The sequence below is a fragment of the Bacillus sp. MYb209 genome, from assembly GCF_002975175.1.
Lineage (GTDB): Bacteria > Bacillota > Bacilli > Bacillales > Bacillaceae_G > Bacillus_A.
In genome coordinates, this window is sequence record NZ_PCNZ01000006.1 from 115344 (window position 1) to 173014 (window position 57671).

Here is a 57671-nt window from a genome sequence, read left to right on the forward strand (position 1 = left end):
AGGCTTTGTATGCAATAATTTTATTTTCAAGCATATTCTCTGTAACTTCTAAGTTTTCTCTTTGAGTTTGAATAGATTTTTTATGATCTTCTAAAAGTTGTAACCGAGCTTCGGTTGTATGCTCACCTTCAGTATATAATCTAGCGTATTCTCTTATTTTTGCTATCGGCATTTGTGTTTGTTTTAATTTCATTACAAACTGCAACCACTTTATATGTGACTCTTCATACAATCTATTCCCATTTGCATCGCGATTTGCAATTAATATATTCTCCTTTTCATAATAACGTAATGTATGTGTGCTCACTCCTAATAATTTAGCTACCTCGCTAATTGTGTACATAATCATACTCCCTCCGCACGCCATTTACTCTCATATATTTTACTGCCTTATCCAAATTATCCCGCATTAACGAGCAGTAAAACTCCCACCTCAAAATTCGGCTGGAGCAAAGAAGCAAGGTGGGAGATCAACTGCCCGTAAACGCCCGATTGGTGAGGGCTAATAATCAGTGGGGGATGAACACCCCCCCCACTGATTAAAGTTTCACTTTATAAAAAACATTTGACTTAGAGTATACTCTAACAAATACAATCTAACCATAATAAATTAATTTGAATTTAGGAGGCTTTTATATGAAATATACTGTTATTACTGGTGCTAGTTCAGGAATTGGCTATGAATCAGCTTTAGCCTTTGCATCTCGCGGAAAAAACTTAATACTTGTAGCTCGAAGACAAGCAGAATTAGAAGAATTGAAATTGAAAATTAACGAAATGAATCCGGAATTGGATGTTGTCATTCGAAGAACTGATTTATCCGTCACTGAAGAAGTTTATAAATTTTATGAAAGTCTACAAAGTTTTCAAATTGAAACGTGGATTAACAACGCAGGTTTTGGTAATTTCGCCTCAATTGCTGAACAAAATTTAAACAAGATAGAAACGATGTTGCATGTAAATATAGAAGCACTAACAATACTATCTTCCCTTTTCGTTCGAGATTATTCAATGACCGAAGGAACACAGCTTATTAACGTTTCATCAGGCGGTGGATACACGATTGTTGCCAATGCTGTTACGTACTGTGCTACGAAATTTTATGTAAGTGCATTTACAGAAGGACTATCTCACGAACTGAAAGAACAAGGTGCAAAACTACAAGCAAAAGTTTTAGCTCCTGGTGCAACTGAAACAGAATTTGCACAGCGTTCATTTAATATTGATGAGTTTCAATATGATGGTGTTGTACCGAAATTTCATACTGCAAAACAAATGGCACAATTTATGCTCGACCTTTATGATAACGATAAAGTTGTAGGACTTATCGATGGTTCTACGTATAACTATGAACTTAGAGATCCACTTTATAATTTTGCCGTGAGAAAAACGAATTCAAATTCCTAATACCATCTCATTTTGTATTAAAATATAGATGCCCACTATTATTTGAATAATAGTGGGTGATTTTTCTCTAAAATTTCATCCAACATACCGAACCATCGCCACCTCATCACAATAATCAACCTTTGGACAATGTCTACAATCAATCCATACTTTCTCTGGCAATGCTTCTTTATTTACAAAATCAAATCCACACTTTTGAAAAAATACTGTTTCATACGTTAAGGAAATCACTCTTTTTACATTTATTTTCGTAGCTTCCTCCATCACATGATTTACGAGCATACGCCCTATCCCTTTTCCTGCATATGTATGCGAAACTACTAGCGATCGTATTTCTGCAAGGTCTTCTCCTAATACATGCAATCCAGCAACTCCAACAATTTTCCCGTCTTCTTTCACAACGTGTAAACATTGTAAATATTGATAGAGAGACAGAATAGACCGCGGTAAAACAACTCCCTCTTTTGCATACATTTCAATGAGATTATAAATTTCTTTCACATCACTTGTAACCGCATTAAAGATTTCCATATTATATCCCCTTACCTAGCACCATAATATTTATAAGACTAAATGAATATTAATACATAATTTCATATAATAATACATCTCTCTTTTCTCTCCGTCAATCACTTTTCTGAATTTTTCACAAACAAAAACCAAGCAATCTAATCAATGCTTAGTTCCTCATTTCGTATCGGCAATACCGTCGAATATTTAATTTCACGCAGTGCTAAACTCGTCTGTATACGTGTAATACCAAGCTTATTCAGCTTTCTAATAAAATGCTCCAGTTCCTTACGATCACGATTTGCAACTTTTAATAAATAATCATACTCTCCTGTTAAACAGTGACATTCTAACACTTCAGGCATAGATTCTAATTCTCGTTCTAACACTTCAAGCTTTTCATACTGATGAATATTCGTGCTCATAAAAATAAAGCAAAGTAAATCAAAACCTAGCTTTTCTTGATTTAAAATTGCTACTTGCTTATCAATGAATCCTTCCCCGTCTAATCTTTTTATTCTTGCATGCATCGCAGCTGGTGATAAATTAACGCGGCGTGCTAACTCTGCATTACTTACTTGTGACTCTTTCTGCAATATATCTAAAATTTTCACATCCAAATTATCAAGCACTTTAATAACAGATGACTCCATCAAAATTCCTCCTTTTTTCTTACCGATGATTATTCGAAGAAACATCCCATAACTTATATAAAACTGAATATTTTTCTTCGAATAAGATTTCTAACAAAACATTTTATCGAGTTTTAACCATTATACAAAAGAATATATTAGATAATAAAGAAAAATGCTAAAATTATTTACAATTCATTCTTATTTCAAAAAAGGGGTTTTTAGCATGCCTTATTTTTATGTCTTTTTATTATTATTAACGAGCTTATTATGGGGAGGAAATTTTGTTGTTGGGAAATCACTCGTCGATCATGCATCTCCGATGACACTGACAAGTTTAAGATGGATAATTGCGATCATTTGTTTATTACCAATGGTATGGTTTAAAGAGAAGAAAATCATTCCACCACGCTCTGCAATACTTCCGTTAATACTTATGGGAATTTCAGGAGTCGTTCTTTTTAACATTTTTCAATTTTTAGCACTAGAAAAAACATCCGCAACGAATGTAGGTCTTATTTCTACATTGAACGCTATTTCGATTGCATTATTTTCTGTGTTATTTCTAAAAGAAAAAGTAAATACACTTCAAATTCTTTCTATGATTCTTTCATTTTCCGGGGTCATCCTTGTTCTTTTGAAAGGAAATTTCGCTCTATTGTTTTCACTACATTTTAATAGCGGCGATTTATGGATGATTGCGGCTGTTTGTATTTGGGGCATTTATTCTGTTTGTAGTAAATGGGCGACAAAAACAGTTACACCACTAATGGCGACGTTATATTCTGGCATTTTTGGCGTCATTTTATTGCTTCCATTTAACATAGGCAACTTCACTGTTTCCAATATTAATTCTTCCTTCATAACATCACTTTTATATACAGGATTGATTTCAACGGTCCTTTGTATGGTATTTTGGAACATTGGTGTACAGAAATTAGGAGCTACTACATCGGGTATTTTTCTAAATTTCAATCCGATTTTTACAGCTATCCTAGCCTTTATTTTCCTCGGAGAAGAACTAACATGGATTCAAATTTTCGGGACAATTATCGTCGTGACAGGATGTTATTTATTTTCTCATTTTAAAACCGTTGCTTCGCAGCCAACTGGAGCTTTAGTGCGAAAGCATTCTTAATGAAAAAACATCGCCACCAGAGTGGCGATGTTTTTTATTTACCTTTCATTTCTTTCACATACTGTTTTTCTTCTTCTGGCGATAAGCGTTCTGTTGCCTTTCCGGTATCACCACCTTGAATTTCCCACAAAAAGTTATGCTCCTCAACCGTTTGTGAAAAGTCTCCTTTCTCCCAACGCTCCAAGGTAGAAAGTAGCTTTGATTTATATTTAAAATTAGTACTGCTTTCTACTGCGTTCTTCGCACTACTAATTTCCTTATTTGTCATTTCGATAAATCCCCATTTCTCAGAGGATTTCACTTTTTGATGTACCATCCTATGCATTGTAGAAATAATTTCATCTTCACTAACTTGTGGCTTCTCTTCCTTTACTTTCTTCTCCTGTTGATCCATTACTTTTTGTACTTTAAGGCTCTTCTCCTCCTCCTCTATATAATTAAGAAATTTAGTAACACCGAATAAAGCCCCCATCACAATTACAATCATTGTAATTGTCCCTATTATCCATTTTTTCATATTATGTACTCCCCATTCCCCCTAATAATTACATAAACAAATGGAATCGCCTGCACATAGTCGATTCCATTTGTTTCCTTATTTTATTTTAAGCCTTCATCGCTTCTCGTACAATATAACTATCCACATACTGCTTAAACTTCACGGTTTTTCCGTTCTCAAGTTTCCATACGTGAACAAAGTCTGCTTCAAAGGATTTTCCCGTCTCTTTATAAACTCCTGAGTAAACACCTTCAGCAATGATTACATCTTTTCCGTTTACTTCATGGTACGTATTTACACTCGCTTTATAATTATCCCATTCTGATCCTAAACGGCTAAATACATTTTCCATTATTGCTTCTACACCAATATACGTTCCACCGTACGGAAAACCGGCTGCCTCTGTCCACTCTACTTTTTCAGAGAGAGCTTCCGCTAAATGTTTTGTATTTGAAGAAGATGGTCCTTCATATGTGCTTCGAATAATTTCTAAATTTGATTTAAGCATGTTACTTCCTCCTGCTTTCATATTCCTTTAAACTTTACACAAGGTGTAATCGGCGTAGTTACATCTTGTGTAAAAAATATCGGTATCATTTTATACCTAACTAACTTGATGTAATTATTATAGTTACATCAAGTCGTCAAGTCAACACTTAAAAAATGAAATTTACTTCGTTTTCATTACTCTCTCTTTTAAGAAACGATCTACATATCCTTCTGCTTTTACAACGAATAAATACGCACCCATTGATAATAAAGCAAGATCTAATTCATATCCCGGATTCTTTCCATCTCCTAATAACCCTGCTGCTCCATTTACCTTTACGATAGCTCCAGCCAAAATAAGAGCGAATAACAATCCTACATATCGTACACCTAAACCGATAATTAATAATATACCACCTACTAATTCAACTGTTGCTACGCCGTATGCAAGACCACCTGGTAAGCCGATACTTGTAAACCATCCTGCTACGTTATCGATACCTGATTGAAACTTTGCTAAACCGTGTGCAAAAAACGTAACTCCTAACACGATACGAATAATTAAATTACCAATATATTGATTCATTTTGAACTCTCCTTTTTTTGTTTTGTTATGATGAACATTTATTCACAAGACAAAACAATACGGTATTTCTCTTCAGTCGTCAAACACTTTTTTGAAAGAAAACAAAAAACATTATCCGTTTTACGAATAATGTCTTTTACAAAATAGTGCTAATTCAAGCTTTCGCTCTATTACTTAGAATAAGTTGAAAATTTTCCCCAGCACCTATATAAGACAATAAAGACACATCTTCTTCAATCACCATTCCAACAACATTCACTCTCTCATCTTCAGGTAAATCATTTATAACAATTTGCATTTCACCAGCATATCTACCGTACAATTCATTATCGATTGTAATACTGCCCCGTTTTCTTGAAATTGTATTCATCGGTTGTAATACAACTTTATTTTCTTCACGCGATTCTACAGAGCGAATTACATCACGTGCTGGATCAAGCCGGTTCGTATGCACTCTTTCTATCAATTGTACAGTGTCGCTATCATTTATAAATGATTGATATCGCACCGGAATAATCCCATTACTCGCCATCGCGATTTCTTGTACCCTTTCTAGACTCGCGCTTATGTCTCCAATTAGCACTTTATCGACGGCACACTCTTGAACAAGTTCTAAATACGCCTCAAGCGGCCGCATATAGCGGTGCTTTTCTAACGTTGGTAAACCTCCATATAAAGGACCTCGTTTTTCATCATCTCCCGGAATAAATGCCATCGTTTTTATTCCGCAATCATGTAAATACTTATTTTGTTTTTGTAAAAACGACTTTGCTAGTCCTGTTTCTGGACGCGGATAAAAATTATGCCACGCTTCTACACGATCTACTCGTATATTTTCCGCAAGTAACTCTTTCCAAAATGATTCTGTAATCGTACTCGCGTTTAAAGCCACTTTCATTTTATGAGATACGAGCGCAATTTCTTTTGGTGCAATACCGTAATCCATTCGCAAACCAGTAATGCCCCACTCTACTAACTCTTCCACATTTTCATACGTTATTCCTAAATGGTTTAACGATTTTGGAAAGACATCAACCATTAATTCCATTTCATTTTCGAGAGCTTGTTTCCCAAGTATTTGAATTAACTCCTTATACGTATTCGGATCATCTTCTGGAATGTGAAGAGATGTAAAAATAGATGAAAATCCGTTTTCTTTCGCTATTTTTAACCATGCTTCTTGTTTCTCTACTCGCTCTTTTGAAAGATAAATTGAAACTCCTATCATATAAATCTCCCTCTCTATTAATAGAAAAAGAGAAAGGAAACCCCTTTCTCTTTTTCTATATATTTTCTGCCATTTCTTCTTTAAATCCGAAGAAGTACGTAAAGATAAATCCGAAAGTATATGCAATCACTAAACCAAGGAAATATAATAAATATTTATTATCAGCAATTAACGGAATTAATGATAATCCTGATACGCCGATTCCGAGTGCGGCTGTTTTCATAACTGCTTGGAACGCACCGCCGACAGCCGCTCCTAAACAAGCAGTAAGAAACGGTTTCCCAAGTGGCAATGTAACCCCGTATAATAACGGTTCACCAATTCCTAAAAATCCTACTGGTAATCCACCTTTAATCACATTACGAAGGCGTTTATTTTTTGTTTTCACATAAATTGCAATCGCTGCTCCTACTTGCCCAGCGCCAGCCATTGCTAATACTGGTAATAAAGGCGTTACGTGAGTTTGATTAATAAATTCCATATGAATCGGTGTTAAACCGTGATGTAATCCGACCATTACGAGAGGTAAAAATGTTCCAGCAAGCACAGCTCCGGCAAATGCTCCGCCAATATTTAAGATAGCATTAATTCCGCTTGTAATTCCTTCAGATAAGAAACCTGCAACTGGCTGAATTGCTAACATCGTTACTATACTTACCACTAATACAGTAATGAGTGGTGTCACGATAATATCAACTGCATTTGGCACAGCTTTTCGAACTTGTCTTTCAACTACAACCATAAGCCATGCTGCAAAAATAACTGCAAATAATCCGCCCCGTCCGGGTACTAGCGCTTCACCGAATAATTTTACATTCGCCATCGCTGGATTGAAAATTAAAATACCTGCAATTGCCCCAAGAACTGGTGTCCCTCCAAATTCTTTCGCTGTATTCCAGCCGACTAAAATGCCTAAGAATGTAAAGATACCGCCGCCAATTAAAAGTAACATTTGTAGCCATGTTGCATTCGGGTCGGCGCCTGCATTTTTCGCAAAGTTAGCAACCCCGTTTATAATTCCTGATGCGACAAGACCAGGTATTAACGGAATGAAAATACTTCCTATTTTTCTTAAAAAGTTTTTCACTGGTGTATTATTTTTCTTCTTAATCCCTGACTTTATCTCTTGACCGAGATCCTCAAGGTGATGGTCTGCAACCTCACCAATTCGTAATCCTGTTAAAACTTCCATTTCAGCTGCTACTTTATTTACTGTTCCTGCACCAACGACAACTTGAAGTGTTTCATCTTCAATCACGCCCATAACACCTTCAACTTTTTTCAGAAGGTCCATGTTCACTTTACTTTCATCATGAAGCGTTAATCGTAACCTCGTCATACAATGAGCAATGCCACGAATATTTTTTACTCCCCCAAGTTGCTCCGTAATCTCACTTGCCATTCTCACTTCTTTCTTCATAACAGAATCCCCCCTCCCCAGAGTTTAAAGTGCCTTCTTCACAAATCCTTTCGCACATTTTAATTTTTCTAGTGCTTCCCCATATTCACACTGTAGTAATATCATAACGATTGCAGCTTTCACATTTCGATTTGCTTTTTCATAATACTCTGTAGCTACTTCATAACTAGCGCCTGTTGCTTCAACAATAATTCGTTTTGAGCGTTCTACTAACTTTTCGTTTGTCGATTGAACATCTACCATTAAGTTTTTATATACTTTCCCTACACCAATCATAGACACTGTAGAAATCATATTGAGTACTAGTTTTTGCGCTGTACCAGCCTTCAAACGTGTTGAGCCTGTTAATATTTCTGCGCCTGTTTCCACTTCCACATTTAGTTTTGCATATTTACTTATTTCAGCATTTTTATTACAGGAAATACTAGCTGTACTCGCTCCCACACTACTTGCGTATTTCAATCCGCCAATTACATAAGGTGTTCTACCACTTGCTGCAATTCCAATAACCGTATCTTTCTCGTTTAATCCAATGCTTTTCAAATCTTCTTCTGCTAACTCTTCACGATCTTCAGCGCCTTCTACCGCCTTGGTAAGCGCTTTCGATCCACCTGCTATAAATCCTTGCACCATTTTGTCATCTGTTCCAAATGTCGGTGGACATTCCACTGCGTCTAAAATACCTAAACGGCCACTCGTACCAGCCCCAATATAAATTAAACGGCCTTCTTCTTCAAAAGACTTAATAACAATCTGTACAACCTTTTCAATTTCTTCTATTTCATTTTCAACTGCTAACGCAACAGTCCGATCTTCCTGATTCATGCTTTGTAAAACTTCTTTTATGCTCATCTCATCTAAATTCATCGTCTTCTCATTACGATGTTCTGTAGATAAATTTTCTAACATGTTGTCACCTTCTTCGAAATTTTATTTCATACTTTTATTATAACTTTAAGAAATTTAAAATCGATATTACTTTTTTATTTTATGAAATTTCATTTCTTTTCATGACAAATTTATGTCCAGTCACACAAAAAAAGATGGGTTTCCCCATCTTTTCACTTTAACTTCCGTAACCGCAGAGCTTCTTCTCTCGTCTCCATAAATTGATCTATCACATTATTACCGATACGGTTAAAAGTAATAACGTATAAAGCATCAATCATATTCAGTTGCGTCATCCTTGACGCAATACTCGCAATGCGATGATCTTGCTCTACATCTGGCATACAAAGGCGAATGTCTGCCGCTTTATATAAAGGAGATGATTGGTCTAGCTTCGTAATCGCAACAACTGTAGCCCCTCGCTTCTTCGCATATTGCGCCATTTCGAGCACATCTTTCGTCCGCCCAGAAGTTGAAATCGCCACAAATATATCTCCCTCTTTTAAATTCGTGACGAGTGGCAACATCATATGAAAATCAGATAGCATCATCGCTGTAAATCCAAGGCGAGTAAATTTATAAGCTCCGTCCATCGCCGGTGTAGCTGATCCACCAACACCGTAAAATATGATCTTATCAGCCTTCACAATACTATCAGCAGCTTTCTCAAGTTCCTTCTTATCTATCGCAGTAACACTCGCCTCAATTGCAGCTTTATTCACATATGTAACTTTATTAAACAAATCATACGGTCCATCTTCTGTATTCATCACTGAAAAGTCGTTAATATTATAATCAACAATTGTTAATTCACGAACGAGTGCTATCTTAAATGCTTTAAAGCTTCCAATACCGATTGTTTTACAAAAACGTACAACACTCGCCTCACTCGATCCCGCATTTGTAGACACTTCTTTCGTCGTTAAATTCGGAACAATCTCTGCGTTCCCCATTATATACATGGCAACCTTCTTTTCAGCTGGTGAAAATTGATCCATATTATTTTCAATTTTAAATAGTAATGTTGAAGCTTTCACCATTTAACCTCCACTTCTTGTGGCTACTTTTTATTTCGTATATTCTACTTCTTCATGAAGATAATAGCCATCATCACCAGACGGATGGTGAACAATTACAGTTCGATCCCCTTTTTTATATGCAGTTATTTCGCCTTCAGATCTCTGTTTTTCCCATCCATTTATCCAAATTGCAAAGTCAGGTACAAAAGCAGTGTACTGATGTTCTTTCAGGTTATCACCTTCCACATAAGAAGAAAAAATAGAAACCGGAAAATCTTTCACTTTTGATTCTTTTCCTGCCATACATGGTATGCAAAGTAAAAGAAGTATAACTACACCTATAACTTTTCCCCTCGTAATCTTCATCTATTTCTCTCCTTACCCTAGCATATACGTAGATTTTAACATAATTACAACCTATTCATGCTACATAACCATTGCTTTTTGCGATAAAAAAAGGGCTTACCTATATAAGATAAGCCCGTTCTCTCTATACAAAATATTTCTTCAAAAGCGGCGGTGTAATAATCGTCGTTAATATGACAACAATGACAATCGCTGTGAAATTTTCTTTCGCTAATAAATTCGCCGTTAATCCATTTGCTGCAATGATAAGCGCTACTTCCCCGCGCGACACCATTCCCGCACCGATACTAATAGAAGATTGTAAGTTAAATCCTGTTAGTCTTGCTCCTAAACCTGATCCAATTAACTTTGTGAAAATTGCGATGAGCGTCATGATGATAATGAACCAAAGTTGGCTTCCGATACCTTGAAATGTAATTTCCATTCCGATACTTACGAAGAACACTGGGACAAATATCGCATACGCAATTGGTTCAATTTTATGTTCTACTTCGTGTTTATACTCCGTTTGTGAAATGGCAATTCCTGCTGCAAATGCCCCAATAATACCTGCGATTCCCATCATTTCACTGTAATACGAAAAAGAGAAACAAATAATCAGAGCCGCACTAATTAACGCTTCCGATACACGAAGTGGTACGAGCATTTTCATAATCCACGGAACTACTTTCCATGCGATAAAAACGATACTTACAAAGAAAATAATTTTCTTTGCGATAACCAGTGTTATATTCACATCTTGCGTTCCTAAAAAGCTCATTACAAACGCTAATAAAATAACGACTATCACATCATCAAATACAGCCGCTCCTAAAATCGTTGTACTTTCTCTCGTATTCATTTTCCCTAAATCTCTTAACGTTTGCACCGTAATACTAACCGATGTTGCGCAAAGTAATAATCCTAAAAAAATGGCGTGGGATTGCATCAATCCGAAAAGCAGTCCCGTTACATAACCACCGATGAAAGGGAAAATAATTCCACCAGCCGCTACTGCAAAGGACGCTTTTAAATTCCGATTTAACTCCTCTAAATCTGTTTCAAGTCCCGCCATAAACATAAGTAGCAAAACACCGATCTCGCTAAGCTCATCAATAAGTTCTGAACTATTAATAATACCAAGCACAGCAGGACCAATAATAATACCAACGATTAATTTACCAAGTACAGAAGGCTGGCCAAGCCTAACGCTAATATCACCAGCTAATTTCGTACAAAGTAAAATGACGACAAGTTCAAAATAAAATAACATAGCATCTTCTCCTACTATATAAAGTAAATCTTTTTGTTAACCTGCATCTATTTCTGCACATAGTTTCTCCTTAAAACCAGCATTTTATTTGTTAAAGTTTTATTTGACAAAATATTCTGAATTATAATAAGATTAATCCAGAAATTTCAAAAAAACTACATACCATAACTGTATCTTCATTCACTTACATACTCTTTTCCAATAGGCTCGTACTATATTCGCAGTTATGGAGATGAAAACTAAAGGAGGAGAGTTCAAAGTGAAGTCATTATTACGAAAAAAAGCGCTTAGTACTGAATCACCACGGCAGCTAGATAGAACATTAACGGCACTCGATTTAACGTTTTTAGGAATCGGCGCTGTAATTGGGACAGGGATTTTTGTATTAACAGGTATTGTAGCAGCAAAACATTCTGGTCCTGGTATTATGCTATCATTCCTTATTGCTGCATTTACTTGTGCTTGTGTAGCATTTTGTTATGCCGAATTCGCTTCTTCTATACCAGTCTCAGGAAGTGTTTATACTTATGCATACATGACCGTCGGAGAAGTTGTCGCCTTCATCGTTGGTTGGTGTTTAATGCTCGAATATTTACTCGCAGTTGCAGCAGTAGCTGTTGGCTGGTCTGGATATTTACAATCATTGCTTCAAGGATTCAATGTACACCTTCCCGCCATTATTTCCTCGGCTCCTGGAACGGGAAAAGGTGGTCTCATTGATTTACCAGCTGTTTGTATTTTACTTCTCATTACTGGGCTTTTAAGTTTTGGTATACGTGAAAGCGCACGCATTAATAATGTTATGGTCCTTATAAAATTAGCAGTTATTATCGCCTTTATCGTGGCAGGCGCAAAATATATAAAACCTGAAAATTGGACACCGTTCATTCCATTCGGGTACGACGGTATTATTACTGGAGCTGCCACTGTCTTCTTCGCATTTTTAGGTTTTGATGCAATCGCAACCGCTGCAGAAGAAACGAAAAAACCGCAGCGTGACTTACCAATCGGTATTATCGGTTCCCTTCTCATTTGTACAGTTTTATACATGATCGTATCTTTCGTTTTAACAGGTATGGTTCCTTATACGCAATTAGACGTTTCTGATCCTGTTGCATTTGCACTGCATTTCGTCGGTGAAGATACTATTGCGGGGCTACTTGCAGTTGGTGCGATGACAGGAATGACAACCGTTCTTTTAGTCGTTATGTATGGACAAGTTCGCGTTTCGTATGCAATGAGCCGAGACGGTTTACTGCCAAAAGCATTAGCACGCGTAAATAAAAAAGTAAAAATCCCTTTACTAAACACATGGATTACTGGGATATTTGCAGCTTTATTAGCAGGACTTTTAGATCTACATTTACTAGCGAATTTAGTAAACATCGGTACGTTAACAGCCTTCACATTCGTTTGCTTTGCTGTACTTATTTTACGGAAAACTCATCCCGATTTAAAACGTGGCTTCCGTGCACCACTCGTACCTGTACTACCAGTTGTCGCTATTCTTTGTTGTTTATATTTAATGATTAATTTGTCTAAAACGACATGGATCAGCTTTGCAGTCTGGCTTATAATCGGTTTATGCGTCTACTTTTTCTACTCTAGAAAACATAGTCATTTAGCTAATGAAAAAACAAATGATGAGAAGAAAAAAGCGTAATAAAATAGCTCGCCTATGAAACGGCGAGCTATTTTCATGTCTATTATGTTTTTTAGTTAACGATTGTAAACTGAAAAATATACCGATGCAAGTTAGTACATAACCTGCTACTTTTGTATACTTCTTCACCCTTACTTCGCCTCTTTCTTTTTCTTTCTCCACGCGTTTACACTATCAAAGAAAAAGTTAATAAATAGCGTTCCTAATCCAGCTAATAAAAATGTCATTAAAAATAGAACCCATATACTTTTATCTTTTAATAAATAATATCCTACAAGGAGCACAACGGCGATCCATACATATTCAAGAATTCTCTTTAGCTTTTTCTCTTCCAAATTATTCGCTCCCTTTTTCTATACTACTTTTAGTATAACAAAAAAGAAGCCTATCATGATAAGCTTCTTTTTCTTATACCTTATTTGTTGATGCTTTTTTCAACAAGTGAAATAGCGTGCTCTAGCGTACGATTCATTGATTCCACATACTCATCTTTTACATTTTTATCTTTTAACACAGATTCTGCAACTGTGATTTTTTGACTTAATGATTTAACAGAACCGTCTGTTACATTTCCATCTTGCGCTTTCTTTACTAAAGCTTTTGCAGATTCAATATTCACTTGTAATTTTTCTTTCGGTGTTTTTGGCTGTTCTTCTGCTACCTTTGATTGTACAAATGTTTGGTTTGCTGTTTTTAATTCATTATACATTTGAACAATTTGTTCTCCTGTACTTGCTATATTCTCAAACACTTTCTTTGCATTGTCATAACTTCTTTGTAATTCGTTAAAAGCTGCTTGTGAATACTGACCTGGTTTTTCACCAAATTCATAAGTACCAGCTAACACTTCTTTCACTTTTCCACTCTCTTCATATAACGCATTTACTTGCTCTAATTTTGTACGATTAGAAAACTCGTTATATGCTGCTACTACTTCTGAAGAACTTAATGCTTTACTATATAATTTTGCTAACGCAATTTGTCCATTTAACGGAATACCGCCATTTCCATTGCTATCAGGATCTGCACCAAATGCGAATGGTACGTTCGGGTGATATACTTTCCCTTGAGCTGGCTGACTATTTACTTTTTTACCATCTACATAAATTGCTACTTCACTTCCATTATACGTTCCTGTTAAATGATACGTTTTGTTTGCTTCTAATTGAACGCCCACACGTTTATAACTTCCGCCAATATGAGCCCATAATTCTACATATCCACTTCCTGTAGACTCAAAACCAATTCCACCGCTCTCTGTATTTTGCAAAATACCTTGTCCGCGAATTTCATTCATTGAAAATACAGTTTCTAACGTAAATGAATTTGCTACTTTTTCTTTTTGTGTTGCTGAAAATGGAAGGTACCCAAATGTATTTGCTTTTCCATTTAATTTCATTACATTTGTTTTCAACGCTTTATCATATTCAATAGATACATTGCCTTTCACATCACCTTTTGTTCCAAACGGTGAGTTATCTTTAAATGTACCATCTAAGAAATTCACATCAAAAACGTCTGCCTTTGGTACTTTCACATTCGGATCAATATTATCTTTTTTCGTTGTGATTTCTGCAGTTAACGGTTGCGCACTTTCATTGCCAAACGAATCAATTGCAACCACTTCAAGTGTATATGTTTTCCCACCATCTAATCCAGCAAGCGTAAATGTAAGTTCTTTCGGCACTGGATCACGATAAAACTCAGAGAACGCTAATAGCTTATTTTTAATCTCACCTGTTTGTTTATCCTTTGCTTGCAAGCGATAAGAATGAACAAGAAGGTTGTCCAACGCTTGCAGGAATGTTACTGTTGCCGCATTTTCCGTTACATTTGATACAGCAAGCTTTGCATCCTTCGCAAAGTATGGCTTTTCTTTATCACGATCTTCTACATAGTTGAATCCTTCTTTTTTCGTTGGTAATTTAATTTTCCAAGGCTCACCTGTCCAAGAGTTTGTATGGAAATCACGGCGATTAATTGTTACCTCTTTGTCATCTACCTCTACCAATAAACCTTGGCTTAATGTACTAGCTCCTGGCGGGATATTCCCTTGTACTTTACCGCCTTCAACTTCCATATAGCTTACAGAAGATGTTCCAACAGACGTAAAGTCTTTTTGATGAATCGATCTTGGATCATCTAACGGATAATGTGAATGACCTGAAAACGTAATTACTTGTGGGTATTCTTTTAATACCGCATTAATTTTTGCACTATCTTTCGTTCCCCATTCTTGGCTACCGTACACTGTATCTTTAATATGTTGATGTAAAAACACAAAAATCGGTTTTTCTGGATCATCTTTTTGTGCCTTTGCCATTTCTTCTTTTAACCAATTAATTTGCTTGTCCGAATAATAGCCATGTGTTGTCCCATCCTCTGGAGACATAACAAGGAAATGATACCCTTTTACCACTTTATGATAATAAATCGATTCCATTCCTGTCTTTTCTAAGAAACGCTTCTGTGCTCCCTCTACAGATAAGCCGTTCCAATAATCATGATTACCTAGAGAATTCATTCGTACCGCATCTTTATTTGCATTTTCGTTATACACTTGCATGAAACGATCATATTGCTTTACTGAACCCGAATCAGTAAAATCACCTACAATGACAAACGCATCTTGCTTTGGTGCAAGCGTATTAAATTGCTCAATCGCTCTTTTCCAGCGGAACGTATCATCTGTTCCACTATCTTTAATATGCACATCACTTACAACTGGGAAAACGATTTTCTTCTCACTTGGTGCCTTTTCTTGCTTTTTCTCTTCCGCTTTAACCGATGTACTCCACGGAAATGATACAAATGCCAATACAAACACCATTAATAATCCAATAAGACCTTTTACTTTTCTTAAAGCAGTTCTTTCCACGTGAATCCTCCTCATAATAATTGATTCATTACAAGAGCTATTTTATCTAAAACATATTAATGTCGTTTAAATAACAAATGAATTTTATTAGATTTTTGTAAACATACAGTTAATTAGGTGTTAAGTCCAACATTACTCGTACTATTGTATACAAACACCTTTTGTCTAAAAGAGTCTGATTATTCTTTTCCCATGTCTATTTACATATAATCTTTTCTATAACATTAATGATAAGTTAAGCTGTAAGCCTATTAGACAATCTTAATTTTAAAAATTTTCTTCTTTTCTTAACACATCGGCCATGCTTCTACATTTAATAGTAGTAAAAGACAACTTAAAAAGGAGGGGTTGTATTGAAAAACAAAAAAAATATTGGTTGTTTTGCTCCTTTATCTATCATTTGTCCAGCCCCTTGTCCACCGCCCCCTCCTCCAAATCCAAGTTGCGAACGAGTAACAAATGAATTTGCAGGAAACTTCCTCATAACTAATAACACTATTCCCTCTACCAAAGATGCATCACCATCAATGATACTGTGGCAAAGTGATGGGATACTACTTATATCAGGTACTGTCTCGGTTTATAATAGTACTAGCAGCACTGAAGCAATTACAATTCAAATCGTCGGAGCAGTAACCAATATTTTCACTGTGTTTCCTGGTAATACAATGTCTTACACAGGAAAAGATTTACAATCCGTAAGTGTTATCAATATACAAAATAATCCTTCACTATATTTAGAAGGCAAGTACTGTTGCCAATTTACATGTTGTTTATAAAATAACTATTTCATTCCTTCTCCAACAAAAAAGCATACCATTTCGGTATGCTTTTTTATGAAATCGGATAACGTACTGTAATACAAAACTCTCCTTGATTAACCGTTGTTCCCGTCGTAGTAATTCGAACAGTAGTAAAATGTCGCACTGTGAAAGTACCACTACTTTGCGGTTGTACAGTAATCGTATCAACTACTGTAGCACCTACTAAAAAATCAACGGTAATCGGGTTTGCGCCTACATCATATTTCACGTAACCTGAACCGTACACTTCTTGTGTAATATTATTCGTGTATACAATTTGAGTACCAGCACCTGTAATAGACCAGTCTGTACATACTTGATCTTGCACAAGCGTTTTATTAGAACAACAAGACAAACTGGAACTTCTCATTCCCATTTTGATCCTCCCCTATTCTACTATGAAAGTGGATAACGTGTTGTAATACAAAATTCTCCTTGATACGTTCCAGCAGGTGTTGCAGGTAACACAACTTATATACTAGCAAAGCGACGATACGTAAAAGCAATACTCGTTCCTGGGTTTAATGTTTGTGTATCAATTGTAGCCCCAGCAGAATCAAGTGCTTCTACAGTAATTGGGCCTGGTCCAACATCATATTTAACAAAACCAGTACCAATTACATTTTGGTTAATATTATTTGTATAGAGAACATTATCAATTGCTGTTGCAACTACAGTAGCAGACCACGGACTACACACTTTATCTTGCACATAATTTTTATCTGGACAACAAGTTAACGCTGCCCCTGAGCACTCACAAGACATAGTTGTTTCCCCTCTCTCTTTTATATTCCCTATATGTGTATGTCCTTTAGAGTCCTTTGCCTGTATTATTCATCTATATTCACCAAAAATTATGCACCTTTATCTTTAAATAGATTCCGTTTTGTCCCTCTTTTTCATAAATTTATAGATTAAAATACCACCTACAATAATAAGCACGACTGCTAATATCGGTAGCATATATTGTCCAACAACATCCGCTGCTTTTTTCCAATGCGGACCTAATTTCATTCCAAAATAAATATACAAAGTCGTTAACGGGAACATTGCTACAAATGTATATATGCTAAATTTCCATATATTCATTTTCGCCATACCACATGGAACGGAAATAAGTGTTCGAACTCCCGGAATGAAGCGTCCTAAAAATGCTACAACCGGCCCATATTTCTCAAAGAAATCATCTGCTTTTTGAATTTGTTCTTCTTTAATAAAGAAGTATTTCCCGTATTTTATTAATAGAGGACGACCACCGTAATAACCGAGTGCATATAACGTTAATGGGCCTGTCGTTCCACCGATTGTTCCGGCTAACACAGCTAGCCAAAAATTCATATCCCCCTCGTATACCCAATACCCAACAAGAGGTAAAACTACCTCTGCTGGAATAAATTCAAAAGTTAAAGCTAACACAACTCCAAAATAAGAAAACTGCTTTAAATACTCGATTATATCTAAAATAATTTGCTCCATACTTTTAGCCCCTATCCCACATTTACATTATGTTTTTCTTGCAATTGTACTGGCGCCATCTTTACGATTCGGTTCAAAATGAATAAAACAATTCCAATATCATCTAAAATACCGATAAACGGTAAAAAGTCTGGAATTAAATCGAGTGGCATAGCAACGTAACCAACTAAAAAAGCAATAGATAAGATTTTCTTCTTTATTGAAACCTCTTTTGAAGTGAAAAAGTCAAATAAAAATGGAACAAAACGGCGGACATGAAATACAACTCTTAATCTACTTATAAGTTTTTTCATTTTATATCTCCTCTCTTTGTATACAAAAAGGACCCCACCAATATGGTAAGGGTCCTAAAAAAGACATAAGGGGCCTTTACCATTGCTGGTAAAGGTCTCACTAACAACGAAACGTTGCCAATAAAGCCGAGGGTTTCTCCCTGTAATGACGACTTTATTGTAATAAGTTACTCCCCTTTATATACACAATTTTATACAATCACATTAAAATATTTGGAGAGGCTTGTCAATATTTTTTTCATTCGCCATTAAGATTATTACATTACAAAAGACTCTATTCTGTATTCTCTTTTGATACAATTTGGAGTTTAAAACAATCTGGGTCATAAACACTTATTCTTACTTCTTCACCATAGCATTCCTCTGCAAATGATATTTTATAAAACTCTAACTTTTTCTTTATTCGCTCGATATTTGTAGTTTTTAAAAATATTTCCTTCACTGATGATGTGACAGTCTCTCTGTACTTCCCAAAATTCCGATTTACAACAAAACAAATTCTCGTCGAACCAATATCATACCAAACACCTGTTACACGTAATTGTGGTCTTTCCTTGCTCGGTTTAAAACCTAAAATTCCTTCATAAAAATATAATGTTTCCTTTAAGTTTTTAGATTCTAATACAATACATGTTGTAATACTATCCATCCGCACTCCCCCTGTCTCTATTAGTTTTCTATATGAGTCATAATTTACAATTATGTACGAATACAATACATAGTGATGAATATTTCATTTATAAAGGAGGAGTGTAACATGGATAAATTCATGAAATCCTTCATACCTTATCACGGCCCAAACGATCCTTGTCCTCCAATCGGAAAAAAATATTACTCAACTCCCCCCCACTTATACATGGGCTTTCAACCAACTAATTTACCGCAATTCCCACCAAAAGAGGCTTTAAGAAAAGGGACTCTATGGCCTGCATTTTATGATTATTATGAAAACCCTCACAAAAAAGGACGGTGAACAAAAACGTGACACAAACATTGCCTGATGAATATTACAAATGGATTGAAGAACTACAAGAATTTGATTTTGTATTAGTTGAACTTACCCTCTATTTAGATACGCATCCAGACGATACTGCAACTATAAATCAATTCAACGATTTCTCCTATAAACGAAGAGTATTACAACAAAAAATTGAAGAAAAATACGGTCCACTTCAGCAGTTTGGAAATAGTTATTCAAATGCTCCATGGGAATGGAGTAAAGGACCTTGGCCATGGCAAATATAACGTAAAACTTTCATTAGTTTTGAATTCTTTAATCCAAATCATTATGAAGCCTACTATACATTCCCTGCTATTTCTTCGCCTAGAAGAATGCTTATTACTGTCCATTAACACAAGATGAAGGAGAGAAAATATGTGGATTTATGAAAAAAAATTGCAATACCCTGTTAAAGTGAGCACTTGTAATCCAGCACTTGCAAAGTTATTAGTTGAACAATATGGTGGTGCAGACGGTGAGTTAGCCGCTGCCCTTCGCTACTTAAATCAACGTTATACAATTCCTGACAAAGTTGTTGGCTTACTAACCGATATTGGTACAGAAGAGTTCGCACATTTAGAAATGATTGCTACAATGATTTATAAATTAACAAAAGATGCAACACCTGAACAAATGAAAGCTGCTGGATTAGATGCACAATATGCTAATCATGATAGTGCGTTGTTTTATCATAATGCTGGTGGTGTTCCCTTTACTGCTACTTACATTCAAGCAAAAGGAGATCCTATCGCAGATTTATATGAGGATATTGCAGCTGAAGAAAAAGCACGAGCAACCTATCAATGGCTAATTGATTTATCAGATGATCCCGACATAAATGATAGCTTACGCTTTTTACGCGAACGAGAAATTGTTCATTCACAACGCTTCCGAGAAGCAGTAGAAATTTTAAAAGAAGAGCGTGATCGAAAAATTTATTTTTAACACACATATCCTAGCGATATGTGTGTTTTTATGTTAAAAGTTAAATCCTTCCTTATTAACATATAAATAGAATATTTATTCAGTTTTACGCATTATTTTAAAATATTTTCAAAATTCCCTATTGCTTTCTAGTCATCAGACCTTTAAAATAATAACAGTTACTCGACAAATTATTTGAATTTTCGACAAAAACACTCATTAGGAGGCTTTTCTTTATATGCGTACAACTTTAAAACCAGCGCAAATACTTTCGATTAGTTTACTACTATTCGCAGTTTTCTTCGGTGCTGGTAATATGATTTTCCCGCCACTTCTCGGACTTTCTTCAGGAGAAAATATGTTGGTTTCCATTACAGGATTTATTATTACAGACGTCGGTTTATCTTTACTTGCTATCGTTGCTGTTGCCCTTGCCGGTGGTAGTTTTAACACTTTAGCGAGCCGTGTTCATCCAAAATTCGCAGCAATATTCGCTATCATTATTTATCTCTCAATCGGCCCACTATTTGTTATTCCACGAACTGGATCTGTATCTTACGAAATTGGGATCGCACCACTTTTCCCAGATCAATGGTACTCTATGTTAGTCTTTAGTGCGATTTTCTTTACAGTCGTCTACTTCTTATCATTAAATCCATCCAAATTAGTAGATCATATCGGTAAAATATTAACACCAATTTTACTTGGCATTATTGCAATTATGGCAACAAAAGCAATTCTTTCGCCAGGATCGTTCGCAGAACCTATTGGCGACTATAAAGACATCCCATTTTTCACAGGATTTCTCGAAGGCTTTTTAACATTAGATGCAATCGGTGCTCTCGTACTATCAACAATTGTTGTAAATGCAATTCGCCAAAATGGTATACAAGAGAAAAAATCGATTGCGAAATATACAATTATTTGCGGAAGCATTGCTGCCCTTTTCTTAACAGTTGTTTATTTCTTACTCGGTTATATCGGAGCTTCAAACGGAAACTTAGGACAATTCGAAAACGGTGGTCAGCTATTAGCAACCGTTATGTATCAATTCTTTGGGACAAGCGGTAACATTTTATTAAGCATCGCGATTATAGCTGCTTGTTTAACGACTGCAATCGGTGTTGTAAGTGCATTCGCCAACCATTTCACAACAGTATTAACAAATGTTTCATACAAGAAGCTTGTACTATACGTTTGTATCTTTAGCTTTATTATTTCAAACTTAGGATTAAGCTTATTAATCAAAATTACATTACCTGTATTAATTATTTTGTACCCAATTACAATCATTTTAATTTTCGTATCATTTATTGATAAATATACGAAACGTAAACCTTCTGTCTATATCGGAGCGATGATCGCGGCATTCATTATTAGCTGTATTCATGCACTTGATAATATGGGAATGATTCCAAGTTTTATCGCTAATATCGTACACACAATTCCTCTTTACAACTTAGGAATCGGCTGGATCGTTCCAGCAATAATTGGTGGAATAATCGGATACTGTATTCCGCAAACAGAAGCTGAAGGCGAAATTTCTGCAAAATAGAAAGAAGCAAGCATTGATTATGCTTGCTTCTTTTTTATTTTCACATCGTATGTTTAAACGTAAATAGCTCTTCTTTTGACTGCACAGCAGGTTGTTCCTCTTCTACATCCGTCTTCTTTCTCTCTCCCCCTAATCGAACTTTCATCATCGCTTCTTCTATACTTTTCACAATCATATTTCCTGAAAAAATAGTAAGCCCGAAAAATGTAATTGGGACAAGAGGAATCCATGGATGCACTGTTAATGATCTAAAATAAACTCCTATTAAACCTGACCATTCATGTGTGTAAGAGTCTAATTCTTCTACCGGTCCTAAAAACTTAACAGTTCCGCCAAAGAACACTTCCAGTAACCCTAAGTGCAGTAAAATAGTAAGAGTCTGTGTAAACTGTTGAAGAAATACGAGTATAAACGTCATATAGAGATGCGGAAAAAGATGCTTTATAACAATATGTCTTCTCGATCCACCTAATATGCGCGCGGCATCAATAAATTCTTCTGTTTGTAATTTACGAACTTCCTTCGCAACATACAATGCAATAACTGGCATCGCAAGCATTACAAGTAATACAACTTGAAACGAAGCCCTTTCAAAAAAAGTTGTTGTTTCCTCTCCACTTCCAAAGGTATTCACAGATTGAAGAAAGAAATACGCAATCATAACTGTCGGAATAACTGTGAAACTATCAAAAAAAGCCTCAATCTTCGAAAAGCCTCTTTTTATATATGTTCCGAGCACAACACCGAAAAACACACCTATTACCATTCTAAGTGCCGCAATTAAAATAGATATACCAATCGTCCATTTCGCGCCTTCAATGACTAAATGTAAAAGGTCATATCCTTTCCGGTCTGTCCCGAGTAAAAATTGTAATGAAGGTGAAAACGGTGGCACTTCTGGATTGCCAGCCGCATCATATTGCAGTGTAACTTTTTTAATCTGTCCATCATTCCATATCGTATTTCCGATGCTCAAAAGAACTAATATGAGAAGAAACCCAATGCTTATCCAAAATCTTTTATCGCGTTTTATATACGTCCACATATTATAATCTCTCCTTCATTGCAGCTGGAATGAGATAATGAAACAATTTAAATAAAATAAAAATCGGAATATAAATAAGAAGTACACTAACGATGAAAACCTCAACCCTAATACCCTCATACGATTTCAAAAACATAAAAATACCACCCGTATTAAAAATCCACTCTATAATATATAAATTGGATAACATAAAAAAAATATTCGTTTTCGCAAAGAAAAGTGTACTAAGCAACACATTTCGTAAAATATGACGATTTAAAATATGAAAGCGATTCAGCCCTTTCGCCTTAGCAAATAGTACATAATCTTTTTCTAGTTCATTTTCAAAACGAAGCACTAACATTTTTACAAACATAATCGTAGTCGGTATACTCAAACAAAATATTGGCAATCCTCTAATCGACTCGCCTCCAATTGACGCAATTTGAAAAGGTAAAAAACCCGTTTGTTTAAAAAACCATATAACTAAAATTTGTGATCCTAAAATAAGAAGAATGTCTGGAATGGACTCTAGGAAGATGAGAAATGATTTAATTCGATGTTGTATACGCGGCGAACTACTCATAATCACATAAACAATACAAAATGCTACAAATAATGAAATGAAAAAAGAGGCTAAAAAAATAACAATCGTTTCTTTATAATGGACAAACAATTGCGGAAACAAAAATTTATCTCTCACATATTGCAAATTGGAGATATCCATTAAGTTCGCAAATACTTCTTTTAAACTCTTTATGTACTTTGATGCATTCAGCTCAAATCCATAAAATAATTTCGGCAGTGTCCCTAAACAAATAATACCCAAAATCGAAATAAGAAATTGAATCGTCATTTCCATCCCATTCAAAAAAACTTTTTTGACCATTTTTCCCCTTCTCTCTCTATGATTTACCCTTTAATTTTATTCTTAATTTTCTGGATTGTAAATATTTATACAAAAAACCACTAGGTTATGATCCTAGTGGTTCTTTATGCACATGTTTTTCTCTTTTCGAAAACGGCATATACAAAATAAAACATCCAGTAAGAGCAGCAATTTCTAATGAAATAATATAGTAAGGATGTGGCCCTAACATATCGAGTAATGAGGCAGTTTCTGGCTTATGAGCTAAAAACATATAATTACCACCCGTTTTAAAATTCACAAACGAAACGATAGGAATTAATACGTTTAAAAATATCATCGTCCGTTTAATAGACTGCAAAGTAGGACGATACCCTTCCACCCAAGTCATAAAGAGCGGTGCCCAAATGAGCAGTATATGTGCGACAAAATATTCAATGAAACGAAAATGCGGAAAAGCATACTGCAAGTTTAGTGTTAAAATGGCTTGTGATGCACCGATAATTCCTGTAAAAAACACAATCTCATATATTCGATAACTTTTCGTTACAATCATAATTGATGCTAACAATAAACTAATTGTACATAACTCAAATGGTAATGAAGTGCCTAACTCAAAAATCCCTGCTTTCCATTCCCACATATGAAGTCCAATTTCACTTCCTATAAATAGAAATGCAATCGCATATCGAACCGTTATATTCCACTCACTTTGACGTAATACATCTTGGTATTGATATAGAAAAAATATCCCCACCAACATAATAAATAATATAATGGCATGTTGCCTTGAGTATGGAATAAATGGTTTTAATGGATGCGCACTAAAATAAGCTTCCATCTTCCTTCCTCCTCTCCTTCATACAATATTATTGTAGGAAAGAAACAACGAGTCAATTCATTTGCTTAATCTAGGACAACCTCTACCTTACATTTACATATCCATACCTTACAAAACTGTAAGGTTATTGTAAGCTAAAACGATTTGTCAGATTCTTCACCTCTTCTATACTTAATGTAGATACTAAAACGAACGAAAAGGTGATAAATAGATGAAGAAGAAAAATAAAGTGTTAATTACTAGTGTAGTAGCAATCGGAATTGCGGCTGGATCATATTTTGCTTTAGCTGGCGGTAGTTCAGAAGTAGCAATGGCATATAGCGGATATAAAGTAACCGAAAAACAAATTGAAAATGCACAAAAATTTGGCGGTGAAGTTATTCCAAATGGAATTGAAACAATTTCATTCGATCCAACAAAAGGTACGTATGAATTAGCTGTTAAAAAAGGTGATGAAGTGAAAAAAGGTCAGCTTCTGTTTAAATATAATGACCCTACTGCTAAACAAGGTGTAACGGAAGCAGAAATGCAAAAGAAAATCGCACAAAAAGAAGTAACATTGTATCAAAAACAAATTGATGCAGCGAAACAAAAATTACAAAAAGATAAAAATGCTGGCCTTCCTCAGGAAGCATTAAAAGCATCGGAAATCGAAGTTCAACAATTAGAATCACAACTTGAAATGAAAAAGTTTGAAGTAGAAAAAGCTGATGAAATGATTAAAGCAGCAAAAGAGAAATTAAATACACTTTCTGTAACGAGCCCTGTTGATGGCGTAATTGATGATATCGTGAAAACTGCTGATGAAAAAACAGGTATGAGCGGCATTACACTTCGCCACGCTGGTCCATTTAAAGTAAAAGGTCAACTTTCTGAATATGAGCTTGCTAGTATGAAAGTTGGGCAAGAAGTAACTGTTTCATCAAAAACTGTCGCTGGTAAGACTTGGACAGGAAAAGTAACAGAAATCGGTTCTACACCATTAAAGAGCATGGATGAAAATAAAACTGTTTCTAATTATCAATTCACTGTCACATTAGATAATAGTGAAGAATTACAAAACGGCTTCCATGTTTACGTAACGAGTAAATCTGGAGAAGCAACTGGTACAATTGTTCCGAAAAGCAGCATTGTGAAAAAAGGTGACAAAAATGTTGTCTTCGTTGTAAAAGACGGTAAAGCGAAAGAACAAGCGGTTACTGTTGAATTCGAGACAGATAGCGAAGCAAAAGTTTCAGGAGTGAAAAAAGGAGAGCAAATTATCTCTAAACCTGAAAAAGATGTAAAAGATGGTATGGAGGTTGTCGCCCAGTGATTAATTTAAAAAGCATCACGAAATCCTTCCAAACTGGTGCAGAATCAGTTCAAATATTACACGGAATTGACGTAACACTGAACCAAGGTGAATTCACTTCTATAATGGGACCATCTGGTTCTGGTAAATCAACGTTAATGAACATTATCGGTTGCTTAGATAAACCAACTACAGGTACGTATGAATTAGCTGGTCAAAATATTTCAAATATGTCTGAAACAGAACTCGCACATGTTCGTAATAAAGAGATAGGATTCGTATTCCAAAACTTCATGTTACTACCGAGACTTACAGCACTACAAAATGTTGAATTACCTCTTATTTACGCTGGAGTCGATAAAAAAGAAAGACGTGAGCGCTCATTAGCTGCTTTAACAAAAGTAAGTTTAGCTGATCGCGCTACTCACCTGCCAAACGAATTGTCAGGTGGACAAAAGCAGCGTGTTGCGGTTGCACGTGCAATCGTAAATAACCCGAAATTCATCTTAGCCGATGAACCAACGGGTGCACTTGATACGAAAACAAGTACACAAATTATGGACCTCTTTTACGAACTAAACAAACAAGGCTCAACAATCATTATGATTACCCACGATCGTGAAATCGGGGAAGCGGCAGCACGTCAAATTGTAATTCGTGACGGAAATATCGTCCAAGATTGGAGAGGTTAATTTTGAACACGAGTGAAAATATACGCATGGCCCTTTCCTCTATCTTTGCTCATAAAATGCGTTCTATATTAACGATGTTAGGTATTATTATCGGTATTAGTGCCATTATTACTATCATTTCAATGGGTGATGGTACAAACGCAAAGTTTAAAAAAGAATTAGGCCAAGGAAAAGATACGGAAGTAACGATTTACTACAACAACCCTGATTATGGAACTGATAGTGCCAAAATCACACCTGATATGCTAAAACGTCTTCAAACTGTACCAGGCGTTAAAGATGTTTATCCAGATGTAAGTATGAAAGTAAAAGCATCTTCTGGTTCAAAAGATGTCTCTCTTGATTTAAAAGGTGGAACAGGCGCCTTTATGACAGATTCGAAGATAAAATTAGTTCACGGTCGTGAATTAAACGACAGCGAATTAAACCAAGCGATTCCTGCTGTTATATTAAATGAAGAAGCTTTCAACAAATTATTTAATGGTTGGGAATCAAATTTATACACTGATATAAAAGGAAAACCATATAAAATAGTCGGTGTGTACGAAACGAAAAATGAATTCGGAATGGCTATGGCTGAAGGTTACACGTCACTTGAAAACGCCCCTGTAATTTCTGGAGTAAATGAATATGACTCTGTAAAACTAACACTAGTTTCTCCAGCAGAACGTAAAAGTGTAGAAAAACAAGCCGTTTCCGTTTTAAACGAAATGAAAGCTCCTAAGTTTGAACATAAATTTGAAGCCCAAGATATGGGTGAGTTTACAAAGCAATTAGATGAATCAATCGGTATGATGAAAATGGTATTCGGTGGTATTGCTGCTATCTCTTTACTTGTTGGTGGTATCGGTGTAATGAACATCATGCTTGTATCTGTAACAGAACGTACACGTGAGATTGGTATTCGTAAAGCACTTGGTGCAACGCGCGGTAAAGTATTAACGCAATTCTTAATTGAATCTTGTATTTTAACAGGACTCGGTGGTTTCATCGGATTCATGCTCGGTATTTTCTTCGCTTGGATCGTCTCAATCTTTGCCGGATGGCCACTCGTTATCTCAAAAGAACTTGGACTTCTTTCAGTAGGTATTTCAATGCTAATCGGTATTGCATTCGGTTTACTACCGGCTAACAAAGCTGCAAAACTTGATCCAATTGAATGTTTACGATATGAGTAAATAAAAAACGTAGGAGTTTACACTCCTACGTTTTTTATTTTATTGAAGGCAAATTCGATTTTATCGACGTTTTGACAAAAATAAGAACCTCTAACTTCTATTATATAATTCTACTGCAATTCGTGAACCAATTAATCACGATATCTCCCCTTCAAATTGTGTTTCTTCTATTATATATGTTTTAAGTTACGAATATCTTTCGAAGTCTTTTTATCATTTAAACTTTCATTTCTCACGAAAGCTATCAAGCAATCCTATTATTGCAAAAATAATATGTAAAAGAACAAATTCAAGGCGTAATTTTTTCCATACTACAACTTATTTTGTAACAATTATATCTCTATTTTATTAAAATCCACCCTATATATATGACTTCGCACACAAAAAGATTATATTTTTATAACTACATTGCGATTCAAACAGTTAAATACCCCTTTTCCGTAATGTTACAGAAACATTTAAGAAACACCACTGATACACTATTAATCTATTAGTAATTAAAATAGTATTGATTTTATGAATCATATGTTCTAATCCCCCAAAAAACGCAAAGAAAACGCTATCAGGATATTAATGGAATTATTACAGAATATTAATGCCTCGTTACGAATGCTTTGTAGTTTTGTGTTTTCCGCAAATAAGAAAATAATGGTTGCTATAATGAGGTCAACGAAAACAAATGCAATGGAGGCTATTATGAAAAAATTTATGGGCATAGCAACAGCAGCGGTTTTTGGTCTTGGGATTTTCACAACATCTGCTAAAGCAGAAACGATTGTAACAACTGATGTACTAAATGTACGAGAAAACCCAACTACTGAATCACAAGTTGTCGGAAAGTTATTAGATGGATATAAGGTTGACGTTTTACATACAGAAAACGGATGGTCAAAAGTTAAATTAAATAGTGGTAAAGAGGCTTTCATAAGCGCTGACTATACAAAAGATACTTACTACGTAACAGCAAACGTATTAAACGTACGTGCTGGTGCAAACACAGACTCAGAAATTCTTGGTAAGTTGAAAAAAGATGATGTAATCGAAACAACACACCAAGTACAAAATGATTGGATTCAATTTGAATATAACGGCAAAACAGCTTATGTACACGTTCCTTACTTAACAGGGAACGCGCCAGTTAAAGTTCAGCCAGTAGTTAAAGCTGAAAAAGTAACTAAAGTTCAAGATACAACTAAAGTTCGTGAAGCAGTTAAAGCCGGGGAAGTAGCTGAAGCTCAAGCAAAAGCTAAAGCTCAAGAGGCAACTAAAGCTCGTGAAGCAGCTGAAGCTCAGGCAGCAACTAAAGCTCAAGAAGCAACTAAGGCTCAAGAAGCAGCTAAAGCTCAAGAAGCAGCTAAAGCTCAGGCAGCAGCTGAAGCTCAAGCAGAAGCTAAGGCTCAAGAAGCAGCTAAGGCCCAGGCAGAAGCTAAAGCTCAGGCAGAAGCTGAAACTCAAGCAGAAGCTAAAGCCGAGGAGGCAGCTAAAGCTCGTGAAGCAGCTGAAGCTCAGGCAGCGGCTGAAGCTCGTAAAGCAGCTAAAGCTCAGGCAGCGGCTGAAGCTCGTGAAGCAGCTAAAGCTCAGGAGGCAGCTAAAGCTCGTGAAGCGGCTAAAGCTCAAAAACCAGCTACACAACAACCTGTTGCGAAAGAAACTGAAACAAGTACACCATCTTCTTCTCGTGAATTAAGAGTTGAAGCAACAGCTTACACAGCAGATCCACTTGAAAATGGTTATAAAGCAGGCGACCAAGTAAAATCAGCTTTAGGTCACAACTTAACAGCAAATCCAAACATGAAACTAATTGCAGTTGATCCAAGTGTCATTCCATTAGGTTCAAAAGTATGGGTTGAAGGTTACGGAGTAGCAATCGCTGGTGATACTGGTGGAGCTATTAAAGGAAATAAAATTGACGTTTTAATGCCAGATAAAGGCACATCAAGTAACTGGGGACGTAAAACAGTTACAGTGAAAATTTTAAACTAATTACTATAAAAAAAGAGTCAGTCTCAACGTTGAGGCTGACTCTTTTTTTATGATTCTTACATTCTTTCTCTTGAAAGTACGAAATAGTGTCTCGAAGCCACTTTCTCTCTGACATAAATAAATTTCCTCGTTTGTTATATACTTTATCAAACGTCTTTAAAACCTCTTCTTGATCAGCGCGAACTGATGTAAGAAGCGAAGAGCGATAATGATCTCTGATTCATCAATAGGCTCTACTTCATTTTTACGTCTTCTAGAAACAATTTTATTCACACGTTCGCAAATTGGCTTAATCGCCATTTCATCTCCATATGCATAAAGAGCCCGAACAGCCTCATATTTCACCATAACATTTCTATCTGCTAAAGCCTCAATATACACTATTTGTAAGTCCACTCCCCCTATTTTCGCTAAAACCCCAATAACAGCTGAACGAACATAGGCACTATCACTATATAAAAGCTTTGTTAGCGGAAGAATCGCTTGCTTTGTTCCAATCTCGAGCAAAGTATAACAAATATTTGTAATCTCATCTTTATTTTCTTGAGCAGTCAGCAACTTTAGTAAAGCTCTTTCCGCTTCTACTGATTTATATAACTTTAAGGAAGAAATAGCCCAATAACGAACACTATCGTTTTTATGATAAATATAAGGCAGAATTTTATTTGTATTACTTACTTCTGGCAATTTATAAATATCACTAAGCAATCCACTTAACAGGGTTGGGCTTTCTTCACACTCCAAACGATCTATAAGATAATCAGCAATACAGATTTCTTTCGTATTTATAGCGAGTTTCGTCATTAAATAATAAATATTTTTCTTCATAGATACCTTTTTGGCTTTGATTACCTTTTGCTGTAAATAAGGAAAAATTAATAGATCATTTAGCGCTTTTGCTTCATCATACGCACGATGCCGAATCTCTGCTTCTTCATCAGCCATCCGGCTTAATAAATCATCTATATACTCTTTCATCTCCTTCTCTCCTGTCCAAATTAAATCCATCCCTTTGAATTCTATAGACGATAGACTACTATTTCAACAGAAAAAAGAGGATGCCATAGCATCCCCCTCCTTCTCTTCCCTATTCCACACAAGTAAACTGCGTCCAAGCCCCTACATAATCTAGCAAGAACAACTCCTCTTCAGCAATTGTACCGACGATATTTTTCCGTTCATCTATCGGCATTTCTTTCAAGATGATTTGCAACTCACCTTTATACTTTCCAAATGAGTTGTTACCAATTACAACTTGGCCTCTTTCCTGTGGTACACTTTCTCGTACTGGGAAATCGTCGTCTTTATATTTTTTACGTACTTCTGTAGAACGCACCATATATTCTGTTATGTCGCCGCGTCTTACGTGTAATTCTTGCAGTGTCGCTCTCTTCTCTACTTCAGTCGCTTCATCTACAAATTGTACCTTCAGCTGTAACATGTAACGATTTAAGTTTCCTAGTTTCTCTAATTCTTCTTCGCTCGCATAAGCATTTCCGATAATAACATCATCAATAAGCCCTGTTGCCCATAAATGTTTCGCTTGCACTTCAATTGTTAAATTACGATGTTGTTCTAATGTACATAATCCGTCGTTAATATCCCATGGACCGATGTCAGCTGCATGCGATGTAATAAAGGCTGCACTGCGAATACCGTGATTTTTAAAACGTTCACTACAGCGAATGAAATAATCATACGGAAGACCAGTGAATTTTTGCGGATAAAAATTGTGACAACCAATTAAAGCTGCTTTATTCGCTTGATGCGAAAGGATATTTTCAAAATAGGCAATATCATTACTTATATTTAGCTCAATTTTTAAGCCATATGGATTATTCGTCATTTTCGCTTCTGTTAACCCGTCAAACCCTACATCTAAACGAATGCCATCTGCACCTAACTCTGCAAAGAATGATAGATCACTATAACTAATACTAAGTTGATCGAATACAGCCGGAGCTACATCTAAAATAACTTCCATATTATACTCTTTTGCATGCGCAATAATTTCTTTAAATTCCGCTACAATTTCCTCTTTCGGACGATTCACAGACAGTAAACACGTGAATATTCTTGAAAAACCGTGACGTACCGCTGCTGAAATATATGCCATATCTTTTTCTTTCGTTGAATGCTCTGGATAAAGAGAAATTCCTAATTTACGCTCCATGCTTTTGCATCTCCTTCACACGTTGTATTAATGCCATGCTCGTAAATCTATATTTTGCAGATAAACATGTCGCACATAAAATCGTTGGTACAATGATAAAGAACGGTGATTGTAAGCTAAATGCTACATAAGCTCCCATTGAACATCCAATAAATAATATCGATACAAGTAGTAACACTAATAAAGATTTACTTTGTACCCATTTTGAATAATGCGCAATGCACTGCCCCGCTACAAATGTAATTAAGATGATAATTGCTCCGAGCATTCTGCTTTCTCCTCTCCTGCTAATTGTTGTTTCTCATACATTTTGAATAATGGATAGTAAATAACGAATGAGATAACAAAGTTAACAAGTACAAGTACACCAGCCATAATTGTCCAGTCCGTACTAATAATAGCTGCAATTGGCGCTAACATCGTAAATGGCAGCTTTGCCATCATCATCGGAATCATACCTGAAACAACTGCGAAATATGATACTGTCGTTGTAACTAACGGTGTAATAACGAATGGAATAATTAAGATCGGGTTCATTACAATTGGTGCCCCAAAAATAATTGGTTCGTTAATATTGAATAAACCTGGTACGAATGATAATCTACCTAATTCTTTTAGGAACTTAGATTTAGAGAACATAAACATAATAACTAAGGCTAACGTTGAGCCTGATCCACCAATCCATACGAACCATTGAATAAATTGCTCTGTGAATAAGTTTGGTAATTGATGTGCATTTCCTGCAGCCGTGAATACTTCCATATTTTCAAGAATTGCTGAATCCCACATTGGACGAATGATTGTTCCTAAAATCGCTGGGCCATGTATACCGAACGACCAGAAGAATACGATTAGGAATACTGTTAATAAACCACCGAATAAATTATTTCCTACTAATACTGACTTTAATGGTGCAATTAAATATGTAATCGTTGTATTTACATCAAATTTCAAACCGTAACGAATACCCCAGAATAAAAGAATAACTACTAAAGTTGGAATTAATGCTGCAAATGAATTTGCAACTGCTGGTGGTACACTATCTGGTAATTTAATCGAAATATTATGCTTAATCATGAAATGATAAATTTCAACTGCAATTAATGCTGTCACAATAGCTCCAAATAAAGACGTAGCACTTAATGTCCCTACTGAAATATATCTTCCTGCATCAATAACACCTGGTACAGCTTTTGCTATTTGAATAGGTTCAACTGATGCTAGTAAGAAGGCGAGTACAGATAATAATCCTGCACTTAACTGATTGAGCTGATAAAAGTTCGCAAGTGAGGCCCCTACCCCAAATGCTGCGTATAAAGCCATTAAACCTACTGTAAATCGGAATGGAATATCTAAAATATGGCGAAACGGTGCAATCCACTCCATATATGCATCAATTGGTAAATTTAAAAAGATAACGAAAAATGACCCGACAATCGTTAACGGTAATGTAGAAATAACTCCATTCCGAATTGCTAATAAATGTCGTTGCCCCACAATCTTTTGCGTTGTCGGCATAATCTTCTGTTCCATAAAACTCATAAAACCATTCATCGATAACCCTCCCTATGTTCAATCTGCCGAAAACAAAAGTTATAACATTATAATGTTTATATTTAAAAAAATATAATTACGCTAAAACTAACTTTTCGGCTTGCTTAAGTACTTTCAAACCATCACACATGCCATAATCTCGTTGTTCTATAATTGCAACTGGTATATCGTATGACTTCGCAAGAAACTCCACTGCTGGAAACAAATACTTCACCTGTGGTCCGATTAAAACAACATCAGCATTTTTTATTTCCAATTTCACAAGTTCCGAATCAACTGCTTTAATTTTATAATCCTTCCCTTGTTTCTTTGCCTCTTCTTGCATTTTTCTTACAACCATACTCGTTGACATGCCTGCTGCACAACATAATAAAATGTACATATTATATTGTCACTTTCTCTTCCACTCGTTTATGAAGAGTAATAAATTCCTCAGCAAGCTCTTTCACTGTAATGGCATTCATTAAATGATCTTGTGCATGCACTAATAATAAACTTATTTCTGCATGGTTTCCTCTTGCTTCCTCTTGAATTAAATCCGTTTGAATACGATGAGCGGATGATATTTCCTCACTAGCAAGTTCCATCTTTTCACTCGCATTCTGAAAATCCCCTTGTCTTGCAAAAGCAATCGCTTCAAGTGCCGCGCTTCTAGCGTTGCCACCATGTAAAATTAACGCAAATGGAGTTTGCATATCAGTCATTTTAAATTCCTCCAAGCTATGTTTTTTCTATATTTTTATCTTATTATGAAAACGCATACAATTAAACATAAAAAACTTCCGTTATGTAACGGAAGTTTTTATATACTTTTCTTATAAAGATAATAATATCTCTTGGAAATCTTCAATTACTTCAGCCTGAGTTAATTTCTCTATCGTATTCTGACTAGACATAATATCATATAAAAAATCATAAAGCTTTTGTAAATCTTCATTATTATTGCGCTTCACACTAAATAAAATAATAACTTGTACTTTCTTATCTCCCCAATCAATAGCTTTATCAAGTGTACAAAACATCAAAAATGTTTGTTCACTTAATAACTGCATCGGATGTGGAATCGCAACTAAATTTCCAACCGCTGTAGGAGATGTGTTCTCCCTCTCCATAACTGAAGCATAAAAGTTTGTGGGTACATAACTTTTCGCAGCAGCTTTCTCACATAAAAACTGGATAACCTCTTCTTTCGTAGAAGCACTACGATTTAAAAAGATCAAATCTTCCTTAATATATTGCTGCACACTATTATTCACATGCGTAAATAACTGCTGACCAATCAATTTAATCTCGTTATCATCAAATATTGAATTCACTTTTATAACTGGCACAGGCAAACCACTCGGTATATGAATCGTACTAATAATACAATCTATTTTATCTTTGTAAAGTTCTTCTACCTTCAATTGATAATAGCCTGTAATACCTACAATCTCTAATTTATCTCGAAACTGTGATAGAATTTTATATTTCAGTAGCTGTGCACTCCCTTGACCAGTCGCACAAACTAATAAACATCTTTTCTTTTGATTTTTTTCTTGTAAACGGCTCATCGCCCCTCCAAAGTGAATGGCAATATAACCAATTTCACTCTCTGGAATGGATTCACCCGTATATTCACCAATTATATCCCCAACGAGAACTGCAATTTCAAAAGCATATGGATAATTTTTTTCACTTCTGCCAAAAGAGGATTTCTCGTATTTAATTTATATTTCAAACGATTTAATAACGTTTTTAAATGAATACCAAAACCAAATAATAATTCTTCATCATAATAAAAAGTAAGATTCCGTTCTTCCGCTACTTTGAAAAGAATATGCTGCATGAATGCATATACGTCTTTCCCTAATAGCTCTTCCACATTTTCACAGCGATCTCTTGCTGTAACAGCTGTACTTAATAAATGCATCGTCACATATAAAATTTCTTCTTCTGGAAATTGAAGTTTTAGCTCTTCCCCTAAATTCCCTAAAATCTGTTTCGCAATTTTATATTCTTTCTTTATTATAAGTTCAGATTCCTCTACATGCAGTGCTTGAATGTAATGATCATCTTGACATCTCTTTAAAGCAATCGCAATATGAATTGATAAATTATCAATTTCTATATCTGATAAATATATCGTTCCTCCCTCGATATACTTTAATATAACTGAGTGGATGAGAGAAATATGAGGTAACGATAAATATGTGTCCGTCTGCTCATAGTTCTCATGAAACGGAGTATGGTCATACCGCGGTAAACCATATTGTGATAAACAAGAACGAATATTAAATTCTTCTCCCACAATACGTATACCATAATATGGTCTTTTTTCAATTTGTAACTCATAGCGACTACAAATATCCGTAACATCTTTCATAATTAAGTTTACAGTAGATTTGCTCACATAAATCTCTTCCGCTAGCTGTGAAAGCTTCACATACCCATCTGTCGTTAAAATACGTTGTAAAATATACGCTACTCTTTCTTCATAAGAAGTGGGAATCTTTTCCGTCTGTTTTTGAAATACATTTACGCAAAAATCTTCAAACTTCTTAGTTTGTATAATTTCTAGTTCGTACCCATTCCCCCTTTGTGATTCAATTTTCGCTCCGTGTTCTTCCAATATATCATTTAATAATTTTATATCCTTTTGAATCGTCTTCGTTGATACATGTAAACGGCTCGCTAGAAAGGCCCTATTTAACATCGATTTCTCTTCTAAAAACTCCTCTAAAATGGAAATTAATCGCTGATGCACTTTTGTCATAGCTCTTCCTCTCGCTCTATATATATAAAAAGGAAAAAGCTGCTGAGGTCAGTAGTTTTTTCCTTTTTTATTTTCTCTATTTCTTTAATGTAAATCCAAACTTATCCCAAGCTTGTAAATAATCTAATAAGAAGATTTCTTCCTCTACAACTCGGCCAACTACATTTGTTTTTCCTGTATTCACCATATCTTTTAAAGCAATTTGCAATTCACCTTTATATTGACCATACTGTTCATTATCAATTAAAAGATCACCGCGCTTAATTTCGCGCGTATTATGCGGTTTGAACTCTTCTTTTTTATATTTCACACGACTCTGTGTAGAACGAATCATATATTCAGATACATCTCCGCGATAAAAATGCGGTTCGTCTAACACAATAATTCTTTCTAATTCTGTTGTTGTATCATATAGTCCTATATCAAATGTTTGTTTCTCTTTATTTAATGCACCTAGTGCTTGTAATTCTTCTTCTGATGCATAAGCGTTCGCAATAATAACATCATCAATTAATTCTGTCGCAAACAAATGCTTCGCTTGTGTTGTCATTGGCAATTCACGATGCTGCTCTAGCGTACATAGCCCTTCTGTTACTGGCCAAGGTCCATAGGTTGCATCGAATGATGAAATAAAAGCAGCTGTTCTCATACCGTAATCTTTAAATTGTTTCGAGCATTTAATGAAATGATCATATGATAATCCTGAATAACGATGCGGATAGAAATTATGACAGCCAATTAAATTTTCACGATTTGGTCTATGGCTCATAATGTTATCTACATACTTCGTACCGTTACTCATATTAATCTCAATTTTTAAGCCGTATGGATTGTACGTCATAATCGATTCTTCTAAACCTGAGAAACCAACATCTAAACGAATACCATAAGCACCTAGTTCATGGAAGAGCGATAAATCATCGTACGAAATACCTAGTTGTTCAAAAACAGCTGGACTAATATCAACTAATACTTGGAACCCTAATGCATTCGCATGAGAGATCGTTTCCTTAAACGCTTCTATAATTGTCTCTTTTTCGCCATCTACAGATAATAAACATGTGAATACACGTGTAAATCCGTATTTACTTGCTAATGTTAAATACTCCTTATCTTCCTCTACTGTCGAATGTTCTGGATAAATAGAAATACCTAATCGTCTCATATGTACACGACGCCTCTTTCTTCATCATATTGTAAACCTTTTCAAATATATGTAGTGAAAAAGTATGTATCCCCTTCTCGCCCACTACCATTTGAATCCGCTTTCTTTAAAGAAAAAATAATTTCTATCATTCATAACAACTACTAGTCTATACATCTATACTTTACATCTTTTTTTCAAAGTTGTGTAGTCTTTCCACAAATTTGTCAGTTTTTTTGCCTCGAAAATTGTTATACGTTTTCAAGGCACCTTCCTTGACTGTTACGTTGACCACTACATATACTCGAAAGAACAGAGAAAACTTTTATATAGGGGATGAATATATGGGGGAGGCAGTACTCGTAAAACGAGAACCGTTATGGACAAAAGAGTTTATTGCGCTAATTCTAGCAAACTTATGTATGTTTTTAGGATTTCAAATGTTAATTCCAACTTTACCTGTTTATGTGAAAGAAATTGGGGGCACAAGTTCAAATATCGGATTCGTTGTCGGCATGTTTACCGTTGCAGCACTTTTTATTAGGCCGCTAACTGGAAATGCCTTGCAGAAATTCAACAAAAAAATCATTTTAATGATCGGTACCGCTATTTGTTTACTCGCTATGGGCAGTTATCTTTTCGCTTCAACCGTTTTCCTATTGCTTGCCGTTCGAATTTTACATGGAGCTGGTTTTGGTATTACAACGACTACATACGGAACTGTCGTTTCAGATTTAATTCCGCAAGCTCGCCGTGGTGAAGGCATGGGGTATTTCGGTCTTTCTGGAACTATCGCCATGGCGCTCGGTCCGCTTATTGGACTTTGGCTTATGCAAACATATAACTTCACGATTCTTTTTTTATGTGCACTTTCATGCACAATAGTTTCATTAATATTAACGAAACTACTTCAAATCAAAAAATCGCCGCAACCACCACAGCAAACATCTGGTACCTTTCTCGATGGATTTATTGAGCGTAAAGCTTTACTTCCTTCATTATTAATATTATGTATTACATTAATGTACGGGGGAATTGGGAGCTTTATCACATTATTTGCTACGGAAGTCGGGATTGCTGATATCAGTCTCTTCTTTTTATTTAACGCACTTGCAATCGCTGTAACTCGTCCGTTTTCTGGAAGATTATATGATACGAAAGGCCATACATTCGTCATCATTCCAGGAGTTATTATTACGTTTACAGGTATTATTTTGCTGTCGTATACAACTACAATTCCGAGTTTAATTATTGCCGCAGCTTGCTACGGCAGTGGTTTCGGAGCAATTCAACCGGCACTACAAGCATGGATGATTGACCGAGTAGCACCGCACCGGAGAGGAGTAGCAACAGCAACATTCTTCTCAGCATTTGATCTTGGAATTGGTGCTGGAGCGATTATTTTTGGATTCATTGCACACTTTACCAACTATGCAACTGTATATCGATATTCCTCTCTATTACTTATCGCCTTCCTTTTCGTTTACATTACAAGCTTACGGAAGCAAAAACAGGGGGATAAAACAAAAGAAAAAGCCGTTGGGTAATGTTAATTAGTTCTTTTTCAAATTACTTAAACTAAAAAAATCATGTATACACAAATGAAAAAAGCAGTGGATTCCTAAGAAAAATCACACTGCTTTTTGCATTGTATTGAAGAGTGAACCGCTGTTCTATTTATTCATGTTGTTCGTATGATATTAATATATAGAACGAATTGGAGGAAATATAATGAAGGCCATAATGTACACAAAATACGGTCCCCCTGACGTTCTCCAACTGAAAGAGGTAGAAAAACCTACTCCTAAAGAAAACGAAATACTAGTAAAAATAAAAGCTACAACCGTAACAGCAGGAGATATTCGCTCACGGAGTTTTACTGTTCCCTCTTCTGTTTGGCTACCTGCTCGAATCGCACTTGGCTTTAAGCAACCGAGAAAACAAATACTAGGAATGGAATTGGCTGGCGAAGTTGAATCAATAGGAAAAGACGTCACACGATTTAAAAAAGGAGACCAAGTTTTTGCAGCTACCCAAGTAAATTTTGGTTCTTATGCTGAGTATATTTGTCTACCTGAAGATGGACCAGTGTGCATGAAACCCTCCAATATAACCTATGAAGAAGCTGCAGCCATTCCAATCGGGGCACGTACAGCCTTGTTCTTCCTTAAAAAAGCTAACGTTCAGAGCGGTCAAAACGTCCTTATTTATGGAGCTTCTGGAAGCGTAGGAAGTTATGCAGTACAAATTGCCAAGTATTTTGGGGCAACAGTTACAGGGGTGTGCAGTAGCTCAAATTTAGAATTGGTAAAATCTCTAGGAGCTGACGAAGTAATTGATTACACAACAAAAAATTTTTCTACTACAGACGAAACTTATGATGTTATCTTTGAAGCGGTAAATAGGAGTTCCTTTTCAGATTGTATTAAAAAGTTAAAGGAAGATGGTACCTATATAAATATCGTTGAACCGTTACCGAGTGCTCAAATGCTATGGACTAAATTGACAAGTCGCAAGAGACTAATATTAAGTCAAAACGCACCTGAAACTTCCGAAGCATTAAATTTCCTTAAAGAACTTGTTGAGAACGGTAAAATAAAAGTGGTCATTGATAGGCAATACACTTTTGAGGAAATTGTTGAAGCTCACATATATGTTGAAAAAGGACACAAAAAGGGAAATGTCGTCATAAACTTGAAACATAACGACAACTCCTAATAAAGTGAAACTTTAATCAGTGGGTAGCTTTATCTCCCACAAATAGCATGATAAACAAGCACACTGCACACAGTTTTTACAATACGAAGTACTCAAATTTTTTTAACATAAAAAACCAGAGCAAATTCATATGCGAATTGCTCTTTTTTAATGTTGCAAGCACTCCAAAGAAGTAGATTAAGATACTTCAATCGTTTTTTTTACTTTCATCAGTACACTCATTTCAAACCTCCCCCATTTCCCCTACATATTTTTCTAACTTTAATCAAAAAATATACAAAGAATCATTATTATAAATACGGTGACACTTTACTTAGCGCATCCAATTTGGATAGTTTACCTCTCCTATTTTTACTATCCGCAAATAGTGTGATAAATGTGACTTCTTTACAAACCGATCAGATATATCATCTAAAAAACCAATTAAATCCAGGTGTTTCTTTAAAGAATTGTAAACTTTTTATCACTTTGTAAATTTAGTGTAAATTTTACAGACAAACCGTTTACAGTGCCTCAAGGTTTAGTTAATAATTACATCGTACATGAAATTTAAGGAGTGGAATGCGTGGAATACAATATTCAAGATATGATCTTCCAGTTCATTGGTGGATTAGGTATTTTCTTATTCGGGATTAAATACATGGGCGATGGACTGCAACAAGCAGCTGGAGATCGTCTTCGCGATATTCTAGATCGTTTTACAACAAACCCTCTTATGGGTGTACTAGCAGGTATGTTAGTTACAGTATTAATTCAATCAAGTTCAGGAACAACCGCTTTAACAGTCGGACTTGTAAGTGCCGGATTTATGACATTAAGACAAGCAATTGGTGTTATTATGGGTGCGAACATTGGAACGACAGTTACTGCATTTATTATCGGGATTAAAATCGGAGAATACGCTCTTCCAATTATGGCAGTTGGAGCAATCTTATTATTCTTCTTTAAAAATAAAAAAGTACATTCTTTAGGTCAAGTTATATTCGGTTTTGGTATGTTATTCTTTGGTTTAGAATTGATGAGCTCAGGTATGAAACCTCTTCGCTCTTTAGAATCATTCCAAGAATTAATGGTTAGTATGAGTGATAACCCAATCTTAGGAATCGTTGTTGGTACAGTCTTCACTTTAATTGTACAAAGTTCAAGTGCGACAATCGGTATTTTACAAGAATTATTCGGTCAAGGTGCAATCGATTTACAAGCTGCTCTTCCTGTATTATTTGGTGATAACATCGGTACAACAATTACAGCTGTATTAGCAGCAATCGGTACTTCTATTGCAGCAAGACGTGCAGCATTAGTTCACGTTATCTTTAATATCGTCGGTGCAATCATCTTTACAATTTTATTAGTACCATTTACAAGTTTAATTCAATATTTCCAAACATCATTAAACTTAAATCCAGAAATGACAATCGCATTTGCTCACGGAACATTTAACATAACGAATGCAGTTATTCAGTTCCCATTCATTGCAGTGTTAGCATGGATTGTAACAAAAATCATTCGCGGTGAAGATTCCGCTATTGATTTTAAACCGCAACATTTAAATCCAATCTTTATTGAACAATCTCCTGCTATCGCACTAACAGAAGCGCAAAAAGAAATTGTTCGCATGGCTGAGTTCTCATTAAATGGATTAAAAGAAGCAAATCAATTTTTAAATACACAAGACAAAAAACACGCTGACATGGCTACTCAATTAGAAGCAGCTATTAACAATTTAGATAAAAAAATTACCGAGTATTTAGTTTTACTATCAGAAAAACCACTTTCACCTACAGACTCTGAAAAACATTCAGTTTTAGCAGGTGTTGTTGGAGATATTGAACGTGTCGGTGATCATGTAGAAAACCTGGTAGAACTTGTAGATTTCCAAATTTCAAACCGTGTTTCACTATCAGACGAAGCACTAGCTGAATTAAATGAAATGCTTGAATTAACAATTTCAACATTACAAGATGCAATCAATGCTTTAACAAACTTCGACACTGAACTAGCTCAAACGGTTATTGCGAAAGAACGTAAAATTGACCAAATGGAACGTGTTCTTCGTAAACGTCATGTATTACGTTTAAACGAACGTAGCTGTTCAGGTGATGCAAGCATCATTTTCGTTGATATGGTAAGTAACTTAGAGCGTATCGGTGATCACGCTGTAAATATTGCTGATGGCGTTTTAGGTGAGCAAGGAAAAGTAAATTTAAAACAATCATTATAATAGAAAAGAGACGCTAATTTGAGCGTCTCTTTTTTCATTTCATCTTTACAACCGTTCTTCCTTTTAACTTTCCTTGCAGTATAAGTGCAAACTTCTCATCTAATTCTTTTAATGTACATTCTTCTGTATAAGATAATAGCTCTGAATTTTTCCACTCACCGGCTAGCAATGCCCACACTTCTCTTCTCATATCTACTGGACATTGAACTGAATCTATTCCTAAAAGGCTAATCCCTCGCAATATGAATGGGTATACAGTTGTATTTAATTCATGCCCTGCTACGTTACCACACGTTGTTACACAGCCTCCATACTTAACTACCTTTAAAGAACTTTCTAACATGTTTCCACCTGCTGTATCGACAACACCTGCGTATACACTCTTCAACATCGGTCTCCCGGACTTATCATTCAATTCTTCACGATGAATAACTTGTTTCGCTCCTAGACGTAGTAGCATCTGTTCTTCTTCCATTTTCCCAGTTGATCCTACTACGTTATATCCTAGCTTCGCTAAAATGCTAACTGCTACACTACCTACTCCGCCCGTAGCACCAGTCACTAAAACATCTCCCATATTAGGCGTAATTCCCGCTCTAATAAGCTTATATACCGATAAGGCAGCCGTAAAACCTGCTGTCCCATACATCATACTTTCCCTCAAAGACATTCCTTCTGGTAAAGGAACGACCCAAGATGATGGCACGCGAATATATTCTCCGAAACCACCAGAAGTATTCATACCTAAATCATATCCAGTTACAATAACTTGATCCCCTTCCTTAAAGGAGGCATTTCTACTACTAACAACCTCTCCTGCCGCATCGATACCAGGTGTATGAGGGTATGTTCTCGTTACAACTTTATTACCATTAGCTGAAAGGGCATCTTTATAATTTAATGAAGAATAATGAACACGTATTACTACGTCCCCTTCAGGTAAACTATTTACTTCTCTCTCAACAAAGGTTCTTTCAAATTGATTATTTTCCTTTTCTTTCACGACCATCGCTCGGAATGATGTATAATTCATTATGCTCTCTCCTTCATCCGTAAAATCCTTCTTTATTATATAAGAAATACCCATATATCTATTCGCTTCTTCTTGGCTATATTTCAACAAATCTTACTTCTCTATCACTTTCTCACAATACATATTTTCATTTCTACTAAAACACATTATACTTGTTCTACATCTTTAAAATAAAATATAGAAAATCTGACTTTTTATAAATAAATTGAATTTTTACGAAATGTAAATGATTTGTAATGTTTTTTTTCGCTAAATTTCATTATAATAAGTGGATATGAGTGTCGTATTTCAATCCAAATGAAGGAGTACAAGAAATGGAGCAAAACCCACCTTTGCAAGAAAATACACGAAGTAAACCGAAAAATAGTAAGAAAAAAACAAAAATTATTATAAGCGTTATTCTATTAGTTTTAATAGTAGGTGGCGGTTATACTTGGTTTTTAGTAAATAAAGCATCTTCTGCTATTCGAAATGCCGCTCACGATTTAGCGCGCGGTGATAAATCTGATTTACGTGATAAAGCTGTAAAACCTATTACGAATAATGTATCTGTTTTAATAATGGGTGTTGATGAAAGTGATGTCCGCGGGAAAGAATATGGTGAAGCTATAAGAACGGATGCATTATTACTTGCAACCTTTAATAAAGATAGCAAAACTGTAAAGCTATTAAGTATTCCACGAGACACATATACTTATATTCCAGTGGAAAAGAAAAAAGATAAAATTACACACGCTCATGCATTTGGTTCTACTAAAAACGGAAAAGATGGTGGACCACAAGCTAGTATTGATGCAGTTGAAAAATTAATGAATGTTCCCGTCGATTACTTTGTAAAATTTAACTTTAAATCATTTATAAAAATCGTCGATGACCTAGGCGGTATTGAAGTTGATGTACCAGTTGAATTTACTGAGCAAGATAGCAATGATAATGCTGAGGCAATTCACCTGCAAAAAGGTGTTCAAAAGTTAAATGGCGAAGAGGCTCTTGCTCTTGCTAGAACACGACACATTGATAGTGATGCGATGCGTGGTCAACGTCAGCAACTCGTTATCGAAGCCATTTTAAAGAAACTAACAAGCGTTGGATCCGTAACAAAAGTTGGTAACATCATTGATGATATTAACGGACAATTCGTTACAAACTTAACATTCGACGATATGCTTTCATTCTATAAATATGGAGCAGATTCTTCAATTGAGAAATTACAAATTGAAGGTGAAGATTGTTACATGGCAAAAGGTGATGATACATGTAGTAAGTCTCCTGGTGGTGGCCGAACTTACTACTACAATCCAGATAAAAAAGAATTAGCTAATGTTACAAACGAACTTCGTAGTCACCTTGGACTACCTGCCTATACAAAATCTAATTCTGATTCTGATTCTAATTCGAAAAAAACAAGCTCAGAGAAAACAAAAGAATCTAAGTCTGAAAATACGAGTGAACGCGAATCAAGTAACGATGAAACTCAAAATAAGAATAACAGTGAAGATACAGAAACATCGTCTAATAACAATGAATAAAGTGAAGCAGTGCTCTATGGAGGTAGAGCACTGCTTCTTTTTAATTCTTTCAAAATTAAAAATCAGAACTTTCCAACTATCTTTTTTAATATTTTTAAATTATAATAAATAATAGTAATCTATTCCAATTATCAGGGGGCTCACACATATGAAAGCTGCAGTAAAACATAACATTTCAGATTTTAAAGAGTACTTAAAATCAAACGATATATACATGGAAGAAAATATAGATGAAAATGATGGTTCTGTACATTTCTCAGTAGGATTAGAAACAGAAGCTGGCGCAAAAATTCAACTTATCGCTGCTTTCCAAAACGAACATCCTGCCGTGGATATATACTGCTTCAATGTTGCTCTTGTACCTGATTCAACATCAAAAAATGACATTTTACATGTCATCAATGAATTAAACACATCTTATCGATTTGCAAAATTCACGCTAAACAAACAAAATGCAATTGATATTTCAACATCTCTTGCATTCTCAGAACCAAACTTTAATCCTGCACTTGTCTTTGAACATACGAGAATGCTATATAAACTGGCAAACGATGAATATAAGAACTTAATGAAAGTTATTTGGGCATAAAATAAAAGGATGGGCTGCAAGCAGCACCATCCTTTTACTTCAATATCATATCGATCCACATCTTTATCGCAGTTCCTACAATTAAAATAGATAATACATATTGCAAAACTTTTTGATTCACTCTCTTCCCTACTCTCACCCCAAGAGGAGCGGCAAATAAACTTGCTATCGCAACGATAAGAGCCGGAATAACAACTATTTGTCCAGTAATCACTTTCCCAGTAGTAATTCCTATCGAGGAAATAAAAGTAATAGCGATAGATGTTGCTATTGTCGTACGTATCGGTAGTTTTAAAACAACTAGCATAATCGGGACTAAAAGAAATGCACCACCGGCCCCAATAATGCCGGAAACACTTCCTACACTAAACGCTAGCAAACTAGCTAGCCATTTATTGTACATAATTCCCTCTGATCCCTTACGATCGCTTTGCTTTGGTATAAACATCATAATAGCCGCAATAGTAGCTAATAATGTGTAAACAATGTTTACAGCATGCTCATTTAATAAATTCGCGCTAAGGCTACCTACAAAGCTTCCTATTAATATACTAGCTCCCATATACACAACTAACGTTTTATCCATATCGTTACTTTTCCTGTACGCCCACGCGCCTGCAAAAGTTGCAAAGAATACTTGAATCGCTGTAATACCACTCACCTCATGTGATGTATATCCAGCAAATCCTAGCAATACTGGAATGTATAAGATCATCGGATAATTAATAATTGCACCGCCAATCCCAACCATTCCTGAAATAAACGAACCTATAAACCCAATAATAAAAAGTAGTACTGTTAAACTCATATTGTATCCCCTGCCTTCTAAAAAGAAGGTGATTTAAATAAATAAATTCACATTCCCATCCGAAGCATCTGCTAAATATGCACCTACTCCTGCAAACTCTACCCCTTCCATAATCTCTTCCTCTTTTAACCCTAATAAATCTACTGTCATTTGACAAGCTACAAGCTTAACTCCCTGTTCTTTCGCCATATCAATTAAATCTGGCAAAGGCATTGCGTTATGTTTTTTCATAATACCTTTAATCATTTTTGGCCCCATACCAGCAAAATTCATTTTTGATAATCCCATCTTATCAGCGCCGCGCGGCATCATTTTCCCAAACACTTTCTCTATAAACGTTTTCTTTACTTTCACATGCTCATCTTTCCTAAGGGCATTTAAACCCCAGAAAGTATGAAAAATAGTCACCTCTTGATCGTACGCGGCTGCACCATTCGCAATAATGTAAGCTGCCATCGCTTTATCATAATCTCCACTAAATAAAACAATCGTCGTTTTCTTCTGTTGTTCCATGTTGTTCTCCTCCTTATTACCTATAGGGGTATTTTAAAAGTTGTAAAAAGGTTCAAATTATCTAGCTACACCCGATACTACTTTCCCCTTACAAAGCGTTCATACCGCCTGAAACATTTATAACGCGCTGAAATCCTAATTTCTTTAATACTTTTGCTGCTTGTTTACTTCTCACCCCGCTCTGACAAATAACTATTACTTCCTTATTTTTATCTAACTGATTTACTTTACTAGCTAACTCATTTAGCGGGATATTCTGAAATCCCTTCATATGATTTCCTCTATATTCACCTACTGTACGAACATCGATAAATTGTTTTCCCTTTTTTCCCGCTATACTCTTCAATTCTTTTCCATTTATATTTTGAACACCTTTCACCGGTAAAAAACGTGAAATAACAAACCATGCAGCAAGTACAATGAAAAGCGTACTAAATATTGTATTCATATAACCACCCTCTCCGCCTTTACAAAACTAGTTCTTCCCTATGCCTTCTTAATCCAAAATTTCAGCACATCGTCTTCTATATTATGCTTTACTATTTCATGACCGCCTGTTTTTGACCATGCTGGAATATCCTTTACCGACCCTTTATCCGTTACATGTACTTCTAACACATCTCCAGATTGTAAAGTATCCATCGCTCTCTTCGTTCTTACAATCGGCATCGGACATGCTAAACCTTTCGCATCTAATACTTGTTTTATATTCATCATCTATACCTCCATTTTTTGTTTATATCATTATTCATGAACTGCACAACGATTTGGACCAATCTCCATTTCACGCTCTTCTTCCACACTCGGATGGATTTTCCCCATATTCGTTTGACGAATTTCTTCATAAGCATTCGGCTGCGGTGGTAAATTCTCTGTTACGATTTTACGAAACTCATCCGCACATTTAATGTTTAATCCTGTATTCGACTCAAATAATTCTTTTAAGTTTGCACTTACAATACCACTCTCATCTATTTCACTTATTTTTGAATAATGAGCTGGTAAAACAATTAACTCTTGCGATAATTCCTTATAACGTGTATATAAAGTACTTCGCAAATCCCCTACCCAGTCTTCCGCCTTCCCGGCAAGATCGGGACGACCAATTGAATCTACAAATAAAATATCACCTGATAATAAATACGTCTCATCTACAATAAATGATGTACTTCCAATCGTATGCCCTGGTGAGTATAGTGCATCAATATTAATTAGGGTACCCCCTACCGTAATAACAGTGCCTTCTACTAGCGGTTCGTAAGAGAAAACAACTTCCTCCGCATCTTTTGGAGGTAACCAATACGTACCACTGACTTTTTCAGCCAACTTATGCCCACCAGAAATATGATCTGCATGTAGATGTGTATCCATTACGTTAGTAATAGTAACTCCATGTTCTTTTGCAAAATCTTCGTATGCTTCAATCGTTCTCACCGCATCAATGACTGCTGCTTCACCATTTGAAACTACCATATAAGATAAGCATCCTTTTCCAAGACGATTAAATTGATATATACTTCCCCCGCCCTGTACATCCCCTACCTTTACCGGCTTCACATACTCACTCCAAGCTTTCATACCGCCAGCTAAATAATAAATATTATTGAAACCCTCATCTAACAATTGCTCTGCGACAAACTGAGAAGAACCCTCTTTCGCACATACAACTAAAATCTCTTTCTCCCTCGGTAATTCATCTACAATATGTTCTACACCATCTAATAAATCAAAATACGGTTTATTCATTGAAGAAATTTGTTTCCCTTCAATTTTCCATTCTTCATAATCCGCTTCATTCCGAACATCTAAAATAAACAACTCTCCAAATAAAACTTTCTCTGCTATATCTTTTGCTTGTAACGGTTTAACACTCATTTTTTACCCCCCATGGTATATTTTAATTTAAAAAAATTTACTTCTCTATATTCCCTTGCCACTCTAACATACCTGGAATGACATTTTTCACGTTTGAAAAACCTTTTTCTTTCAACGTTTGACACGCTATATCACTACGGTTACCAGTTCGGCAAACAACATAAATTTGCTTTGTCTGATCTAACGATGCACTGTCTAGTTCACCTAGTGGCACCGAAATAGCGGATGGAATATGACCAAAAGCAAATTCCGCTGCTTCGCGAACATCTAGTACGATGCACTCTTCTCCGCAAGATAATATATCCTGTAATTCTACATTCGTAATTGTATGAGGATATTTCACAACTTCATTCACTTCATGTTCGTGGGCTTTTCTTACATAATGCATCAATATATCTCCCTCTTGTTTCGTTCCGATATATTGATGCCCTACTTTAGTCGTCCAACTTTGCAGATCTAACGTAGACCCTTTATCCGTTGCCTCTATTTCAATAACTTGTCCTGATCCCAATCCTTTCATCGCCTTTTTTGTCTTCACAATTGGCATCGGACAAGCCAAGCCTTTACAGTCTAAACTCGTATCAACTTTTATACTCATAATCATTTCCTCCCTAATTATTATACATATACCTGCAGGGGTATGTTAAGGTGTTTTTGAAAATCTGTCAACACATATGTTTGACAGATTACCGGCTTTTTACTAGTAATTGAACAGCTTCTTTAATTAACTCTTCATTTGAGCCATTACCTTTTTCAAACTGCTCGCGCAAACATTGCTCTAAATTTGTTCCCACAACAAGTCCAATTGTACGATCTAGCGCAGAACGGGATGCAGTTAACTGTGTAATAACATCTCGGCAATCTTTTCCCTCTTCCATCATGCGAAGCACACCACGAACTTGACCTTCAATACGTTTCAATCTATTTTTCATATCTTGATTATATTCCACTGTAGAACACCTCCGTAATTATAACTATATTATACATTACTTTGTAACTTTGTATAATATCATATACCCTCAAGGGTATATTGCAAAGTTTTTAATTTTAAGCCTATATACTTTCTAACCATATAAAAATAGACCGAATCAACCATATGGCGGGTTTCGGCCTATCCTTATTCATTAATTTACGTTAATCGTTATTAATTCAGCTACATTTCTATCATTAATCACAATCGCTTTTTTCTCATTATTCGGCAGTAAAATTATATACTTCCCTTTTCTGGGAGTCTTCCAAATGAATTTTCCTTCTTGATTAGTCTTCCCTATCGAAATTACGATTTCTTTGCTAGGCCCAGGTGATTCATCTTTTATAAGCATAATTTCAAAATCTTTTATCGGTTGTTTCTCTTTATTCTGAACATAGAAAGTTATAGGATTACCAACCTTACTAGCATTCTCCTCATTATTTGCTATAAAACTAGACATCAAGATTATGACCAATATACAAAACAAAATCCCAATAGACTTACTATATTTATTCAGACCATTTTTTAATATTATTAAAAACATCGTCTGTTATCCGATTTCCAGAATTCATATTTTTATTTCCTCTTGTATGAATGGCTATTATTCTGACACCCGTATCAAAATAATGGTATACAGGTGATCCACTTTGCCCCTCATAAGTATCAATCCTATATGTTAAAATTCTAGGGTTAACGCCTTCAATTACACCCATAAATTTCTCCATTATTATACTGAGTTGCTACATAGACTATAGCGCTATACGGATATGAAGTTGTATCATTGACCCGTATTCGATCATCTATTCCTATAACAGAATAGGTAAGAATATTAGGTGAATAATTTAACTTAGTATTTTCCAATAAATATCCCCAATCTTCCCTACCATGTTTACGCCCTTCAAACGAAGGCGAAACAAGATCTTCTCCTCTTAGATCATTACTATACAAAGATTGTTCTTGAAAAAGTACTCTTTCTCCCTCATTCGAAACTGATGTCCAAGGTACATCTTCTGCATATACCTTCTGTTTCACCCAAAATACCATATAAAAAAAGATAAAGAGAACACCAAAACTGTAAAGAACCAATCTACATCTTATAGAAATAAAGCTATACACTTTAACTTACCTCCTATATAAATGATAGCGAACAATTGAGGATCCCCTTTATAAATTCTAATTTTTCTTTTCTTAGAAGTCAATGTAATTAATAATGATTATCATTATTAATTACATTGACTTAACAAAACAATAAAATTATTTACATTCTTTACTTTGAGTTAAAAAAGCTTAGTTCTTCCAAGGATTCGGCTGTAAAGAAAAGGAGTTAGGTGGGAGATCAACTTCCCGTAAATGCCCAATTGGTGATGGCTAATACTCGGCGGGGGATACTATGACTATGGCTAATACAATATATCTACTACAAAAAATTCATTTCATTTACGAATGAAGGAATCAACCGTTTTATTATCCTACTTCCTATAATCTCTTTGTAAAACTATAATCCATCTCTCCACCTAAAGCTTCAGCTGTATCACCAGTTTCTCTAAAATCATGTGTATAAATTTGTTCAAATGAACCGAAATCTACTTGTTTATAAAATTCATAACAAGGGAATCCATCATGCTCTCCTTGAATATCGATACTACCATCCTTGTTCACACATACAGTTAATAAATAATCTACAGGTGGTGCATATACATTTAACGGATTACTAGCGCTTGCACTCATTTTGAATTGTACACCATCAGAATTCCATGCAATATGAGTACACACAATATTTTCAGTACTCGCTTTTCCTGTTCTTTTATTCACAGAACCATCTGGATTTGTAATCTTCTCTGTCGTAATACCCGTGTTTGCATATGAAAACACTTCTTCTTTATAAAAATCTACTACTACCTCTTGCTCAACTCTAGAGCGCATAGTATTTACCGCATGTGGTGTAAATTCACGTGAATCACCTTCGAATTGTATTACTCTCCCTGTTTGTACATCCTTACTCGGTTCCGTCCAAGACATTGGAATAAATACACTGGCTCTAATTTTAACGATATTCGTCATAAGAAACACCCCTATAATTCTAATTTTATATACTCCATACTATTGAATAAAATAGACCACAATTTCGGTCCCAGAACCAATAGCTTTCTCTTTTACGTTTGCTACTTCCTTCTGAAAAATAGCGCTATATTTATATCTAGATTTTCGTTTTAAAGCTATATTCCATTTCTCCAGCTAGTGCTGCTGGGGTATCATCCGTTTCCCTGAAATCATGTGTATATATTAATTCAAATGAACCAAAGTCTATTTGTTTATAAAATTCATAGCAAGGGAAACCATCATGTACACCTTCAACATGCACAGTACCACTTTCATTAACTCGTATAGTCAAAAAATAATCAGCTGCAGGTGCTGCCGCGTTTAACGGATTACTTGCACTTGCTCTCATTTCAAATGAAACTTCATCTTCACTCCATACAATATTTGTACATGCAATGTTTTCTGTACTTGTTTCTCCTTTTTGATACTCAATTGAGCCATCTGGATTTGTAATTTTCACAGTAACGATACAAGCATCTGCATATGTGAAAATTTCTCTTTTATAAAAATCAATATTCACTTCTTGTTCTAATCTTGAACGCTTTGTGTTCACAGCGTATGGTGTAAACTCACGTGCATCTCCGGCATATTCAAACACTCTTCCTGTTGCAGGATCCTGAATAGGTTTCAGCGAAGCATACGGTGCAAATACACTCCCTCTAATTTTAACGATATTAACCATGTGAAACCTCCATAATTCATTGATTTTATTTAGATAAATCATTATTTGTTCTATCACTATCATATAGTCAATTTGATTGACTATATCCTGTATAGTACAATAGATTTTACTTATAGTCAATTTGATTGACTATAAGTAAGGAGGTTATATACATGGATCATCAAACATTTAACGAATTAGATCTCACTTCACTTTTATCATTATCCTTCAGCACATTAATTACTGAACTACATGACAGATTAAGTGAATTGGGATTTGAAGATATTAGACCAGCGCATGGTTTTATGTTCAAACGCATCCTTCCTAATGGAGCAACAGGTATAGAACTAGCTGAATATTTAGGGGTTTCAAAACAAGCCATAAGTAAAATGGTAGATTCTCTGGAGAACAGTGGTTATGTCACGCGCCAAACTCACCCTACTGATAAAAGAGGTAAAATCATCGTTCTAACCGAACGTGGTTTGTCAGTAATGAAAGTAAAAGAAGAAATAGTAGCTGAAATAGAACAGCGATGGATTGCAAACATAGGTGCAGGACGAATGCAAATGCTTAAAGAAGATTTAACAACATTTGTTACTAAAGAAAATACAGGGAAATTATCATCGAGCATACGACCTGTTTGGTAAACAAAAACTCCAAATAAAAAGAACGGACAAGAAATTCTATGTCCGTTCTTTTCATCACACATACTTCCGATGCACCATCTTCCCATCATAAGAAAACACAACGCCCTTACTTTCCACAATCGACTCCATATGCACCGTTCTTCCCCATAGCTGATGAAGATACGGCAATACTTTTTCTAAGTATTTTAAGTCTAACTCGATTCCTTCATAGCTATGTTTAATGTACAATTCCCCATTCTTTAAGTAATCTCCATCTTCCACTACTAAGTACGGGAAACCTCCATTTGTACGCATATTTACGAGTTGATCACGCACAGGTTCCCACTCTTTATCAATTACTTTATATTCCTTACCTTGGCGCTGGAATAAGTACATATCTTCTCTCATTATGAGTTCTTTATTTAAGTAGTTTCTTAGGAACGATACGTCCCATTCAATTTCCCGTACTTCAAACATTTTCTCACGACCAGAACCAGGCTTCACACCGCGTCGCTTCATTTCTTCTGTCGGATTGTTATAGCGTTCTTCAATATCTTCAAACATTTTAATACCGAGGTAGTATGGATTAATACTTGTTTTTGATGGCTGTACGACACCTGCATTTAATTTCGCAAATTCAATTGCTTCACCAGATGTTAAGTCCATTTCACGAAGTATGCGTTGATGCCAGTAGGAAGCCCAGCCTTCATTCATGATCTTCGTTTCAAGCTGCGGCCAGAAATATAACATTTCCTCGCGCATCATCGTTAATATGTCGCGCTGCCACTCTTCTAGCTCACGGCTGTATTCTTCAATAAAGAGGAGTAAATCTTTTTCTGGTTGCGGAGGGATTTTCTTCTTTTTATGCATATTAGGTCTTTCCCTCTTTTTGTTTCGATCATCTAAATTCCATAAATCATCGTACTGCGATATCTTTTTCTTGTCTACATCCTCTTCTAAATCTTCAATACTCCATGCAAGTTTCGGGCGCATAAGTGATGGATCTATATGTTCTTGAATGGCAAGTACTGCATCCAAGAACGTTTCTACCTCTGCTTTTCCGTACTTATGCTCATATGCTTTCACACGTTCAGCTGTTGCTGACATGCTCTCCACCATATCACGTTTCGTATTAGAAAAACGAATATTATTTTTGAAGAAGTCACAGTGCGCTAAAACGTGCGCCACGATTAGTTTATTTTGAATTAAAGAATTCGTATCTAATAAAAAGGCGTAACATGGATCAGAGTTAATAACGAGTTCATAAATTTTACTAAGTCCTAAATCGTATTGTAATTTCATTCTGAAAAATTGCTTTCCAAAACTCCAATGTGAAAACCTCGTCGGCATCCCATATGCACCAAATGTATAAATAATTTCCGCTGGACATACTTCATAACGCATCGGATAAAAATCAAGCCCAAATCCAGTCGCAATTTCCGTAATTTCCGCAATCGCATATTGCAATGCTTTATCTTCACTTGCTCTCATTATTTTCCCTCCTTACACTTTCCCTTAAGAAAGTGTATGATGAGGAACAAGCTTTCATGAGGATTGATTGCATAATAAAAAGACACCCTCGCAAAAACGAGAATGCCCCCCAAATTAACCTTCAATAATCTCCATCTTCTCCGTAATCGGTGTACGAGCTTTTCCTTCTGGTGCTTTATCGAAATAGCCGATGTGAAGAATTCCAACGATGCGTTGACCTCTTGTTAAACCGATTCCTTCTATAAATAGTGGATTGTAATTTAATCCACCTGATTTCCAAACACATCCTAAGCCGCGTTCCCAAGCAAGTAATTGGAAGTTTTGCATAAATGCACATGTTGCAGCGTAATCTTCGTCACGTTGAATTTGACGCGGATCTTCATTAATGTACACAACGATTTGTGCAGGTGTGCTTAAGAAACGGTCAGATAAAGTTTTGCCGCGTTTCGCTCTTTCTTCTTCTGTGAAAGAGTTTAATACTGCGTCTACTAATTTCTGACGGCCTTCTCCAATGTATAATTTACAATTCCATGGCTCGCGATGTTTATGATTTGGTGCCCATGTTGCATCGTTTAATAGTTCAATTAATAGCTCTTTTTCTACTTCTTTATCTGTAAATGTACGAACAGAACGTCTTTCTTTAATAACGTTTGCGATGGAAGTATATGTAGTCATATGTATCTCTCCCCTATTTTCATCTATATGTATAACATTTTCATTGATATTGATTTTCAATTTCGATTATAACCTAGTTTTTCACTATTAATCAATGTTTTATGTTGGAAAACAGCTAAAAAATTAATTTCTCGTTGTGAATAAAAAAACTTAGTGTGTTCACAAGTTTTTCACATTTTATGGAAATGATAAGTGTAAAGTTTTCCACATTATCCATCTAGGAGGAGTTTATATGTACAAGAAAATCGTAGTAAGTATGACTATGGCAGCATTATTGTGCGGGATATCTGTCTTTCCTGCTTCCGCTGCCACGCCAAAAGAAGTAACCATGCACCATCATAAGCCAGTTTCAGAAGAAGAAATGCAATCATTAGAAAAACTCGGCTATAACAAACATGAAATTTGGAAAGCTGCTCACATTGCAAGAATAAGTAAAAAAGAAATTAAGGACGTTTTAGCTTACTATAAGCAAAATAAATCTTGGGAGAAAACAGCCGAGCATTTCGGTGTAGATCCAAGTAAATTGAAAAAGCATCATATGAATAAAGAAACGAAAAAAGCACTACTGCAAGAATTAGCAAATATGCAAAAGTCCACACCAGATGGACTAAAACAAAAAATGAAAGAGTATAACATAGGCTTACGTCAGCTCACGGTATTAACAATCATCGCTCAAAAAAGTAATACTTCTCTCGATGATGTACTGAAAATGAAAAAAGATGGGATGGATATTAAACAAATTGCGGAAAAATTAAATGTTAAAAAAGAAGATATACGGGCAGAAATGATTAAATTAGTGAAGTCTATTAAAGAAAAGAAAACAAATTAGCCTGCCAAAAAGGAAGAGATATTCAATACTCTTCCTTTTCTTTATGAACTTTCAATTTCCAAGTATAAATTCCCGCATTTCCCAAAAACTAACATAAGCAAATGATGTATGTAAGGGGTGAAGCAATGTTTCGTTTATCATCTAAAAAGAAGAAAAAAGCACTCTGTTCTATTCCAGAGTTTATCCACACTATGAAAGAATCCAGTGATTTCGTGTCTTATAACGTAGTAGACGATGGAACATTGTGTTTGTTTTATTATAAATCTACAGCCGAATCACTCCTCATTAATCGATTCATTTTAACACCTATTAAAAGAGAATTAGATCACATTGAAAATATAGGTGACATAGCAAATATCGTCACACTTGAGGAGATTGTCACTAATCCTTCTATTGATGATATTCGTGAAAAATTATTAAGTGGGTATGTACTTATACAGCTGAAAAATGATTCTCAAGCAGTTGAATATGCACTTATTCGTGCCGAGAGTTCAGTTTTAGGTACACGGTTATATAACGATACAGAAAATGAATATAGTGTAATCGGTCCAAAAGTTGGATTTGTTGAAAATATTGATACAAATATACACTTACTTCGCCGGAATATTGTAACGGAGCAATTAGTTTTCAAACAAGTTGTAGTTGGCTCTATATCAAAAACAAAAGTCGTAGTTGCTTACATCGAAGGCATTACGAATGAACAGCACGTTAATACTGCAATGCAGCGCCTACAAGACATTGACTTTGATGTTCCTTTCGATGCGACTATGATTGAACAGTTTATTAGTGATAACAGCAACTCTCCCTTCCCTGTTTTACTCCCTACAGAGCGTTTAGATCGCTCCGTTTATGCATTATTGAATGGAGGGGTTGTCATTTTAACAGACGGTTCACCATATGCATTAGCTGGACCATCGACATTACTCGATTTCTTCGTCTCTCCAGAAGATTATTATTTACCATGGATAGCAGGCTCATTTCTTCGAATGGTTCGCTTTTTCGGAGCAGCATTCTCGCTATTTTCATCAGCTATTTATACAGCTGTATTAACGTATCACTATCAAATGATTCCTGCGGATTTACTAGGTCCGATTATTTTTTCAAGAGCTAATGTACCCTTTCCGCCCATTTTAGAAGCACTTTTTTTAGAAATCACAATCGAATTGCTCCGTGAAGCTGGAGCACGATTACCTACAAAAGTTGGACAAACAATCGGCATCGTTGGCGGGATTGTAATTGGCCAAGCATCTGTTCAGGCTGCTTTAACGAGTACCATTTTATTAATTGCAGTTGCTTTATCAGCACTCGCTTCTTTTACAACACCAACTGTAAAAATGTCTTCTACTATCCGGATACTACGATTTCCACTTATTCTTTTAGCTGGTGCATTTGGGGGCTTAGGTCTCATTGTAGGATTCGTATTCATATTAGCTCATTTAATTCGCTTAAAATCACTTGGATCACCTTATTTATTACCGTTATATCCATTTCGCGGTTTAGG

General features: G+C 35.5%; 60 protein-coding genes and 4 pseudogenes (2 of these 64 cut by a window edge). 20 read left to right on the forward strand and 44 right to left on the reverse strand.

Going from position 1 to position 57671, the window contains the following annotated elements; all coding sequences use genetic code 11:
- Positions 1 to 343, reverse strand: the 5' portion of a protein-coding gene (locus CQZ94_RS13335; protein WP_105585775.1) for a MerR family transcriptional regulator. The gene continues 17 nt to the left of window position 1, outside the view; only the first 343 of its 360 coding nucleotides appear in the window; it begins with the start codon at positions 341 to 343; its stop codon lies beyond the left edge, outside the window.
- 293 nt (positions 344 to 636) lie between these two features.
- Between CQZ94_RS13335 and CQZ94_RS13340 the strand changes: the two genes are divergently transcribed.
- Positions 637 to 1407: an SDR family NAD(P)-dependent oxidoreductase gene (locus CQZ94_RS13340; RefSeq protein ID WP_105585776.1), complete on the forward strand. Its 771-nt coding sequence runs from the start codon at positions 637 to 639 to the stop codon at positions 1405 to 1407.
- Between the two features lie 75 nt (positions 1408 to 1482).
- Here CQZ94_RS13340 and CQZ94_RS13345 read toward each other — a convergent pair whose 3' ends face one another.
- Both CQZ94_RS13345 and CQZ94_RS13350 read right to left on the reverse strand, forming a co-directional pair.
- Complete coding sequence (locus tag CQZ94_RS13345) at positions 1483 to 1938, reverse strand: N-acetyltransferase (RefSeq protein ID WP_105585777.1); 456 nt, start codon at positions 1936 to 1938, stop codon at positions 1483 to 1485.
- Positions 1939 to 2075: 137 nt separating this feature from the next.
- A complete protein-coding gene (locus CQZ94_RS13350) occupies positions 2076 to 2570 on the reverse strand; it encodes an Lrp/AsnC family transcriptional regulator (protein ID WP_105585778.1) in 495 nt (164 codons plus the stop codon).
- Between the two features lie 205 nt (positions 2571 to 2775).
- Between CQZ94_RS13350 and CQZ94_RS13355 the strand changes: the two genes are divergently transcribed.
- Positions 2776 to 3687 carry a DMT family transporter gene (locus tag CQZ94_RS13355; protein ID WP_105585779.1) on the forward strand — a complete coding sequence of 304 codons (912 nt, stop codon included), beginning with the start codon at positions 2776 to 2778 and terminating at the stop codon, positions 3685 to 3687.
- A gap of 34 nt (positions 3688 to 3721) precedes the next feature.
- Here the strand turns inward: CQZ94_RS13355 and CQZ94_RS13360 are convergent, their stop codons facing one another.
- From CQZ94_RS13360 to CQZ94_RS13400, 9 genes are all read right to left on the reverse strand, one after another.
- Positions 3722 to 4204 carry a PRK06770 family protein gene (locus tag CQZ94_RS13360; RefSeq protein ID WP_105585780.1) on the reverse strand — a complete coding sequence of 161 codons (483 nt, stop codon included), beginning with the start codon at positions 4202 to 4204 and terminating at the stop codon, positions 3722 to 3724.
- A gap of 88 nt (positions 4205 to 4292) precedes the next feature.
- Positions 4293 to 4694, reverse strand: coding sequence for a nuclear transport factor 2 family protein (locus CQZ94_RS13365; protein WP_105585781.1), 402 nt, complete (start codon positions 4692 to 4694; stop codon positions 4293 to 4295).
- Between the two features lie 162 nt (positions 4695 to 4856).
- Positions 4857 to 5261: a DoxX family protein gene (locus tag CQZ94_RS13370; RefSeq protein WP_105585782.1), complete on the reverse strand. Its 405-nt coding sequence runs from the start codon at positions 5259 to 5261 to the stop codon at positions 4857 to 4859.
- Positions 5262 to 5415: 154 nt separating this feature from the next.
- Complete coding sequence (locus tag CQZ94_RS13375; RefSeq protein ID WP_105585783.1) at positions 5416 to 6489, reverse strand: DUF871 domain-containing protein; 1074 nt, start codon at positions 6487 to 6489, stop codon at positions 5416 to 5418.
- 55 nt (positions 6490 to 6544) lie between these two features.
- A complete protein-coding gene (locus CQZ94_RS13380; RefSeq protein WP_105585784.1) occupies positions 6545 to 7909 on the reverse strand; it encodes a PTS transporter subunit EIIC in 1365 nt (454 codons plus the stop codon).
- A gap of 24 nt (positions 7910 to 7933) precedes the next feature.
- On the reverse strand, positions 7934 to 8818 hold the full coding sequence (murQ, locus tag CQZ94_RS13385) for an N-acetylmuramic acid 6-phosphate etherase (protein ID WP_105585785.1): 885 nt from the start codon (positions 8816 to 8818) through the stop codon (positions 7934 to 7936).
- Positions 8819 to 8970: 152 nt separating this feature from the next.
- Positions 8971 to 9834 carry a MurR/RpiR family transcriptional regulator gene (locus tag CQZ94_RS13390; protein ID WP_105585862.1) on the reverse strand — a complete coding sequence of 288 codons (864 nt, stop codon included), beginning with the start codon at positions 9832 to 9834 and terminating at the stop codon, positions 8971 to 8973.
- Positions 9835 to 9864: 30 nt separating this feature from the next.
- Entirely contained in the window at positions 9865 to 10182 is a 318-nt protein-coding gene (locus CQZ94_RS13395; protein WP_105585786.1) for an outer surface protein, read from the reverse strand.
- 124 nt (positions 10183 to 10306) lie between these two features.
- Positions 10307 to 11434, reverse strand: coding sequence for a cation:proton antiporter (locus CQZ94_RS13400; RefSeq protein ID WP_083596011.1), 1128 nt, complete (start codon positions 11432 to 11434; stop codon positions 10307 to 10309).
- A 226-nt stretch (positions 11435 to 11660) separates the two neighbouring features.
- Here CQZ94_RS13400 and bcaP point away from each other — a divergent pair, with 226 nt between their 5' ends.
- Positions 11661 to 13097 (forward strand): branched-chain amino acid transporter BcaP, encoded by a 1437-nt coding sequence (gene bcaP, locus CQZ94_RS13405; RefSeq protein ID WP_105585787.1) that lies wholly within the window; start codon positions 11661 to 11663, stop codon positions 13095 to 13097.
- A gap of 131 nt (positions 13098 to 13228) precedes the next feature.
- On the opposite strand, the gene CQZ94_RS13410 is transcribed toward bcaP, so the two are convergent.
- Positions 13229 to 13432, reverse strand: a complete 204-nt coding sequence (locus tag CQZ94_RS13410) for a hypothetical protein (RefSeq protein ID WP_002201657.1) — start codon at positions 13430 to 13432, stop codon at positions 13229 to 13231.
- Between the two features lie 80 nt (positions 13433 to 13512).
- The gene (locus CQZ94_RS13415; RefSeq protein WP_142395832.1) at positions 13513 to 15975 is read right to left on the reverse strand and encodes a LamG-like jellyroll fold domain-containing protein; all 2463 of its coding nucleotides are present in this window, start codon (positions 15973 to 15975) and stop codon (positions 13513 to 13515) included.
- A gap of 353 nt (positions 15976 to 16328) precedes the next feature.
- On the opposite strand from CQZ94_RS13415, the gene CQZ94_RS13420 reads away from it, so the two are divergent.
- Positions 16329 to 16754 (forward strand): S-Ena type endospore appendage, encoded by a 426-nt coding sequence (locus tag CQZ94_RS13420; protein ID WP_105585789.1) that lies wholly within the window; start codon positions 16329 to 16331, stop codon positions 16752 to 16754.
- Between the two features lie 55 nt (positions 16755 to 16809).
- Here CQZ94_RS13420 and CQZ94_RS13425 read toward each other — a convergent pair whose 3' ends face one another.
- The 5 genes and pseudogenes from CQZ94_RS13425 to CQZ94_RS13445 form a co-directional block, all read right to left on the reverse strand.
- The gene (locus CQZ94_RS13425; protein ID WP_105585790.1) at positions 16810 to 17154 is read right to left on the reverse strand and encodes a DUF3992 domain-containing protein; all 345 of its coding nucleotides are present in this window, start codon (positions 17152 to 17154) and stop codon (positions 16810 to 16812) included.
- Positions 17155 to 17174: 20 nt separating this feature from the next.
- Positions 17175 to 17543, reverse strand: a pseudogene (locus tag CQZ94_RS13430) (DUF3992 domain-containing protein).
- A gap of 105 nt (positions 17544 to 17648) precedes the next feature.
- On the reverse strand, positions 17649 to 18254 hold the full coding sequence (locus CQZ94_RS13435) for a DedA family protein (protein WP_105585791.1): 606 nt from the start codon (positions 18252 to 18254) through the stop codon (positions 17649 to 17651).
- Between the two features lie 11 nt (positions 18255 to 18265).
- Complete coding sequence (locus CQZ94_RS13440) at positions 18266 to 18547, reverse strand: YkvA family protein (protein ID WP_000733844.1); 282 nt, start codon at positions 18545 to 18547, stop codon at positions 18266 to 18268.
- Positions 18548 to 18821: 274 nt separating this feature from the next.
- The gene (locus CQZ94_RS13445) at positions 18822 to 19196 is read right to left on the reverse strand and encodes a VOC family protein (RefSeq protein ID WP_105585792.1); all 375 of its coding nucleotides are present in this window, start codon (positions 19194 to 19196) and stop codon (positions 18822 to 18824) included.
- A gap of 108 nt (positions 19197 to 19304) precedes the next feature.
- Between CQZ94_RS13445 and CQZ94_RS13450 the strand changes: the two genes are divergently transcribed.
- The 4 genes from CQZ94_RS13450 (at position 19305) to brnQ2 (ending at position 22026) form a co-directional block, all read left to right on the forward strand.
- Positions 19305 to 19520: a spore coat associated protein CotJA gene (locus CQZ94_RS13450; protein ID WP_105585793.1), complete on the forward strand. Its 216-nt coding sequence runs from the start codon at positions 19305 to 19307 to the stop codon at positions 19518 to 19520.
- Positions 19521 to 19528: 8 nt separating this feature from the next.
- The gene (locus CQZ94_RS13455) at positions 19529 to 19792 is read left to right on the forward strand and encodes a spore coat protein CotJB (protein ID WP_142395833.1); all 264 of its coding nucleotides are present in this window, start codon (positions 19529 to 19531) and stop codon (positions 19790 to 19792) included.
- A 130-nt stretch (positions 19793 to 19922) separates the two neighbouring features.
- Positions 19923 to 20492, forward strand: coding sequence for a spore coat protein CotJC (gene cotJC, locus CQZ94_RS13460; RefSeq protein ID WP_002170510.1), 570 nt, complete (start codon positions 19923 to 19925; stop codon positions 20490 to 20492).
- A 217-nt stretch (positions 20493 to 20709) separates the two neighbouring features.
- Positions 20710 to 22026: a branched-chain amino acid transport system II carrier protein BrnQ2 gene (gene brnQ2 / locus CQZ94_RS13465; RefSeq protein ID WP_105585795.1), complete on the forward strand. Its 1317-nt coding sequence runs from the start codon at positions 20710 to 20712 to the stop codon at positions 22024 to 22026.
- A gap of 40 nt (positions 22027 to 22066) precedes the next feature.
- Here the strand turns inward: brnQ2 and CQZ94_RS13470 are convergent, their stop codons facing one another.
- The 3 genes from CQZ94_RS13470 to CQZ94_RS13480 all read right to left on the reverse strand — a co-directional run bounded on the left by CQZ94_RS13470 (position 22067) and on the right by CQZ94_RS13480 (position 24759).
- Complete coding sequence (locus CQZ94_RS13470; RefSeq protein ID WP_105585796.1) at positions 22067 to 23071, reverse strand: ABC transporter permease; 1005 nt, start codon at positions 23069 to 23071, stop codon at positions 22067 to 22069.
- Between the two features lies 1 nt (position 23072).
- Positions 23073 to 23939 carry an ABC transporter permease subunit gene (locus tag CQZ94_RS13475; RefSeq protein WP_105585797.1) on the reverse strand — a complete coding sequence of 289 codons (867 nt, stop codon included), beginning with the start codon at positions 23937 to 23939 and terminating at the stop codon, positions 23073 to 23075.
- An 85-nt stretch (positions 23940 to 24024) separates the two neighbouring features.
- Positions 24025 to 24759, reverse strand: a complete 735-nt coding sequence (locus tag CQZ94_RS13480) for a YwaF family protein (RefSeq protein WP_105585798.1) — start codon at positions 24757 to 24759, stop codon at positions 24025 to 24027.
- A gap of 211 nt (positions 24760 to 24970) precedes the next feature.
- Here CQZ94_RS13480 and CQZ94_RS13485 point away from each other — a divergent pair, with 211 nt between their 5' ends.
- The 4 genes from CQZ94_RS13485 (at position 24971) to entC (ending at position 29906) form a co-directional block, all read left to right on the forward strand.
- Entirely contained in the window at positions 24971 to 26074 is a 1104-nt protein-coding gene (locus tag CQZ94_RS13485; RefSeq protein WP_105585799.1) for an efflux RND transporter periplasmic adaptor subunit, read from the forward strand.
- Positions 26071 to 26745, forward strand: a complete 675-nt coding sequence (locus CQZ94_RS13490) for an ABC transporter ATP-binding protein (RefSeq protein WP_105585800.1) — start codon at positions 26071 to 26073, stop codon at positions 26743 to 26745. Before CQZ94_RS13485 ends, CQZ94_RS13490 begins: the two co-directional genes overlap by 4 nt.
- Before the next feature lie 26 nt (positions 26746 to 26771).
- Positions 26772 to 27923 carry an ABC transporter permease gene (locus CQZ94_RS13495; protein WP_414429095.1) on the forward strand — a complete coding sequence of 384 codons (1152 nt, stop codon included), beginning with the start codon at positions 26772 to 26774 and terminating at the stop codon, positions 27921 to 27923.
- 573 nt (positions 27924 to 28496) lie between these two features.
- A complete protein-coding gene (gene entC / locus CQZ94_RS13500) occupies positions 28497 to 29906 on the forward strand; it encodes a cell wall-binding protein EntC (protein ID WP_105585801.1) in 1410 nt (469 codons plus the stop codon).
- A 61-nt stretch (positions 29907 to 29967) separates the two neighbouring features.
- On the opposite strand, the pseudogene CQZ94_RS13505 reads toward entC, so the two are convergent.
- The 8 genes and pseudogenes from CQZ94_RS13505 to CQZ94_RS13540 form a co-directional block, all read right to left on the reverse strand.
- Positions 29968 to 30884 (reverse strand): annotated as a pseudogene (locus CQZ94_RS13505) (HEAT repeat domain-containing protein); the annotation flags it as partial.
- A gap of 109 nt (positions 30885 to 30993) precedes the next feature.
- A complete protein-coding gene (locus tag CQZ94_RS13510; protein ID WP_105585802.1) occupies positions 30994 to 32079 on the reverse strand; it encodes a DUF871 domain-containing protein in 1086 nt (361 codons plus the stop codon).
- Positions 32069 to 32347 (reverse strand): hypothetical protein, encoded by a 279-nt coding sequence (locus tag CQZ94_RS13515; protein WP_002150399.1) that lies wholly within the window; start codon positions 32345 to 32347, stop codon positions 32069 to 32071. Before CQZ94_RS13515 ends, CQZ94_RS13510 begins: the two co-directional genes overlap by 11 nt.
- Positions 32323 to 33633 carry a PTS sugar transporter subunit IIC gene (locus CQZ94_RS13520; RefSeq protein ID WP_105585803.1) on the reverse strand — a complete coding sequence of 437 codons (1311 nt, stop codon included), beginning with the start codon at positions 33631 to 33633 and terminating at the stop codon, positions 32323 to 32325. Before CQZ94_RS13520 ends, CQZ94_RS13515 begins: the two co-directional genes overlap by 25 nt.
- Positions 33634 to 33709: 76 nt before the next feature.
- Positions 33710 to 34015: a PTS sugar transporter subunit IIB gene (locus CQZ94_RS13525; protein WP_105585804.1), complete on the reverse strand. Its 306-nt coding sequence runs from the start codon at positions 34013 to 34015 to the stop codon at positions 33710 to 33712.
- Between the two features lies 1 nt (position 34016).
- Positions 34017 to 34337, reverse strand: a complete 321-nt coding sequence (locus CQZ94_RS13530; protein ID WP_105585805.1) for a PTS lactose/cellobiose transporter subunit IIA — start codon at positions 34335 to 34337, stop codon at positions 34017 to 34019.
- A gap of 111 nt (positions 34338 to 34448) precedes the next feature.
- Positions 34449 to 36388, reverse strand: a pseudogene (locus tag CQZ94_RS13535) (BglG family transcription antiterminator).
- Between the two features lie 76 nt (positions 36389 to 36464).
- Positions 36465 to 37553 carry a DUF871 domain-containing protein gene (locus CQZ94_RS13540; RefSeq protein WP_105585806.1) on the reverse strand — a complete coding sequence of 363 codons (1089 nt, stop codon included), beginning with the start codon at positions 37551 to 37553 and terminating at the stop codon, positions 36465 to 36467.
- 323 nt (positions 37554 to 37876) lie between these two features.
- On the opposite strand from CQZ94_RS13540, the gene CQZ94_RS13550 reads away from it, so the two are divergent.
- The 3 genes from CQZ94_RS13550 to CQZ94_RS13560 all read left to right on the forward strand — a co-directional run bounded on the left by CQZ94_RS13550 (position 37877) and on the right by CQZ94_RS13560 (position 42471).
- Positions 37877 to 39079: an MFS transporter gene (locus CQZ94_RS13550; RefSeq protein WP_105585808.1), complete on the forward strand. Its 1203-nt coding sequence runs from the start codon at positions 37877 to 37879 to the stop codon at positions 39077 to 39079.
- Positions 39080 to 39263: 184 nt separating this feature from the next.
- A complete protein-coding gene (locus CQZ94_RS13555) occupies positions 39264 to 40250 on the forward strand; it encodes an NAD(P)-dependent alcohol dehydrogenase (protein WP_105585809.1) in 987 nt (328 codons plus the stop codon).
- Positions 40251 to 40815: 565 nt separating this feature from the next.
- Complete coding sequence (locus CQZ94_RS13560) at positions 40816 to 42471, forward strand: Na/Pi cotransporter family protein (RefSeq protein ID WP_105585810.1); 1656 nt, start codon at positions 40816 to 40818, stop codon at positions 42469 to 42471.
- A gap of 34 nt (positions 42472 to 42505) precedes the next feature.
- Here CQZ94_RS13560 and CQZ94_RS13565 read toward each other — a convergent pair whose 3' ends face one another.
- Complete coding sequence (locus CQZ94_RS13565; RefSeq protein WP_105585863.1) at positions 42506 to 43504, reverse strand: YhdH/YhfP family quinone oxidoreductase; 999 nt, start codon at positions 43502 to 43504, stop codon at positions 42506 to 42508.
- Positions 43505 to 43818: 314 nt separating this feature from the next.
- On the opposite strand from CQZ94_RS13565, the gene CQZ94_RS13570 reads away from it, so the two are divergent.
- Both CQZ94_RS13570 and CQZ94_RS13575 read left to right on the forward strand, forming a co-directional pair.
- The gene (locus CQZ94_RS13570; RefSeq protein ID WP_142395834.1) at positions 43819 to 45033 is read left to right on the forward strand and encodes an LCP family protein; all 1215 of its coding nucleotides are present in this window, start codon (positions 43819 to 43821) and stop codon (positions 45031 to 45033) included.
- A 148-nt stretch (positions 45034 to 45181) separates the two neighbouring features.
- Positions 45182 to 45622: a hypothetical protein gene (locus tag CQZ94_RS13575; RefSeq protein WP_060750000.1), complete on the forward strand. Its 441-nt coding sequence runs from the start codon at positions 45182 to 45184 to the stop codon at positions 45620 to 45622.
- Positions 45623 to 45656: 34 nt separating this feature from the next.
- Here CQZ94_RS13575 and CQZ94_RS13580 read toward each other — a convergent pair whose 3' ends face one another.
- From CQZ94_RS13580 to CQZ94_RS13630, 11 genes and pseudogenes are all read right to left on the reverse strand, one after another.
- Complete coding sequence (locus tag CQZ94_RS13580) at positions 45657 to 46430, reverse strand: sulfite exporter TauE/SafE family protein (protein WP_105585812.1); 774 nt, start codon at positions 46428 to 46430, stop codon at positions 45657 to 45659.
- Between the two features lie 33 nt (positions 46431 to 46463).
- Positions 46464 to 46943: a DsrE/DsrF/DrsH-like family protein gene (locus tag CQZ94_RS13585; RefSeq protein WP_105585813.1), complete on the reverse strand. Its 480-nt coding sequence runs from the start codon at positions 46941 to 46943 to the stop codon at positions 46464 to 46466.
- A gap of 88 nt (positions 46944 to 47031) precedes the next feature.
- Positions 47032 to 47391: a rhodanese-like domain-containing protein gene (locus CQZ94_RS13590; protein WP_105585814.1), complete on the reverse strand. Its 360-nt coding sequence runs from the start codon at positions 47389 to 47391 to the stop codon at positions 47032 to 47034.
- 38 nt (positions 47392 to 47429) lie between these two features.
- On the reverse strand, positions 47430 to 47660 hold the full coding sequence (locus tag CQZ94_RS13595) for a sulfurtransferase TusA family protein (protein ID WP_105585815.1): 231 nt from the start codon (positions 47658 to 47660) through the stop codon (positions 47430 to 47432).
- A gap of 27 nt (positions 47661 to 47687) precedes the next feature.
- Positions 47688 to 48818, reverse strand: coding sequence for an MBL fold metallo-hydrolase (locus tag CQZ94_RS13600; protein ID WP_105585816.1), 1131 nt, complete (start codon positions 48816 to 48818; stop codon positions 47688 to 47690).
- A gap of 37 nt (positions 48819 to 48855) precedes the next feature.
- Positions 48856 to 49416, reverse strand: a complete 561-nt coding sequence (locus tag CQZ94_RS13605; RefSeq protein WP_105585817.1) for a sulfurtransferase TusA family protein — start codon at positions 49414 to 49416, stop codon at positions 48856 to 48858.
- A gap of 88 nt (positions 49417 to 49504) precedes the next feature.
- Entirely contained in the window at positions 49505 to 49768 is a 264-nt protein-coding gene (locus CQZ94_RS13610) for a metal-sensitive transcriptional regulator (RefSeq protein ID WP_002159198.1), read from the reverse strand.
- A gap of 174 nt (positions 49769 to 49942) precedes the next feature.
- Positions 49943 to 50332, reverse strand: a complete 390-nt coding sequence (locus CQZ94_RS13615) for a DUF2606 family protein (protein ID WP_105585818.1) — start codon at positions 50330 to 50332, stop codon at positions 49943 to 49945.
- Positions 50298 to 50832: pseudogene (locus tag CQZ94_RS13620) on the reverse strand (trypsin-like serine peptidase). Before CQZ94_RS13620 ends, CQZ94_RS13615 begins: the two are co-directional and overlap by 35 nt.
- 432 nt (positions 50833 to 51264) lie before the next feature.
- Positions 51265 to 51849, reverse strand: coding sequence for a DUF3238 domain-containing protein (locus CQZ94_RS13625; RefSeq protein WP_105585819.1), 585 nt, complete (start codon positions 51847 to 51849; stop codon positions 51265 to 51267).
- A gap of 136 nt (positions 51850 to 51985) precedes the next feature.
- Positions 51986 to 52570, reverse strand: coding sequence for a DUF3238 domain-containing protein (locus tag CQZ94_RS13630; protein ID WP_105585820.1), 585 nt, complete (start codon positions 52568 to 52570; stop codon positions 51986 to 51988).
- 152 nt (positions 52571 to 52722) lie between these two features.
- On the opposite strand from CQZ94_RS13630, the gene CQZ94_RS13635 reads away from it, so the two are divergent.
- Positions 52723 to 53196 (forward strand): MarR family winged helix-turn-helix transcriptional regulator, encoded by a 474-nt coding sequence (locus CQZ94_RS13635; RefSeq protein WP_105585821.1) that lies wholly within the window; start codon positions 52723 to 52725, stop codon positions 53194 to 53196.
- Positions 53197 to 53250: 54 nt separating this feature from the next.
- Here CQZ94_RS13635 and spoVR read toward each other — a convergent pair whose 3' ends face one another.
- Both spoVR and CQZ94_RS13645 read right to left on the reverse strand, forming a co-directional pair.
- Positions 53251 to 54666, reverse strand: coding sequence for a stage V sporulation protein SpoVR (spoVR, locus tag CQZ94_RS13640; protein ID WP_105585822.1), 1416 nt, complete (start codon positions 54664 to 54666; stop codon positions 53251 to 53253).
- Positions 54667 to 54780: 114 nt separating this feature from the next.
- Complete coding sequence (locus CQZ94_RS13645) at positions 54781 to 55341, reverse strand: nitroreductase family protein (protein WP_105585823.1); 561 nt, start codon at positions 55339 to 55341, stop codon at positions 54781 to 54783.
- Between the two features lie 232 nt (positions 55342 to 55573).
- Between CQZ94_RS13645 and CQZ94_RS13650 the strand changes: the two genes are divergently transcribed.
- Together CQZ94_RS13650 and CQZ94_RS13655 are read left to right on the forward strand one after the other, a co-directional pair.
- On the forward strand, positions 55574 to 56170 hold the full coding sequence (locus CQZ94_RS13650) for a hypothetical protein (protein WP_105585824.1): 597 nt from the start codon (positions 55574 to 55576) through the stop codon (positions 56168 to 56170).
- Positions 56171 to 56295: 125 nt separating this feature from the next.
- Positions 56296 to 57671, forward strand: partial view of a spore germination protein gene (locus CQZ94_RS13655; RefSeq protein ID WP_105585825.1) — the 5' portion only. Its footprint extends 130 nt past the window's final position; 1376 of the gene's 1506 nt are visible here — the first part of the coding sequence; the start codon lies at positions 56296 to 56298; the stop codon falls past the right edge of the window.

Coding starts and splice junctions, on each gene's coding strand:
- CQZ94_RS13365 (WP_105585781.1), bottom strand. CDS start 4,694: ATGCTTAAATCAAATTTAGAAATTATTCGAAGCACATATGAAGGACCA.
- CQZ94_RS13605 (WP_105585817.1), bottom strand. CDS start 49,416: ATGAGTATAAAAGTTGATACGAGTTTAGACTGTAAAGGCTTGGCTTGT.
- CQZ94_RS13555 (WP_105585809.1), top strand. CDS start 39,264: ATGAAGGCCATAATGTACACAAAATACGGTCCCCCTGACGTTCTCCAA.
- CQZ94_RS13480 (WP_105585798.1), bottom strand. CDS start 24,759: ATGGAAGCTTATTTTAGTGCGCATCCATTAAAACCATTTATTCCATAC.
- CQZ94_RS13345 (WP_105585777.1), bottom strand. CDS start 1,938: ATGGAAATCTTTAATGCGGTTACAAGTGATGTGAAAGAAATTTATAAT.
- CQZ94_RS13590 (WP_105585814.1), bottom strand. CDS start 47,391: ATGAATACAATATTTAGTACGCTTTTCATTGTACTTGCTGCATGGTTT.
- spoVR (WP_105585822.1), bottom strand. CDS start 54,666: ATGAGAGCAAGTGAAGATAAAGCATTGCAATATGCGATTGCGGAAATT.
- CQZ94_RS13550 (WP_105585808.1), top strand. CDS start 37,877: ATGGGGGAGGCAGTACTCGTAAAACGAGAACCGTTATGGACAAAAGAG.
- bcaP (WP_105585787.1), top strand. CDS start 11,661: ATGGAGATGAAAACTAAAGGAGGAGAGTTCAAAGTGAAGTCATTATTA.
- CQZ94_RS13495 (WP_414429095.1), top strand. CDS start 26,772: ATGGCCCTTTCCTCTATCTTTGCTCATAAAATGCGTTCTATATTAACG.
- CQZ94_RS13625 (WP_105585819.1), bottom strand. CDS start 51,849: ATGACGAATATCGTTAAAATTAGAGCCAGTGTATTTATTCCAATGTCT.
- CQZ94_RS13595 (WP_105585815.1), bottom strand. CDS start 47,660: ATGATGAATATAAAACAAGTATTAGATGCGAAAGGTTTAGCATGTCCG.
- CQZ94_RS13350 (WP_105585778.1), bottom strand. CDS start 2,570: ATGGAGTCATCTGTTATTAAAGTGCTTGATAATTTGGATGTGAAAATT.
- CQZ94_RS13485 (WP_105585799.1), top strand. CDS start 24,971: ATGAAGAAGAAAAATAAAGTGTTAATTACTAGTGTAGTAGCAATCGGA.
- CQZ94_RS13520 (WP_105585803.1), bottom strand. CDS start 33,633: ATGAATGGTTTTATGAGTTTTATGGAACAGAAGATTATGCCGACAACG.
- CQZ94_RS13530 (WP_105585805.1), bottom strand. CDS start 34,337: ATGACTGATATGCAAACTCCATTTGCGTTAATTTTACATGGTGGCAAC.
- CQZ94_RS13435 (WP_105585791.1), bottom strand. CDS start 18,254: ATGGAGCAAATTATTTTAGATATAATCGAGTATTTAAAGCAGTTTTCT.
- CQZ94_RS13570 (WP_142395834.1), top strand. CDS start 43,819: ATGGAGCAAAACCCACCTTTGCAAGAAAATACACGAAGTAAACCGAAA.
- CQZ94_RS13635 (WP_105585821.1), top strand. CDS start 52,723: ATGGATCATCAAACATTTAACGAATTAGATCTCACTTCACTTTTATCA.
- CQZ94_RS13370 (WP_105585782.1), bottom strand. CDS start 5,261: ATGAATCAATATATTGGTAATTTAATTATTCGTATCGTGTTAGGAGTT.
- cotJC (WP_002170510.1), top strand. CDS start 19,923: ATGTGGATTTATGAAAAAAAATTGCAATACCCTGTTAAAGTGAGCACT.
- CQZ94_RS13395 (WP_105585786.1), bottom strand. CDS start 10,182: ATGAAGATTACGAGGGGAAAAGTTATAGGTGTAGTTATACTTCTTTTA.
- CQZ94_RS13615 (WP_105585818.1), bottom strand. CDS start 50,332: ATGTTTTTAATAATATTAAAAAATGGTCTGAATAAATATAGTAAGTCT.
- entC (WP_105585801.1), top strand. CDS start 28,497: ATGGAATTATTACAGAATATTAATGCCTCGTTACGAATGCTTTGTAGT.
- CQZ94_RS13525 (WP_105585804.1), bottom strand. CDS start 34,015: ATGTACATTTTATTATGTTGTGCAGCAGGCATGTCAACGAGTATGGTT.
- CQZ94_RS13450 (WP_105585793.1), top strand. CDS start 19,305: ATGGATAAATTCATGAAATCCTTCATACCTTATCACGGCCCAAACGAT.
- CQZ94_RS13600 (WP_105585816.1), bottom strand. CDS start 48,818: ATGAGTGTTAAACCGTTACAAGCAAAAGATATAGCAGAGAAAGTTTTA.
- CQZ94_RS13380 (WP_105585784.1), bottom strand. CDS start 7,909: ATGAAGAAAGAAGTGAGAATGGCAAGTGAGATTACGGAGCAACTTGGG.
- CQZ94_RS13510 (WP_105585802.1), bottom strand. CDS start 32,079: ATGGAGCGTAAATTAGGAATTTCTCTTTATCCAGAGCATTCAACGAAA.
- CQZ94_RS13470 (WP_105585796.1), bottom strand. CDS start 23,071: ATGTGGACGTATATAAAACGCGATAAAAGATTTTGGATAAGCATTGGG.
- CQZ94_RS13650 (WP_105585824.1), top strand. CDS start 55,574: ATGTACAAGAAAATCGTAGTAAGTATGACTATGGCAGCATTATTGTGC.
- CQZ94_RS13575 (WP_060750000.1), top strand. CDS start 45,182: ATGAAAGCTGCAGTAAAACATAACATTTCAGATTTTAAAGAGTACTTA.
- CQZ94_RS13375 (WP_105585783.1), bottom strand. CDS start 6,489: ATGATAGGAGTTTCAATTTATCTTTCAAAAGAGCGAGTAGAGAAACAA.
- CQZ94_RS13360 (WP_105585780.1), bottom strand. CDS start 4,204: ATGAAAAAATGGATAATAGGGACAATTACAATGATTGTAATTGTGATG.
- CQZ94_RS13445 (WP_105585792.1), bottom strand. CDS start 19,196: ATGGATAGTATTACAACATGTATTGTATTAGAATCTAAAAACTTAAAG.
- CQZ94_RS13355 (WP_105585779.1), top strand. CDS start 2,776: ATGCCTTATTTTTATGTCTTTTTATTATTATTAACGAGCTTATTATGG.
- CQZ94_RS13580 (WP_105585812.1), bottom strand. CDS start 46,430: ATGAGTTTAACAGTACTACTTTTTATTATTGGGTTTATAGGTTCGTTT.
- CQZ94_RS13400 (WP_083596011.1), bottom strand. CDS start 11,434: ATGTTATTTTATTTTGAACTTGTCGTCATTTTACTTTGTACGAAATTA.
- CQZ94_RS13540 (WP_105585806.1), bottom strand. CDS start 37,553: ATGAGACGATTAGGTATTTCTATTTATCCAGAACATTCGACAGTAGAG.
- CQZ94_RS13515 (WP_002150399.1), bottom strand. CDS start 32,347: ATGCTCGGAGCAATTATCATCTTAATTACATTTGTAGCGGGGCAGTGC.
- CQZ94_RS13645 (WP_105585823.1), bottom strand. CDS start 55,341: ATGACTACATATACTTCCATCGCAAACGTTATTAAAGAAAGACGTTCT.
- murQ (WP_105585785.1), bottom strand. CDS start 8,818: ATGTTAGAAAATTTATCTACAGAACATCGTAATGAGAAGACGATGAAT.
- CQZ94_RS13585 (WP_105585813.1), bottom strand. CDS start 46,943: ATGGAACAACAGAAGAAAACGACGATTGTTTTATTTAGTGGAGATTAT.
- CQZ94_RS13630 (WP_105585820.1), bottom strand. CDS start 52,570: ATGGTTAATATCGTTAAAATTAGAGGGAGTGTATTTGCACCGTATGCT.
- CQZ94_RS13425 (WP_105585790.1), bottom strand. CDS start 17,154: ATGGGAATGAGAAGTTCCAGTTTGTCTTGTTGTTCTAATAAAACGCTT.
- CQZ94_RS13440 (WP_000733844.1), bottom strand. CDS start 18,547: ATGAAAAAACTTATAAGTAGATTAAGAGTTGTATTTCATGTCCGCCGT.
- CQZ94_RS13475 (WP_105585797.1), bottom strand. CDS start 23,939: ATGGTCAAAAAAGTTTTTTTGAATGGGATGGAAATGACGATTCAATTT.
- CQZ94_RS13565 (WP_105585863.1), bottom strand. CDS start 43,504: ATGAATTATACATCATTCCGAGCGATGGTCGTGAAAGAAAAGGAAAAT.
- brnQ2 (WP_105585795.1), top strand. CDS start 20,710: ATGCGTACAACTTTAAAACCAGCGCAAATACTTTCGATTAGTTTACTA.
- CQZ94_RS13340 (WP_105585776.1), top strand. CDS start 637: ATGAAATATACTGTTATTACTGGTGCTAGTTCAGGAATTGGCTATGAA.